General features: G+C 71.6%; 41 protein-coding genes, 8 tRNA genes and 1 riboswitch (1 of these 50 only partly in view). Of the genes, 24 read left to right on the top strand and 25 right to left on the bottom strand.

The annotated features are described in order from the left end of the window. From LGI35_RS22445 to LGI35_RS22415, 7 genes are all read right to left on the bottom strand, one after another. Positions 1-303, bottom strand: the start of a protein-coding gene (locus LGI35_RS22445; RefSeq protein ID WP_227295825.1) for a response regulator transcription factor. The gene continues 306 nt to the left of window position 1, outside the view; the window shows 303 of its 609 coding nt (coding positions 1-303); the start codon lies at positions 301-303; its stop codon lies beyond the left edge, outside the window. Further along, positions 300-1,559 (bottom strand): sensor histidine kinase, encoded by a 1,260-nt coding sequence (locus LGI35_RS22440; protein ID WP_227295823.1) that lies wholly within the window; start codon positions 1,557-1,559, stop codon positions 300-302. Before LGI35_RS22440 ends, LGI35_RS22445 begins: the two co-directional genes overlap by 4 nt. Before the next feature lie 17 nt (positions 1,560-1,576). Next, positions 1,577-2,386 (bottom strand): ABC transporter permease, encoded by an 810-nt coding sequence (locus tag LGI35_RS22435; protein ID WP_376219375.1) that lies wholly within the window; start codon positions 2,384-2,386, stop codon positions 1,577-1,579. Continuing rightward, a complete protein-coding gene (locus tag LGI35_RS22430) occupies positions 2,383-3,354 on the bottom strand; it encodes an ABC transporter ATP-binding protein (RefSeq protein WP_227295821.1) in 972 nt (323 codons plus the stop codon). The genes LGI35_RS22435 and LGI35_RS22430 overlap by 4 nt, the downstream gene beginning before the upstream one ends. Positions 3,355-3,503: 149 nt before the next feature. Continuing rightward, a tRNA-Gly gene (locus LGI35_RS22425) sits at positions 3,504-3,579 on the bottom strand. 79 nt (positions 3,580-3,658) lie between these two features. Continuing rightward, positions 3,659-3,730 (bottom strand) — tRNA-Gly (locus LGI35_RS22420). Between the two features lie 111 nt (positions 3,731-3,841). Continuing rightward, positions 3,842-4,183, bottom strand: a complete 342-nt coding sequence (locus LGI35_RS22415; protein ID WP_116512201.1) for a histone-like nucleoid-structuring protein Lsr2 — start codon at positions 4,181-4,183, stop codon at positions 3,842-3,844. 327 nt (positions 4,184-4,510) lie between these two features. On the opposite strand from LGI35_RS22415, the gene purS reads away from it, so the two are divergent. The 7 genes from purS to purM all read left to right on the top strand — a co-directional run bounded on the left by purS (position 4,511) and on the right by purM (position 12,651). Then, on the top strand, positions 4,511-4,777 hold the full coding sequence (gene purS / locus LGI35_RS22410) for a phosphoribosylformylglycinamidine synthase subunit PurS (protein ID WP_100598945.1): 267 nt from the start codon (positions 4,511-4,513) through the stop codon (positions 4,775-4,777). Continuing rightward, complete coding sequence (gene purQ / locus LGI35_RS22405) at positions 4,774-5,457, top strand: phosphoribosylformylglycinamidine synthase subunit PurQ (protein WP_227295819.1); 684 nt, start codon at positions 4,774-4,776, stop codon at positions 5,455-5,457. The genes purS and purQ overlap by 4 nt, the downstream gene beginning before the upstream one ends. Next, a complete protein-coding gene (gene purL, locus LGI35_RS22400) occupies positions 5,454-7,703 on the top strand; it encodes a phosphoribosylformylglycinamidine synthase subunit PurL (protein ID WP_227295810.1) in 2,250 nt (749 codons plus the stop codon). Before purQ ends, purL begins: the two co-directional genes overlap by 4 nt. 117 nt (positions 7,704-7,820) lie before the next feature. Then, positions 7,821-8,615 (top strand): maleylpyruvate isomerase family mycothiol-dependent enzyme, encoded by a 795-nt coding sequence (locus LGI35_RS22395; protein ID WP_227295808.1) that lies wholly within the window; start codon positions 7,821-7,823, stop codon positions 8,613-8,615. 50 nt (positions 8,616-8,665) lie between these two features. Continuing rightward, on the top strand, positions 8,666-9,475 hold the full coding sequence (locus tag LGI35_RS22390) for an META domain-containing protein (RefSeq protein WP_227295807.1): 810 nt from the start codon (positions 8,666-8,668) through the stop codon (positions 9,473-9,475). Between the two features lie 541 nt (positions 9,476-10,016). Beyond that, positions 10,017-11,543 (top strand): amidophosphoribosyltransferase, encoded by a 1,527-nt coding sequence (purF, locus tag LGI35_RS22385; RefSeq protein ID WP_227295805.1) that lies wholly within the window; start codon positions 10,017-10,019, stop codon positions 11,541-11,543. 34 nt (positions 11,544-11,577) lie between these two features. Further along, positions 11,578-12,651, top strand: coding sequence for a phosphoribosylformylglycinamidine cyclo-ligase (gene purM, locus LGI35_RS22380; RefSeq protein WP_227295803.1), 1,074 nt, complete (start codon positions 11,578-11,580; stop codon positions 12,649-12,651). Between the two features lie 126 nt (positions 12,652-12,777). On the opposite strand, the gene LGI35_RS22375 is transcribed toward purM, so the two are convergent. Then, the gene (locus LGI35_RS22375; protein ID WP_116512208.1) at positions 12,778-13,035 is read right to left on the bottom strand and encodes a DUF3073 domain-containing protein; all 258 of its coding nucleotides are present in this window, start codon (positions 13,033-13,035) and stop codon (positions 12,778-12,780) included. A gap of 289 nt (positions 13,036-13,324) precedes the next feature. Next, positions 13,325-14,416: a Leu/Phe/Val dehydrogenase gene (locus LGI35_RS22370; RefSeq protein ID WP_227295801.1), complete on the bottom strand. Its 1,092-nt coding sequence runs from the start codon at positions 14,414-14,416 to the stop codon at positions 13,325-13,327. Positions 14,417-14,636: 220 nt separating this feature from the next. Here LGI35_RS22370 and LGI35_RS22365 point away from each other — a divergent pair, with 220 nt between their 5' ends. Further along, positions 14,637-15,488, top strand: coding sequence for a DUF8083 family protein (locus LGI35_RS22365; protein WP_227295799.1), 852 nt, complete (start codon positions 14,637-14,639; stop codon positions 15,486-15,488). Between the two features lie 469 nt (positions 15,489-15,957). Beyond that, entirely contained in the window at positions 15,958-16,164 is a 207-nt protein-coding gene (bldC, locus tag LGI35_RS22360) for a developmental transcriptional regulator BldC (protein WP_003949541.1), read from the top strand. 556 nt (positions 16,165-16,720) lie between these two features. On the opposite strand, the gene LGI35_RS22355 is transcribed toward bldC, so the two are convergent. From LGI35_RS22355 to hrpA, 3 genes are all read right to left on the bottom strand, one after another. Further along, positions 16,721-16,921 (bottom strand): DUF6274 family protein, encoded by a 201-nt coding sequence (locus LGI35_RS22355; RefSeq protein WP_227295798.1) that lies wholly within the window; start codon positions 16,919-16,921, stop codon positions 16,721-16,723. A 319-nt stretch (positions 16,922-17,240) separates the two neighbouring features. Next, a tRNA-Asp gene (locus tag LGI35_RS22350) sits at positions 17,241-17,315 on the bottom strand. Between the two features lie 94 nt (positions 17,316-17,409). Further along, positions 17,410-21,393 (bottom strand): ATP-dependent RNA helicase HrpA, encoded by a 3,984-nt coding sequence (gene hrpA, locus LGI35_RS22345; protein WP_227295797.1) that lies wholly within the window; start codon positions 21,391-21,393, stop codon positions 17,410-17,412. Between the two features lie 121 nt (positions 21,394-21,514). On the opposite strand from hrpA, the gene LGI35_RS22340 reads away from it, so the two are divergent. Then, positions 21,515-22,597, top strand: a complete 1,083-nt coding sequence (locus tag LGI35_RS22340; protein ID WP_227295795.1) for an ABC-2 transporter permease — start codon at positions 21,515-21,517, stop codon at positions 22,595-22,597. Positions 22,598-22,709: 112 nt separating this feature from the next. Here LGI35_RS22340 and LGI35_RS22335 read toward each other — a convergent pair. The 4 genes from LGI35_RS22335 to LGI35_RS22320 all read right to left on the bottom strand — a co-directional run bounded on the left by LGI35_RS22335 (position 22,710) and on the right by LGI35_RS22320 (position 24,639). After that, positions 22,710-22,783: transfer RNA gene (locus LGI35_RS22335), tRNA-Phe, on the bottom strand. Positions 22,784-22,807: 24 nt separating this feature from the next. Continuing rightward, positions 22,808-22,882, bottom strand: a tRNA-Asp gene (locus LGI35_RS22330). 37 nt (positions 22,883-22,919) lie between these two features. Continuing rightward, positions 22,920-22,992 (bottom strand) — tRNA-Glu (locus LGI35_RS22325). 81 nt (positions 22,993-23,073) lie between these two features. Then, positions 23,074-24,639 (bottom strand): metallophosphoesterase family protein, encoded by a 1,566-nt coding sequence (locus tag LGI35_RS22320; protein ID WP_227295793.1) that lies wholly within the window; start codon positions 24,637-24,639, stop codon positions 23,074-23,076. A gap of 81 nt (positions 24,640-24,720) precedes the next feature. Here LGI35_RS22320 and LGI35_RS22315 point away from each other — a divergent pair, with 81 nt between their 5' ends. The 5 genes from LGI35_RS22315 (at position 24,721) to LGI35_RS22295 (ending at position 30,141) form a co-directional block, all read left to right on the top strand. Continuing rightward, positions 24,721-25,071, top strand: coding sequence for a metallopeptidase family protein (locus LGI35_RS22315; protein ID WP_206302105.1), 351 nt, complete (start codon positions 24,721-24,723; stop codon positions 25,069-25,071). Between the two features lie 129 nt (positions 25,072-25,200). Further along, complete coding sequence (locus LGI35_RS22310; RefSeq protein WP_227295792.1) at positions 25,201-25,737, top strand: hypothetical protein; 537 nt, start codon at positions 25,201-25,203, stop codon at positions 25,735-25,737. A 231-nt stretch (positions 25,738-25,968) separates the two neighbouring features. Beyond that, on the top strand, positions 25,969-28,233 hold the full coding sequence (locus LGI35_RS22305; protein WP_227295790.1) for a DEAD/DEAH box helicase: 2,265 nt from the start codon (positions 25,969-25,971) through the stop codon (positions 28,231-28,233). Between the two features lie 169 nt (positions 28,234-28,402). Continuing rightward, complete coding sequence (locus LGI35_RS22300) at positions 28,403-29,947, top strand: amino acid permease (RefSeq protein WP_227295788.1); 1,545 nt, start codon at positions 28,403-28,405, stop codon at positions 29,945-29,947. A 121-nt stretch (positions 29,948-30,068) separates the two neighbouring features. After that, positions 30,069-30,141 (top strand) — tRNA-Lys (locus tag LGI35_RS22295). A 73-nt stretch (positions 30,142-30,214) separates the two neighbouring features. On the opposite strand, the gene mgtA is transcribed toward LGI35_RS22295, so the two are convergent. Beyond that, on the bottom strand, positions 30,215-32,815 hold the full coding sequence (gene mgtA, locus LGI35_RS22290) for a magnesium-translocating P-type ATPase (RefSeq protein WP_227295785.1): 2,601 nt from the start codon (positions 32,813-32,815) through the stop codon (positions 30,215-30,217). Positions 32,816-32,993: 178 nt separating this feature from the next. Between mgtA and LGI35_RS22285 the strand changes: the two genes are divergently transcribed. After that, on the top strand, positions 32,994-33,449 hold the full coding sequence (locus tag LGI35_RS22285) for a tellurite resistance TerB family protein (protein ID WP_227295784.1): 456 nt from the start codon (positions 32,994-32,996) through the stop codon (positions 33,447-33,449). Between the two features lie 51 nt (positions 33,450-33,500). Here LGI35_RS22285 and LGI35_RS22280 read toward each other — a convergent pair. Continuing rightward, positions 33,501-33,574, bottom strand: a tRNA-Met gene (locus LGI35_RS22280). A gap of 198 nt (positions 33,575-33,772) precedes the next feature. On the opposite strand from LGI35_RS22280, the gene LGI35_RS22275 reads away from it, so the two are divergent. From LGI35_RS22275 to LGI35_RS22265, 3 genes are all read left to right on the top strand, one after another. Beyond that, positions 33,773-34,879: a PP2C family protein-serine/threonine phosphatase gene (locus LGI35_RS22275; protein ID WP_227295782.1), complete on the top strand. Its 1,107-nt coding sequence runs from the start codon at positions 33,773-33,775 to the stop codon at positions 34,877-34,879. A gap of 259 nt (positions 34,880-35,138) precedes the next feature. Continuing rightward, positions 35,139-35,284: riboswitch (cyclic di-AMP (ydaO/yuaA leader) on the top strand. 11 nt (positions 35,285-35,295) lie between these two features. Next, entirely contained in the window at positions 35,296-36,351 is a 1,056-nt protein-coding gene (locus LGI35_RS22270; RefSeq protein WP_227295780.1) for a M23 family metallopeptidase, read from the top strand. 110 nt (positions 36,352-36,461) lie between these two features. Continuing rightward, positions 36,462-37,406: an aldo/keto reductase gene (locus LGI35_RS22265; RefSeq protein ID WP_227295778.1), complete on the top strand. Its 945-nt coding sequence runs from the start codon at positions 36,462-36,464 to the stop codon at positions 37,404-37,406. Positions 37,407-37,419: 13 nt separating this feature from the next. Here LGI35_RS22265 and LGI35_RS22260 read toward each other — a convergent pair whose 3' ends face one another. From LGI35_RS22260 to LGI35_RS22245, 4 genes are all read right to left on the bottom strand, one after another. Then, positions 37,420-38,781, bottom strand: coding sequence for a PrsW family intramembrane metalloprotease (locus LGI35_RS22260; protein WP_227295776.1), 1,362 nt, complete (start codon positions 38,779-38,781; stop codon positions 37,420-37,422). A 43-nt stretch (positions 38,782-38,824) separates the two neighbouring features. Then, the gene (trmB, locus tag LGI35_RS22255; RefSeq protein WP_227295774.1) at positions 38,825-39,700 is read right to left on the bottom strand and encodes a tRNA (guanosine(46)-N7)-methyltransferase TrmB; all 876 of its coding nucleotides are present in this window, start codon (positions 39,698-39,700) and stop codon (positions 38,825-38,827) included. A gap of 111 nt (positions 39,701-39,811) precedes the next feature. After that, positions 39,812-41,014, bottom strand: coding sequence for an L-2-hydroxyglutarate oxidase (gene lhgO, locus LGI35_RS22250; protein WP_227295771.1), 1,203 nt, complete (start codon positions 41,012-41,014; stop codon positions 39,812-39,814). Between the two features lie 105 nt (positions 41,015-41,119). Then, complete coding sequence (locus tag LGI35_RS22245) at positions 41,120-42,547, bottom strand: NsdA family TPR-like regulatory protein (RefSeq protein WP_227295768.1); 1,428 nt, start codon at positions 42,545-42,547, stop codon at positions 41,120-41,122. Positions 42,548-43,160: 613 nt separating this feature from the next. Between LGI35_RS22245 and LGI35_RS22240 the strand changes: the two genes are divergently transcribed. After that, positions 43,161-45,266 (top strand): asparagine synthase-related protein, encoded by a 2,106-nt coding sequence (locus LGI35_RS22240; RefSeq protein WP_227295766.1) that lies wholly within the window; start codon positions 43,161-43,163, stop codon positions 45,264-45,266. 72 nt (positions 45,267-45,338) lie between these two features. Next, positions 45,339-48,611, top strand: coding sequence for an AfsR/SARP family transcriptional regulator (locus tag LGI35_RS22235; RefSeq protein WP_227295763.1), 3,273 nt, complete (start codon positions 45,339-45,341; stop codon positions 48,609-48,611). Positions 48,612-48,636: 25 nt separating this feature from the next. On the opposite strand, the gene LGI35_RS22230 is transcribed toward LGI35_RS22235, so the two are convergent. Further along, positions 48,637-50,616, bottom strand: a complete 1,980-nt coding sequence (locus LGI35_RS22230; protein ID WP_227295761.1) for a sigma-70 family RNA polymerase sigma factor — start codon at positions 50,614-50,616, stop codon at positions 48,637-48,639. Between the two features lie 286 nt (positions 50,617-50,902). Then, on the bottom strand, positions 50,903-51,703 hold the full coding sequence (locus LGI35_RS22225; protein WP_227295759.1) for a TetR/AcrR family transcriptional regulator: 801 nt from the start codon (positions 51,701-51,703) through the stop codon (positions 50,903-50,905). Between the two features lie 382 nt (positions 51,704-52,085). On the opposite strand from LGI35_RS22225, the gene LGI35_RS22220 reads away from it, so the two are divergent. Both LGI35_RS22220 and LGI35_RS22215 read left to right on the top strand, forming a co-directional pair. Continuing rightward, positions 52,086-53,510, top strand: a complete 1,425-nt coding sequence (locus LGI35_RS22220; protein ID WP_227295758.1) for an NAD(P)/FAD-dependent oxidoreductase — start codon at positions 52,086-52,088, stop codon at positions 53,508-53,510. Between the two features lie 188 nt (positions 53,511-53,698). Continuing rightward, positions 53,699-55,381 (top strand): ATP-binding SpoIIE family protein phosphatase, encoded by a 1,683-nt coding sequence (locus tag LGI35_RS22215; RefSeq protein ID WP_227295755.1) that lies wholly within the window; start codon positions 53,699-53,701, stop codon positions 55,379-55,381. A gap of 13 nt (positions 55,382-55,394) precedes the next feature. Here LGI35_RS22215 and LGI35_RS22210 read toward each other — a convergent pair whose 3' ends face one another. Beyond that, positions 55,395-56,684 (bottom strand): MFS transporter, encoded by a 1,290-nt coding sequence (locus tag LGI35_RS22210; protein ID WP_227295753.1) that lies wholly within the window; start codon positions 56,682-56,684, stop codon positions 55,395-55,397. Positions 56,685-56,806: 122 nt separating this feature from the next. Here LGI35_RS22210 and LGI35_RS22205 point away from each other — a divergent pair, with 122 nt between their 5' ends. Continuing rightward, positions 56,807-57,355 (top strand): MarR family winged helix-turn-helix transcriptional regulator, encoded by a 549-nt coding sequence (locus LGI35_RS22205; protein WP_100598978.1) that lies wholly within the window; start codon positions 56,807-56,809, stop codon positions 57,353-57,355. The last annotated feature ends 316 nt before the right edge of the window (positions 57,356-57,671 follow it).

The following is a 57,671-nucleotide window of genomic DNA, read 5'->3' as shown; positions in this document are numbered from 1 at the left end:
CCCGCGCACCCCGGCGGACAGGGCTCGCTTCAGATGCCCGGGACGCCCATGGCTGGTCACGATCATGACCCGGCACGCGGGCAGTTCACCGCGCAGCGCTGTGGCGACCTTCACACCGTCGGCGCCCGGCATCTCCAGATCGAGCACGGCCACATCGGGCCGGTGCGCCCGCGCCATGGCCAGCGCCTCGGGTCCGGTGGCGGCCTCGGCGACGACGACGAGATCGTCCTCGAGACCGAGCAGCGCGGCGAGCGCCCCGCGAATGAGGTGCTCGTCATCGGCGAGCAGCACGCGCACGGTCACCCGGCGCTCCTTTCGTACGCGGCGTCGCGCCGCTCTCCCACGGTGCGCCCGGCCAGCGGCACCTCGGCCACCACCCGGAACACGCCGTCCGTATCCGGCACCACACCCGCCTCCAGCGTCCCGGCGACCTCGGCGAGGCGCTCCCTCAGCCCCGCGAGCCCGGATCCGCCGCTCAGGGCCCCCGGGGTCCCGGCCCCGTCGTTCTCCACGCTCAGGACCACCGCGTCCGGCCCCACCCGTACGCCTATGTCGCAGCGCCGGGCGTCCCCGTGCCGCAGGACGTTCGTGGTCGCCTCGCGCACGACCCAGCCGAGGGCGGACTGCACGGGGCCGGGCAGCTCGGCGGCCGGGCCCGCCACGTCGCAGGAGATCCCCGCCGCCGTCAACACGCCCTGCGCTCCCGCCAGTTCGGCAGACAGGTCGGCCTCGCGGTAGCCGCGTACGACCTCGCGTACTTCCTTCTGGGACTCCTGGGCGATGCGCTGGACCTCGGTCATCTGGTCCATGGCCTCGGGGCGCCCGCGCCGCGTGAGCTGCACCGCGAGCTCGCTCTTGAGCGCGATCACGGCGAGATTCCGACCCATCACGTCATGGAGATCGCGCCCGAACCGCAGCCGTTCCTCGGCGACGGCGAGCCGCGCCCTGGTTTCGCGGGCCTCGTCGAGTTCGTGGACGGCGTTCAGCAGCCAGACGGAGAACCCCGCGGTCAGCGCGAAGATCGCGGTGGTGAACAGCACGGTGGCCGCCGTGATGAGGGCGGCGGGCGCGGGCAGCCCGGACGGCACGGACGCCACCCCGGCACCGAGGGACGCGCCGAGCGCCGCCCCGACCACCCGCCTGCGGGTGCGCAGCCCGGGCGTGGCACAGCCCGCGCCGACCATGAGGATGCCGACGAAGAGGACGAGCGCCGTGCGCGTGCCCGCCTCCTCGTCCGCGGGCACCCGCATCATCACGCCGAGCGTCCCGACGGAGATCACGGCGGTGGCGACCCCGTACGCGACGACCAGGCGGACCGGCTGCTCGCGCCGGCCGCGCGTCCAGTCGAGCGCCTTGGACGTGGTGACCGCGCCGAGCACGGCGTGCGCGCAGAGCGCCAGGAGCAGGGTCCAGGCGAGCGCGGCCGGCACCTCACCGAAGGCGAGCGGGCCGAGCCAGAAGATCTCGACGAGCCCGAAGGACTGCAGAGACCACCGTGTGTACGTCTCCACCTTCGCCGGGGTGCTCTTCCCCCGCCACCACGCGTCAGGCCGCCTCATGTCCCCGCTCCGTCGGATCAACGCCGTGGTTCCCAGCGGAACCACCGTCGTACAGCAAACACGGCGAGGACGGTCCAGGCCACAGCCGTGGCGACGGCGCCCAGGGCGTCGTACGCGGAGAGGTCCCCGGTCCAGCCGCCCCGCACCAGGGTGATCACCGGTGTGAGGGGCAGCAGTTCGCATACGGACGCGAGGCGGTCCGGCATGAGTTCGAGGGGCACGACGGTGCCGGAGCCGAGCATCGACAGGAGCAGCAGCGGCATGGCCGCGACCTGCGCGCTCTCGACGCTCTTGCTGAAACTCGCGGTGACGGCGGCGAGCGCGGGCCACATCACCAGGCCCAGCAGCAGCCCGAGTACGGCGTAATAGGGCGCCTGCGGAGCTCCCACGCCGAGGAACGCCGTGCAGGCGGCGACTAGTACGAGGCTCTGGGCGAGGCCGATGGCGACGGAGGGCACGGCGGCGCCGGCGAGGATCTCCGCGTCCCGCAGCTCGCCGGTGCGCAGCCTCTTGAGGACGAGTTCCTCGCGCCGGGCCGCGTAGACGCCGACCAGCGCGCTGTAGACGGCGAAGAGGAGGGAGAAGCCGATCGCGGACGGCAGCAGCACCGAGCCGACGGTGAGCCCCGCGCCCTTGAGGTCCATGCTGTCGATCGACGAGCGCACGCTGAAGGGCAGCACCAGCGGCACGAACACCGCGGTGAAGAGCGTGCCCTTGCTGCGCCCGATCAGCGTCAGCTCCGCGCGGGCGAGCGCCCGCATCCGCCCGGCGGCCGTCGTGCCGGCCGCGGCCCCGGGCTTCGTCCTGTCCGTCACGACCGCGCTCATCGCGCCGCCACCTCGTCCCTGTTCTCCGTGCCGGCCATGGTTTCCGTACGCGCGTCCTGCGCGATCCGTAGGAACGCCTCTTCGAGGGACGCGCTGCGCACGTCGAGCCCCCGCAGCTCGACCCGGGCGTCCCTGGCCCACAACAGGAGCCCGGTGGCGGCCCGTTGGAGCTCGTCCGTCCGCAGCCGGATGGTGCGGCCGTCCGTCTCGTGGCCGCTCACGCCGAGCTCGGCGAGCGGCGGGAGGTCGCCGGGGAAGTAGCCCTCGGGCAGTTCGAAGGAGATGTGCGAGGGCTGGGCGGCGACGACCTCGTCGACCCGTCCCTCGGCGGCGATCCGCCCCTCGTGGAGGATGGCGAGCCGGTCGGCGAGCTCCTCGGCCTCTTCGAGGTAGTGGGTGGTCAGCAGCACGGTGGTGCCCTCGGCGCGCAGCTCGCGCACCAGGTCCCAGGTCGCGCGCCGCCCCTCGGCGTCGAGGCCGGTGGTCGGCTCGTCGAGGAAGAGGACCTCGGGCCGGCCGAGCAGTGCGAGCGCCAGGTCGAGGCGCCGCTTCTCGCCGCCGGACAGCTGCTTCACACGGACCCGGGACCGCCGTTCGAGCCCGACGAGCTCGAGGGCCTCACCGGCGGGCCGGGCGCCGCTCGTGCAGCCGCCCCACATCCGCACGGCCTCGGCGACGGTCAGCTCGGACGGAAAGCCGCCTTCCTGGAGCATGACCCCGACGCGCGGCCTGACCAGGTCGCGTTCCGTGTACGGGTCGTGCCCGAGGACCCGTACCCGGCCGCCGGCCGGGACGGCGAGTCCTTCGAGAAGTTCGACGGTGGAGGTCTTGCCCGCGCCGTTGGTGCCGAGGAGGGCGAAGAGTTCTCCGCGGGCGACGGAGAAGGTCACTCCGCGCACCGCCTCGTACGAGCCCCCGTACACGCGTCGCAGATCGGTGACGTCGATCACGCGCTCGTTCGTTTCCATGCTCCGAGCCTCTCCCGGCGCCGGGGCGAGGAGCAGTGCGCGCTGTCACCGGACCGCATGACAAATGTCAGAGCGGGTCGCGGACATGAGCGGTGGGACGAGAGGCGGACATGCAGAAGGCCCCGGTCCGATGGACCGGGGCCTTCAACTGGAGCGAACGACGAGGTTCGAACTCGCGACCTCAACCTTGGCAAGGTTGCGCTCTACCAACTGAGCTACGTTCGCACTGCCTCCGATCGACTCTCATCGATCGGCGCGAGCACCAGCCTACCGCACTCCGGAGAGTGATCGGTACGCGGTGCAGAGCGGGTGACAGGAATTGCACACTGCGCCTTCCCCCTGGAAGGGGGATGTTCTACTACTGAACTACACCCGCAAGCCTCCGTGAGGTCCGGCCTTTCGGCCTTGCCCCTCGGCGTGCTCCAGACTTTAGCTGATCAACAGGGGTGGAGCGCAAGTCCGCTGCTCTGCGGGCTGCCGGAGGGGGTCAGTTGGCCGCCTCGAACGCCTCGTAGACCCGCTTGGGGATGCGGCCGCGCGGCGGGACGTCCATCTTGTGCGAGCGCGCCCAGGCGCGGACGGCCGCCGGGTCGGCGGACACCGCGGTGTGCTTGAAGCTCCGGACGGTCTTCCCCGAGGCGCCCTTGCCCGAGCCGGTCTGCTTGCGGCCGGCCTGGAGGAAGGGGGCCAGGGCCGTGCGCAGTTTCTTGGCATTGGCTGGATTCAGGTCGATCTCGTACGACTTGCCGTCGAGACCGAACACGACCGTTTCTGCGGCATCTCCGCCGTCGATGTCGTCGGAGAGAGTGACCACGACACGCTGCGCCACGAATATCGGTCCCTTCGTGCGACATCTGCACCTTGACGTGCGCCGATGTCGACTGTCCGGCTGTTATGGGGCAAAGCAGAGGCGAACTGACCGCTTTCGCTATTTCCTTTTTACCTTGCCTGGCATTGCATTGTGAAGACCGACTAAATCCCCCCGCGTGTCCGGAGGCAATGGGTCTCCGAAATCTTTCCCCCGATTTTCCACGGGGTCACCGTGCTGTTGCAGTAACGTGATCCGGCTCTCGTAGCTTCCTACGGTCTACGCGAGTAGAAATTTTGTCCGGGTAGTCTGAAGGGACCTGCTCAGCACCACACACCGGGAGTGCCAGTGGCACGCGTCGTAGTCGACGTCATGCTCAAGCCGGAGATCCTCGACCCCCAGGGCCAGGCGGTGCAGCGTGCACTGCCGCGCCTCGGTTTCGAGGGCATCTCCGACGTACGTCAGGGAAAGCGATTCGAACTCGAGGTTGACGGGCCCGTCGACGATGCGGTCCTCGCCCGTATCCATGAGTTGGCCGACACGTTCCTCGCCAACACCGTGATCGAGAACTTCACCGTGAAGGTGGAAGAACCCGCGGTGGGGGCAGAAAAGTGACCGCTCGTATTGGAGTCGTCACCTTTCCCGGTTCCCTCGACGACCGGGACACGCAGCGCGCGATCCGACTCGCCGGCGCGGAACCCGTAGCCCTCTGGCACAAGGACAAGGATCTGAAGCAGGTCGACGCGGTCGTCCTGCCCGGTGGATTCTCCTACGGCGACTATCTGCGGGCGGGTGCCATCTCCCGGTTCTCCCCGGTGATGGAGAGCGTCGTCGACCAGGCCAAGGCGGGTCTTCCCGTTCTCGGTATCTGCAATGGCTTCCAGGTCCTCACCGAGGCGCACCTGCTCCCCGGCGCGATGCTCGGCAACGACCATCTGCACTTCATCTGCCGTGACCAGAAGCTGCGCGTGGAGAACACGGACACCGCCTGGACCGCCGACTACACGGCCGGCCAGGAGATCCACATCCCGCTGAAGAACATGGACGGCCGCTACGTCGCCGACGAGCACACGCTGGACATGCTGGAGGCGGAGGGCCGCGTCGCCTTGCGTTACGTCGGCTTCAACCCGAACGGTTCGCTCCGCGACATCGCCGGCATCACGAACGAGGCGGGCAACGTCGTCGGTCTGATGCCGCACCCGGAGCACGCCGTCGAGCCGCTCGTCGGCTCCGGTCGCACCGACGGCCTCCCCTTCTTCACCTCGATCCTCAAGAAGCTGGTCGCCGCCTCATGAGCCTCGACACCGTTGAGAACGCCGCAAAGACCCCCGACGTCGAGCTCCCCTGGGCCGAACTCGGCCTGAAGAAGGACGAGTACGAGCGCGTCGTGGAGATCCTCGGCCGCCGCCCGACCGGCGCCGAGCTCGCCATGTACTCCGTGATGTGGTCCGAGCACTGCTCGTACAAGTCGTCCAAGATCCACCTCCGCCAGTTCGGCGAGAAGGCTCCGCAGTCCGACGCGCTGCTCGTCGGCATCGGTGAGAACGCCGGTGTCGTGGACGTCGGCCAGGGCTACGCCGTCACCTTCAAGGTCGAGTCGCACAACCACCCGTCGTACGTCGAGCCCTACCAGGGCGCGGCCACCGGCGTCGGCGGCATCGTGCGCGACATCATCGCCATGGGCGCGCGCCCGGTCGCGGTCGTCGACCCGCTGCGCTTCGGCGCGGCCGACCACCCCGACACCAAGCGTGTGCTGCCGGGCGTCGTCGCCGGCATCGGCGGCTACGGCAACTGCCTGGGCCTGCCGAACATCGGCGGCGAGGTCGTGTTCGACGCCTGCTACCAGGGCAACCCGCTGGTCAACGCGGGCGCCATCGGTGTCATGCGGCACGAGGACATCCACCTCGCGAAGGCGTCGGGCCCGGGCAACAAGGTCATCATGTACGGGGCCCGGACGGGCGGCGACGGCATCGGCGGCGCCTCCATCCTGGCCTCCGAGACCTTCGACGACGCGAAGCCCTCGAAGCGTCCCGCCGTCCAGGTCGGTGACCCCTTCCAGGAGAAGCTCCTCATCGAGTGCACCCTGGAGGCGTTCGCCGAGAAGCTCGTCGTCGGCATCCAGGACCTCGGTGCCGCCGGCATCTCCTGCGCCACCAGCGAGCTGGCGTCCAACGGCTCGGGCGGCATGCGCGTCGAGCTGGACGACGTACCGCTGCGCGACTCCACGCTCTCGCCCGAGGAAATCCTCATGAGCGAGTCGCAGGAGCGCATGTGCGCGGTCGTCGAGCCGGAGAAGGTCGCCCGCTTCCTCGAGATCTGCGAGAAGTGGGACGTCATCGCCACCGTCATCGGTGAGGTCACCGACGGCGACCGCCTGGAGATCTTCTGGCACGGCGAGAAGATCGTCGACGTCGACCCGCGCACGGTCGCCCACGAGGGCCCGACCTACGAGCGCCCGTACGCCCGCCCCGCGTGGCAGGACGCGCTCCAGGCCGACGACGCGAACAAGCTGCCGCGGCCCGCCTCCAAGGAGGAGCTGAAGGACCAGGTCCTGAAGCTGGTCGCGTCGCCGAACCAGGCGTCGAAGAAGTGGATCACCTCGCAGTACGACCACTTCGTGCAGGGCAACACCGTCCTCGCGCAGCCCGAGGACTCGGGCATGATCCGCATCGACGAGGAGTCGGGGCTCGGCGTCGCCATCGCGACCGACGGCAACGGCCGTTACGCGAAGCTCGACCCGTACCACGGCGCGCAGCTCGCCCTCGCCGAGGCGTACCGGAACGTCGCGACGACCGGCGCCAAGCCGCTCGCGATCTCCGACTGCCTGAACTTCGGTTCGCCCGAGGACCCGGACGTCATGTGGCAGTTCGTCGAGGCCATCCGCGGTCTCGCCGACGCCTGCCAGATCCTCGGCACCCCGGTGACCGGCGGAAACGTCTCGCTGTACAACCAGACCGGCGAGGCGGCGATCCACCCGACGCCCGTCGTGGCCGTGCTCGGCGTCATCGACGATGTCGCCCGCCGCACGCCGGTCGCCTTCAGGGAAGAGGGCCAGCTCCTCTACCTGCTCGGCGACACCCGCGAGGAGTTCGGCGGTTCGGCCTGGTCGCAGGTCGTCCACGACCACCTCGGTGGTCTGCCCCCGAAGGTCGACCTGGAGCGGGAGCGGCTGCTCGCCGACATCCTGATCTCGGCGTCCCGCGACGGCATGGTCGACGCCGCGCACGACCTGTCCGACGGCGGCCTGATCCAGGCCGTGGTCGAGTCGGCGATGCTCGGCGACAAGGGCGCGCGGCTCATCGTGCCCGACGGCCTGGACGCGTTCACGTTCCTGTTCTCCGAGTCGGCGGGCCGCGCGGTCGTCGCCGTCCCGCGGAGCGAGGAGCTGCGCTTCACCGACATGTGCGGCGCACGCGGCCTTCCGGCCACCCGCATCGGCGTGGTCGACGGCGACGCGGTGGAACTCCAGGGCGAGTTCACCCTCCCCCTCACGGCCCTCCGAGAGGCCCACGAGGCAACGATCCCGGCACTGCTGGCCTGACGATCGTTCCTGTACGGGTTCCGTACGCGCGTAGGCCCCACCCGGGCTGTGAACTGCCGGGGTGGGGCCTTTCGTCCGTACGGCATGGGCCTGGCGCACAAGGCATAGGCTCGCCCCATGTCACCGGCCAAGAAGCGCGCCCGCTCCTATGACTCCGCCAAGATCCGTACGGCCGTCCTCGCGCAGTTCGCGCACGTACGGGAAGCGGTGGCGGGCCTCACGGGAGACCAGCTCAGCGCCCCGACCCGGCTCGGCGACTGGACCGTCAGGGAGTTGGCGGCGCACGTCACGATGGCGGTCGGCGCGGTGGCCAGGGGGCTGGAGATGCCGGAGCCGGCCACGCATGAACTCCCGCTCCTGGACTGGCCGTCGGGCACCGCGACCGAGTCCGACGCCATCGCCGGCGGCACCCGTGAACTCGCCGCGAGCGCGCAGCCGGCGGAGCTCTTCGCGCGTACCACGGCCCGTATCGAGGAGGCCCTGGCCGAGGCCCCCGACACCCGCCTGATCCCCACCCGCTTCGGCGCCATGACCCTCGCCGACTTCCTCGTCACCCGTACCGTCGAACTCGTCGTCCACACCGACGACCTGAACGACGCGCTGCCCGGCCTCGGCGTCCCGTACGACCGTCAGGCGCTCGCCGCCTGCACCCGGTTGCTCGCCGACGCCCTCGCCGTGAAGGCGCCCGGCGCGTCGACCGAGGTGCGGATCCCGCCGTTCGCCGTCGTCCAGTGCGTCGAGGGCCCCCGCCACACCCGCGGCACCCCGCCGAACGTCGTCGAGACGGACCCGCTCACCTGGATCCGCCTCGCCACCGGACGCGTCGGGTGGGGCGCCGCCCTGGACGACGCGAAGGTCAGCGCGAGCGGCGAACGGGCCGATCTCAGCAAGCTGCTGCCCCTGATGGGCTAGCTCTCGTGACCGGGGGGAACCGATCCGCCCACCCGACCCGTCCAAGCGCCATGCACACGCAATCCCGGAACCTCACCGTCCTGGCCGCGCTCCTCCCCCTCGCGGCCGTCGCGGCGTGCGGATCACAGACCGTGTCCGTCGGGGGTGCGCCCGTCACCGGGGTCCGCTGGAACGTCGAGAGCGTCACCGTCGACGGCGCCACCGCACAGGCCCCCGAGAGCGCGTACGTGGAGTTCCCCTCGGAGGACCGGGCGCGCGGCTACAACGGCTGCAACAGCTTCGACGCGGAGGCCGAGATCGACGGCGACACGATCCGTATCGGCAGGAGCACCGTGACGATGTCGATGTGCACGGACAAGAAGCAGCGGGACTTCGAGAAGACCTTCAGCCGGGCCATCGGCGGCAGCAACAAGGCCAGGACCGACGGTGACCACCTCACCCTCACCACCGACGACGGCGACACGATCGCCCTGGTCAAGGAGCGTCCGGCCCCGCTGACCGGCACCGAGTGGACCGTCACGAGCCTGATCTCCGACGACGTCGCGACCTCACTGCCGAAGGAGGTGGCGGGCCGGGCCAGGATGACCTTCGAAAAGGGGAGCAAGGCGGGCGAGGACGGCACCGCCACCGGCAGCCTCGGCTGCAACCGCTTCCGCGCGAAGGCCGAGTTCGGCGACGGCCACCTCACGCTCGGCAGGCCCGTCACGACCCGCGTGCTCTGCCAGGGCCCACGCATGGACACCGAACGCGCCCTCCTGAAGCTCTTCGCCCAGAAGCTGTCGTACGAGATCCAGGGCCGCACGCTCACGCTGACGGCCCCCGACGGAACCGGCGCCGCGGCGGGAGCCGGCCGCGACTGACCGGACAGCACCACGGGGCCCTCGGTCCCTGGCTCCCCTCTGCCTGGTGCCCGGCCACCTGCCTGGTGCCGGCTCCCGGTCCCTGGCTCCCCTCTGCCTGGTGCCCGGCTCTCGGCCGCCGGCTCCCCTCCACCTGGTGCCCGGCCCTCGGTCCCTGGCTCCCCTCTGCCTGGTGCCCGGCTCTCGGCCGCCGGCTCCTCCATCCCCGGCCCCGGCCTCCGTCCCCGCCCCCCCGCACCTCCGCAGCGAATTCCGTCACACTCGCACCCGCCGTCGCGCCCGGCGCCGCCCCCACCGACTCCCACCGCCCCGCACGCGCCTCCGACGCCGCCCTCGAGCCCGCCCGGCACTGCCCGTAGCACACGAAGAACCAGGTCAGCGCGGTGATCGCGCCGAAGGGGCAGGGCGGGCGCAAGTGGGTCGGTGAGGGGCGAAGCGTCCCCGGGCCACTGCCCCAGGGGCGGGCGCAAGCGGCTCGACCAGGCGCGTGATCACGTTCGCCAATTCGGACCAGTGGTCGATCTCGCCTACACTCGGTGGCGTGCCACGTGGTGACGGTCGACTCAATCATGATCTGCTCCCCGGCGAGAAAGGCCCCCAGGACGCTTGTGGCGTCTTCGGTGTCTGGGCTCCCGGTGAAGAGGTCGCCAAGCTGACTTACTTCGGGCTCTACGCCCTCCAGCATCGAGGTCAGGAATCCGCGGGAATCGCGGTGAGCAACGGCTCCCAGATTCTCGTCTTCAAGGACATGGGCCTCGTGTCCCAGGTCTTCGACGAGACCTCCCTCAGTTCGCTCCAAGGTCATATCGCGGTCGGTCACGCCCGCTACTCGACCACCGGCGCCTCCGTGTGGGAGAACGCCCAGCCGACGTTCCGTGCCACCGCGCACGGCTCGATCGCGCTCGGCCACAACGGCAACCTGGTCAACACGGCGCAGCTCGCCGAGATGGTTGCGGCCCTCCCCAAGGAGAACGGCCGCAACACCCAGCTCGCGGCGACCAACGACACCGACCTCGTCACCGCGCTCCTCGCGGGCCAGGTCGACGACGACGGCAAGCCGCTGACCATCGAGGACGCCGCCGCCAAGATCCTTCCGGATGTTCGGGGCGCCTTCTCCCTCGTCTTCATGGACGAGCACACCCTCTACGCGGCCCGTGACCCGCAGGGCATCCGCCCGCTGGTCCTCGGCCGGCTGGAGCGCGGCTGGGTCGTCGCCTCCGAGTCCGCCGCGCTCGACATCTGCGGCGCCAGCTACGTGCGCGAGATCGAGCCGGGCGAGTTCGTCGCCATCGACGAGAACGGCCTGCGCACCTCCCGATTCGCAGAAGCGAAGCCCAAGGGCTGTGTCTTCGAGTACGTGTACCTGGCCCGCCCCGACACCGACATCGCCGGGCGGAACGTGTACCTCTCCCGTGTGGAGATGGGCCGCAAACTCGCCAAGGAAGCACCGGTCGAGGCCGACCTGGTCATAGCGACGCCGGAATCGGGCACCCCCGCCGCGATCGGTTACGCGGAGGCCTCCGGCATTCCGTTCGGCGCGGGACTGGTCAAGAACGCGTACGTCGGCCGGACCTTCATCCAGCCCTCGCAGACCATCCGGCAGCTCGGTATCCGGCTGAAGCTCAACCCGCTCAAGGAAGTCATCAAGGGCAAGCGGCTGGTCGTCGTCGACGACTCGATCGTGCGCGGCAACACCCAGCGCGCCCTGGTCCGCATGCTCCGCGAAGCGGGCGCGGCCGAGATCCACATCCGGATCTCCTCTCCCCCCGTGAAGTGGCCCTGCTTCTTCGGCATCGACTTCGCGACGCGCGCCGAGCTGATCGCCAACGGCATGTCGATCGACGAGATCGGCAAGTCCCTGGGCGCCGACTCCCTCTCCTACATCTCCATCGACGGCATGATCGAGGCCACGACCATCGACAAGCCGAACCTCTGCCGCGCCTGCTTCGACGGCGAGTACCCGATGGATCTCCCCGACCCCGAGCTGCTCGGCAAGCAGCTCCTGGAGACCGAGCTCGCGGCAGGACCGGCGAACACCGCCGCCACCGACGCCCTCCGTCGCCCGTAAGACCCCCGTCGTACGACACGAAAGTTCTCAAGCCATGTCTGAGACACCTGGTGCCAGCTATGCGTCCGCGGGCGTCGACATCGAAGCGGGCGACCGCGCCGTCGAACTGATGAAGGAGTGGGTGAAGAAGACGCAGCGCCCCGAGGTCGCCGGCCTCGGCGGTCTCGGCGGATTCGCCGGCCTCTTCGACGCCTCCGCCTTCAAGCGTTACGAGCGTCCGCTGCTCGCCTCCGCCACGGACGGAGTCGGCACGAAGGTCGACATCGCCCGCCGCCTCGGCGTGTACGACACCATCGGTCACGACCTCGTCGCGATGGTCATGGACGACATCGTGGTGTGCGGCGCCGAGCCGCTGTTCATGACCGACTACATCTGCGTCGGCAAGGTGCACCCCGAGCGTGTCGCCGCCATCGTGAAGGGCATCGCCGAGGGCTGTGTCCTCGCCGGCTGCTCCCTCGTCGGCGGCGAGACCGCGGAGCACCCGGGCCTGCTAGGCCCGGACGACTTCGACGTCGCGGGCGCCGGCACCGGCGTCGTGGAGGCCGACCGGCTGCTCGGCCCGGATCGCATCCGTACGGGTGACGCGGTGATCGCCATGGCGTCCTCCGGCCTTCACTCGAACGGGTACTCGCTGGTCCGCCACGTCCTCTTCGACCGCGCGAACCTGAAGCTCGACCAGCACATCGAGGAGCTCGGCCGCACGCTCGGCGAGGAGCTTCTGGAGCCCACCAAGATCTACTCGCTGGACTGCCTGGCGCTGACCCGCACCACGGACGTCCACGCGTACAGCCACATCACGGGCGGCGGCCTCGCGGCCAACCTGGCCCGGGTCATCCCGGACGGCCTGCACGCCACCGTGGACCGCTCCACGTGGGCCCCCGGCGCGATCTTCGACCTTGTCGGCAAGGCCGGCGCCGTGGAGCGCCTGGAGCTCGAGAAGACGCTGAACATGGGCGTCGGCATGATGGCGATCGTCCCCCAGGACGCGGTGGACTCCGCGCTCGCGACGCTCGCCGACCGCGGCGTGGACTCGTGGGTCGCCGGTGAGATCACCGAGCGCGGCGAGCACACCACGGGCGCGGCGCTCACGGGTGACTACAGCAAGTAAGGCCCGCAGGGCAGCACAAAACCCGGTCCGGCGGTGTGACCACCCCGGACCGGGTGAAGTGCAGTTGCTACGAAAACGAGAACTGCGAAGAACTACTGCTGGACTGCAGACTGCAGGACTGCGAGGTCAAGCGCCGCGGCGCTGCGACGAGGGACCGGACTCGTCCGAGTCCTCGTCATCCTCGTCGTCGTTATACAGATCCGCGTACTGGGCGTACGGGTCGTCTTCCTCGTCGTCGTCCTCGAACGGCTCGCCATTCGGCGGCTGATTCGAGGTCGAAGCGCCCAGCTCATTGGCCAGACGCGAGAGGTCAGTCCCGCCGCTGCTGTACTTCAGCTGGCGGGCGACCTTCGTCTGCTTGGCCTTTGCCCGGCCGCGCCCCATGGCTCGACCCCCTCGGTGACGGGGCTCGACGGCCCCAGAGTCTTGACACGCGTTCATGATCTCGAACGGGCTCTCCGCAGAGAGACCCGTCCTTAGGGCTTCCACGGTACCTGCTCCCGCGGCCATACGGTACGTCGCCCGCAGGACGCGCCTGGGCGCAGGACCAGCAAGGTGCCCTGTCCTCGCTGGTCAGCTGCGATTTTAACCTCTTCTTGGCGAGCGACCCGCCGATGGGCGTGAGTCTTGTCTCCCGTATCCGCCCGCGGGTCGCTCCCGGGCACCCTCAACGTCAGCGGCGGCGGGCCTCCGCCATGCGCTGCTCGGCGATCCTGTCGGCCGCGGCGGCCGGCGGAATCCCGTCCTCCTTCGCACGCGCGAATATGGCCAGCGTCGTGTCGAAGATCTTCGACGCCTTGGCCTTGCACCGGTCGAAGTCGAAGCCGTGCAGCTCGTCGGCGACCTGGATCACTCCGCCGGCGTTCACGACGTAGTCGGGCGCGTAGAGGATCCCGCGGTCGGCGAGGTCCTTCTCCACGCCCGGGTGGGCGAGCTGGTTGTTGGCCGCGCCGCAGACGATCTTCGCCGTGAGGACCGGGACGGAGTCGTCGTCGAGCGCGCCGCCGAGAGCGCACGGGGCGTAGATGTCGAGGCCCCCGGTGCTGATGAGCGCCTCGGTGTCCGCCACCGCCTGCACGGACGGGTGCTTGTCCTGAATCCGCCGTACGGACTCCTCGCGCACATCCGTGATCACGACCTCGGCGCCGTCCGTGAGGAGGTGCTCCACGAGGTGGTGCCCGACCTTGCCGACGCCCGCGACGCCGACCTTGCGGCCGCGCAGCGTCGGGTCGCCCCACAGGTGCTGGGCGGAGGCCCGCATGCCCTGGAAGACACCGAAGGCGGTGAGCACGGACGAGTCGCCTGCGCCGCCGTTCTCCGGGGAGCGCCCGGTCGTCCAGCGGCACTCGCGCGCGACGACGTCCATGTCGGCGACGTAGGTGCCGACGTCGCACGCCGTCACGTAGCGCCCGCCGAGCGAGGCGACGAAGCGGCCGTAGGCGAGCAGCAGTTCCTCGCTCTTGATCGTCTCGGGGTCACCGATGATCACGGCCTTGCCGCCGCCGTGGTCGAGGCCGGCCATGGCGTTCTTGTACGACATCCCGCGCGAGAGGTTCAGGGCGTCGGCGACGGCCTCCGCCTCGTTCGCGTACGGGTAGAAGCGGGTGCCGCCGAGGGCGGGGCCCAGGGCGGTGTTGTGGAGGGCGATGACGGCCTTGAGGCCACTGGCGCGGTCCTGGCAGAGCACTACTTGCTCATGGCCGCCCTGTTCCGAGTGGAACAGGGTGTGCAGAACATCGGCAGGGGCGCCGGTTACGTCGGTCACTGTGGTGACTCCCGGGTAAGTAGCGGCGGTTGGAGACGGTGCCCGTACGGGTGGCGGGTCCCGTTGGGCAAGAGACTAGAGCCTGCGCCGAGCCGCCAGATGCGCAGTGCCGAGGATCACCCTCTCCTGGAGTACGCGCGTGTCCGGCCAGGTGCGTTCACCTTCGGCCATGGGACGATTTGGAGTGTTTTCCAGGCGCAGTCCGGGGGAGGGAGCAGCCGTGCCCAAGGTGTCTTCGGTGACCGTGCCCTACGCGTCGTATCTGCGCGTGTACGAGCCCCTCGCCGCGTTCCCCGAGCCCGAGCGAAGCCACTGGGAGCGCTACGCGCAGCGTCGCGAACTCCCCTCCTACCAGGACGAACTGCGCCGCTCGCTGGCCGACTTGCTGCCGACGCCACCGGTGCCCGTGCCGGTGCACGAGAGCGACGACGCGTTCGTCATCGAGGCGGACGGCGTGGTGTGCGTGTGTCCGTGGCGCACGCGGCTGCGCGGCTGGCAGGCGCTGGACGAGTTGCCGGCCCGCCTGCCGACACCGGTGCTGGACGCGGTGCTCCCGCCGGTGGTGCGCCGGCAGTCCGCCGCGGACTACGAGCGCTGGCTCGCCCGCAACCCCGACGCCCGCCCCTGGATCCGCACCTCCACCTGGCAGATCCCGCTGAACTGGTTCGTGCTCGTCTCGGACGAGGAGCGCGAGTACGGCAAGGGGGCCGCGGACGCGGACGGGGAGGCGCCGGTGCTGCGCTACCGGACGCCGATGGTGCAGGCGCGGCGCCGGGTGGCGCGGGGGCTTCGCACGCTGCGGGACACGATGGACGAGGGGCCGCTGATCGACGGTCTGGTCGATGTGGGGCGCTGGCTCGAAGAGTTCCATCCGCGTTCATTCGTCGAACTCGACTACGGCGGCCTGGTGCACGCCTTGTCCGCGGAGGATCTGGATGGTGATCATTCCGCTGCGGACGTGGCGGAGGGGATCGAGGCGCTGCGGCGCGGTGACGGTGACGGGGCCGAGGCGGCGTACGCGCGGCTGATGGAGCGTTGGCGTGCCGTGCGGGACCGGCAGTTCGCGAACTGACCGTACGGGTGTGCGGGGACGTAGGTCCCGATCCGGGCTTTTGCCCCAAGCGTGATGGACCGCACTAACTACGCCCTTGCGCCCATCACCCCTCCTCGTGCCAAAATAGGACAAGGAGTCCGGGGAGGACTCCGCCCGGCTGCTTTCGTCCGCGTTCAGCCGGAAATCTCAGCATTGCACGCTATGGGGGGTCTCGTGACTCCTGGCGCCACTGTGACTGATCGTCACAGTGGCGTGACTGTCCGCTATGGCATGGTCCATCGGCTTCCGTCGCTGATGAACACCTGGGAGGGCAATTCCATCGGTTTGGCCGACGCGGCTGGACGGATGGTGTAGTTGTAGTGCCGAGGACAAGCCGTTCGTCCTATAACCGACTCGACCCGCGTCCGCCATTTCGGGCAACGCGGGTCAAGGTGCAGAATTTAGAGGAATGAACCGAGAAGGTTCGGTTCTCCCGAGGAGGCCGCTCATGACCGCTCGCACCCCTGATGCCGAGCCGCTGCTGACCCCGGCTGAGGTCGCCACGATGTTCCGCGTCGACCCCAAGACGGTGACGCGCTGGGCAAAGGCTGGCAAGCTCACGTCGATTCGCACGCTCGGCGGGCACCGCCGCTACCGCGAGGCAGAGGTCCGCGCACTGCTCGCGGGCATTCCGCAGCAGCGCAGCGAGGCCTGAACAACTGAATAACCGGGCGTTCCGGGCCCCCCAGCCCTTTTCGCGCCCAACCTATAGCTCCATACGACGCGGGTCCTGCCCCAACAGGCCCACGCCTGCTCATGCTTCAAGGGTGCGTCGTCGATCGCGCTGGACTCCGCCGGGTCCAGCGCGATTTTTTTATGCGCGGATCCGTGCGGGTGGGGCGGTCCACCGGGGACGGCGCGTGGCTTTGTGGGCGGCCCTGTGGGTCCCTGATCGAGTGCCGGCGGCGTCTCCTGCCGGGGCGCGGGCGGGTGCTCGACGGGTCGTCGAGGAGGTCCGTCCGAGGGGTCCCGGGTGGATCTTCGGGAGTGCCCAGGAGGGCCCTGGGGGTAGTGCAATTGCACATATTAAATTGAGGTGTTGTAGGGCGGGTGTAAGAAACGCTGTTTCTAAAACTGGTCCCGTGACACCCGTCACACACTCGCACACTTGTTGCTGGCGCGGCCCTTGGGTTAGAGGGGATTCGCGTTGCGGTGTCCGCCGTGCTCCCCCCAGGCTCCCGGCAGTTGGGGTCGCCGTTCGGCGCCTTCGGTCAGGTGGTGGGGGGACTTTCGTCCTCCGGTGCCCCGTAGTCCTTCTCGGGGCCTCCTGTGGGCTCTCTGCCGTGCTCCAGGGCGAGGCGCAGGAGTTGGTGGCAGACGGGGCAGTGCCGGGTCAGATGGCGGTAGCCGGAGGCAGCGGAGAGGTGGGCGCGCAGCAGAGCGCGTGTCTCGTGCCGGGCGGATGCCGCCATGCGCCACCTCCGGGTCGGGAATCCCTTGCTGTCTGAGTACCGGGGGAGCGGGATGCCGTCAAGACGGCGGGGGACGGGGCGCGGAGGCACGGACGCGCGGGGCGGGGGTCTTGCGCACGTGCGCGCACAGAACTGAGGCCCACACCCTCTGCGAGGTGTGGGCCTCAGTTCTGTGCGCGGTCCTGACGGGATTTGCCGTGTCTGATCGCGGGCTGCGCGGCGGGCGCGGCCCGCGGGGTCGAGGGGTCGCACGACTCGGGTTGGGGGCACACGACTGAGGCCCGCACCCCTTGCGGGATACGGGCCTCAGTCTTATGTGCGGTCCTGACGGGATTTGAACCCGCGGCCTCCACCTTGACAGGGTGGCGAGCACTCCAAACTGCTCCACAGGACCTTGCTCGCGGCACTTGGTGTTGCTCTGTGCTGCGAGATGAGACTGTACAGCAGCGCAGGCCCGGCGGTCGAACTCACTTAACGTGCCGGGTCCGTTACGGCGCCGCGGCGTCGATCGCCTTCACGATCCGCTTGTCCGAGACCGGGTAGGCGGTGCCGAGCGCGTGGGCGAAGTAGCTGACCCGCAGCTCTTCCAGCATCCAGCGGATGTCCAGGACTTCCTGCGGCACGGGCCGCCCCTGCGGCATCTGTTCGAGCAGCCACGCGTACTCGTCCTGCATCTCGTGGACCTTCTCCATGCGCGACGTGTCCCGCTGGACGTTCGTCGGCATCTGGGTCAGGCGCCGGTCGGCGGCGACCAGGTAGCGCACCAGGTCGGGCAGGCGCCGCAGGCCCGTGTCCGTGACGAAGCCGGGGCGGATCAGGGCCGTCAACTGCGCCCGTACGTCCGTGAGGTTGGCGAGCAGCGTCGGGCTCTTCGTCGACTTCAGGCGGCGCTCGCAGGCCTGCCAGGCGGCGAGTACCTGCTGTACCTGGCCCACCGTTCGTACCGTCGTGTCGACGATCTCGGCGCGGACCTTGTCGTAGAGCTTGCGGTACGACTCCTCGTCCCAGGCGGGGCCGCCGAAGTCCGCGATGAGCTTGTCGCAGGAGGCCATGGCGCAGTCGTCGAAGAGCGCCTGGACCGAGCCGTGCGGGTTCGCGGACAGGGCGAGCTTCTGGGGGTTGGTCAGCTTGTCCGAGGCGAACTTGCCCGGGTTGACCGGGATGTTGCGCAGGATCAGCCGGCGCGTACCCCTCCACATGGCCTGCTGCTGCTCGGCCTCCGTGTCGAAGAGCCGGACCGAGACCGTGTCCCCGTCGTCGACCAGCGCCGGATACGCCTTGACGGGCTGGCCGGCGCGCCGGGTCTCGAAGACGCGGCTCAGCGTGCCGATCGTCCAGTCCGTGAGGCCCGAGCGCTCCACGGACTCGCCGCCCGAGCGCTCGGCGGTGGCCGCTGCCGCCTGCGAGATCGCCTTGCGGGCCTTCGGCTTGAGGCGCAGCTTGAGCGCCTCCAGGTCCTTGTCCTCGGCGAGGGTCCTGCGCCGCTCGTCGACGATCCTGAACGTGATCTTCAGGTGGTCGGGTACGCGGGACAGGTCGAAGTCGTCCGCCGTGACGGGGACGCCGACCATGCGCTGGAGCTCGCGGGCGAGCGTGGTGGGCAGGGGCTCCTGGAGGGGCACGGCCCGCTCCAGGAACGCCTTCGCGTAGTTCGGTGCCGGGACGTAGTGACGGCGCACCGGCTTCGGCAGGGAGCGGATCAGCTCGATCACGACCTCCTCGCGCAGGCCGGGGATCTGCCAGTCGAAGCCCTCGTCGGTGACCTGGTTGAGGACCTGGAGCGGGATGTGGACGGTCACGCCGTCCGCGTCCGCGCCCGGCTCGAACTGGTACGTCACCCGGAACTTCAGCGGCCCCTGGCGCCACGCGTCCGGATAGTCGTCCTTGGTGATGGCCTCCGCGGACTCGCGGATGAGCATCGAGCGCTCGAAGTCCAGGAGTTCGGGCTCGTCCCGCTTCTTGTGCTTCCACCAGCTGTCGAAGTGGGCACCCGAGACGACATGCTCCGGGACCCGCTGGTCGTAGAAGTCGAAGAGGGTCTCGTCGTCGACGACGATGTCGCGGCGGCGGGCGCGGTGCTCCAGCTCCTCGACCTCGGTGAGCAGCTTGCGGTTGTCCGAGAAGAACTTGTGGTGCGTGCGCCAGTCGCCCTCGACGAGCGCGTTCCTGATGAACAGCTCGCGGCTCACCTCGGGGTCGATGCGCCCGTAGTTCACCTTGCGCTGGGCGACGAGCGGGACGCCGTACAGCGTCACCTTCTCGTACGCCATCACGGCCGCCTGGTCCTTCTCCCAGTGCGGCTCGCTGTACGTGCGCTTCAGGAGGTGCTCGGCGAGGGGCTCGACCCACTCCGGCTCGATCCTCGCGTTGACGCGGGCCCACAGCCGCGACGTCTCGACGAGCTCGGCGGACATGATGAAGCGCGGGGGCTTCTTGAAGAGGGCGGAGCCGGGGAAGACGGCGAACTTGGCGTTGCGCGCGCCCAGGTACTCGTTCCGTCCGCCGCGCTGCTTGGGGTCCTTGTCCGTGGACTCCTTCACGTCCTTCATCCCGATGTGGGAGAGCAGGCCGGCGAGCAGCGAGATGTGCACCTGCTGGTCAGGGGCATCGTCCTCGCTCAGATGGATCCCCATCTGCTTGGCGACCGTCCGCAGCTGCGTATAGATGTCCTGCCACTCGCGGATGCGCAGGAAGTTCAGGTACTCCGACTTGCACATGCGGCGGAACGCGGACGAGCCGAGCGTCTTCTGCTGCTCGCGCACGTAGCGCCAGAGGTTGAGGAACGCCAGGAAGTCGGACGTCTCGTCCTTGAAGCGGGCGTGCTGCTGGTCCGCCTGCGCCTGCTTCTCGCTGGGGCGCTCGCGCGGGTCCTGGATGGACAGCGCGGCCGCGATCACCATGACCTCGCGCACACAGCCGTTCTTGTCGGCCTCCAGGACCATCCGGGCCAGGCGCGGGTCCACCGGCAGCTGGGCGAGCTTGCGGCCCTGCTCGGTGAGGCGCTTACGGACGTCCTTCTCCGCCGGGTTCAGCGCGCCCAGCTCCTGGAGAAGCTGCACGCCGTCGCGGATGTTGCGGTGGTCCGGCGGGTCGATGAAGGGGAACTTCTCGATGTCGCCGAGCCCGGCCGCGGTCATCTGGAGGATGACGGAGGCGAGATTCGTCCGCAGGATCTCCGCGTCCGTGAACTCGGGGCGGGCGAGGAAGTCGTCCTCCGAGTACAGGCGGATGCAGATGCCGTCCGACGTACGGCCGCAGCGGCCCTTGCGCTGGTTGGCGCTGGCCTGGCTGATCGCCTCGATGGGCAGGCGCTGCACCTTCGTGCGGTGCGAGTACCGCGAGATGCGGGCGGTGCCCGGGTCGATCACGTACTTGATGCCGGGGACGGTCAGGGACGTCTCCGCGACGTTCGTCGCGAGGACGATGCGGCGGACCGAGCCGGAGGGGCGCTGGAAGACGCGGTGTTGCTCCGCGTGCGACAGGCGGGCGTAGAGCGGCAGGACCTCGGTGAACCGGAACTTCTTCTTCTCCAGCGCGTCCGCCGTGTCGCGGATCTCGCGCTCGCCGGACAGGAAGACGAGGATGTCGCCCTTGCCCTCGCCCTGGAGCTCCTCGACGGCGTCCGTGATCGCGGTGATCTGGTCCCGGTCGGCCTCGTCGGAGTCCTCTTCGAGCAGGGGTCTGTAGCGCACCTCGACGGGATACGTACGGCCGCTGACCTCGACGATCGGGGCGTCCCCGAAGTGGCGCGAGAAGCGCTCGGGGTCGATCGTCGCGGAGGTGATGACGACCTTCAGGTCCGGGCGTTTGGGCAGCAGCTGCGCCAGATAGCCGAGCAGGAAGTCGATGTTCAGGGACCGCTCGTGGGCCTCGTCGATGATGATCGTGTCGTACGCGCGCAGCTCGCGGTCCGTCTGGATCTCGGCGAGCAGGATGCCGTCCGTCATCAGCTTCACGAACGTCGCGTCGGGGTTGACCTGGTCGGTGAAGCGGACCTTCCAGCCGACTGCCTCGCCCAGCGGGGTGTCCATCTCGTCCGCGATCCGCTCGGCGACCGTGCGGGCCGCGAGCCGGCGGGGCTGGGTGTGGCCGATCATGCCGCGCACGCCGCGGCCGAGCTCGAGACAGATCTTGGGGATCTGGGTCGTCTTGCCGGAGCCGGTCTCGCCCGCGACGATCACGACCTGGTGGTCGCGGATCGCGTCGGCGATCTCGTCCTTCTTCTGGCTGACGGGAAGCTGCTCGGGATACGTGACGTCGAGCGCCTCGTACCGGCCGCGGCGCTGCGCCGTGCGGGCCTCGGCCTTCTCGGCCTCCGCCTCGATCTCGGCGAGTACGGCGGCCCGGGCTTCGGGCTTGCGGATGCGGCGCGCGCCTTCGAGCCTGCGGCCGAGCCGGTGCGCATCGCGCAGGGACAGCTCGGACAGGCGCTGGGCGAGGGTGCCGAGGACGGGGGCAGGCTGCGTAGACATACGTCCTCCAGGATCTCACCTCGGAGAAACGGGTGGCGAATGGTTTTGAGGTGGGCCGGTTTCGGTGGAGATCTGGGCTGTTGGGGCTGAAGGTCCGTTATGTGTGTTTTAACGTGTCCGTATGCCGGAGCCGAGCGACGACGATCACGAGCACGGCGCCCACGGGCGGGTGCCCACGCGCGGGGAGCGCTGGGAGGACTTCAAGAAGTCGCCGTTCCTGCCCGCGACCGTCCTCGTGTTCATCCTGGCCGCCGCCGCGGGCCTGTTCGCGGGCTCGTACACCTACACGATGGCGAACCCGACGCCGCACCGGATTCCCGCGGCCGTGGTGGGCGCGGCGGACGCGACGCACGGCGGGGCGTTCCTGACCGGCATGGAGAAGGCGCTGAACGCGTCCCTCGAAGTGCACCCCTACGACAGCATCGCGGCGGCCGTCCAGGGCGTGGACCAGCAGAAGGTCTTCGCGATCCTCGACGTGCGGCAGGGTGACCGCGTCGCGCTCGAGGTCTCGAGTGCGTCCGGTGCCTCGGTCGCGCAGGTCCTCGCCGAGACCGCCCCCGAGGTCGGGGCCGGGCTCGGGGTCCCGGTCACCGTGACCGACATCAAGCCGCTCCAGAAGGGCGACCCGCGCGGCCTCGCGATCTTCTACATCTCGCTGGCCGCGGTCATCATCGGCTTCGTCGGAGCGATCCAGCTGAGCGTGCACGCGCGCGCCCTCGATCCGCTGGAGCGCATCGCGTACACGGTGGCGTACGCGCTGCCCGGGGCGTTCGTGATCGCGGCGGTCGTGGACTGGTGGCTGGGCGCGCTCGATCTGCCGTTCGCCGAGTCCTGGGCGATCCTCGCGCTGACGATGTTCACGTCGGGGATGGTCTTCACGATGTTCAACACGCTGTTCGGGCGCTGGGCGATGATCCCGACGTGGGGGCTGATGGTGCTCCTCGGCAACCCGTCGTCGGGCGGCGCGGTGTCGTGGCCGCTGCTGCCGTCGGTGCTCGGCCGCATCGGCCGGTGGCTCCCGCCGGGCGCGTCCGTGAACGCGCAGCACACGGCCGTGTACTTCGGCGGGTACCAGCACCTGTTCCCGTTCGTCGTCCTCGCGGCGTGGGCCCTCCTGTCGAGCACGATCTTCTGGGTCTGGCGTCACCGCCATCCGGGTGGCCGCACCACGGAACCGGCCCACGCGGTGGCGCCGGGGGCGTGAGCCTGTCGGGTGACTGCACCCGGACACGCCGAAAGCCCCGTCCGGGACAGGGCTTTCGGGAGGTGGTGGGGAAACGCAACAGGCCCCGTCCGGAGACGGGGCCTGAATCTTGTGGCTGGGGCCGGGATCGAACCGGCGACCTATCGCTTTTCAGGCGATCGCTCGTACCAACTGAGCTACCCAGCCACGCGGTTCGCGAACGAATCGCAGCGGTCCTGACGGGATTTGAACCCGCGGCCTCCACCTTGACAGGGTGGCGAGCACTCCAAACTGCTCCACAGGACCAAGCTGTTGTGCGACAAGTGTCGCACAGGGTGTTGCGTGCCCCCAACGGGATTCGAACCCGTGCTACCGCCTTGAAAGGGCGGCGTCCTGGGCCACTAGACGATGAGGGCTAATTGGCCCGCCTGGGCGCTTCGCAGCGCGTCGGGGACGTGAGAAGCATATGGGATGCGGGGAGGGATCGCCAAAACGGTTTAGGGAGAGGGCGCGGGCGAGCCCGTGGGCGGCGTCGGCGAGGGGGTCGCGCCCGGCTGGTTCTCCTTGGGCAGATGGCGGCTGACCTGTGCCGTCGTCAGGCCGAGGCCGCCCAGTTCGATCTCGTCCCAGGCCTGCAGGCGGCGGGTGTCGCGGTCCAGGTAGAGGATCGACGCCTGCACCGGGTCGGGGGAGGCGTCGTCGACGGCGCGCAGACCGCTGCCGCCGGTCGAGCCCTCGACGCGCAGCCGCGTGCCCAGCCTCATCACCTCGGTCTGCTCGTGATGGATGTGGCCCGCGAGGACCAGCGGGACCGTGCCGTCCGTCTCGCGGGCGGCCACCGGGTTGTGGGCGATCGCGATGTCCACCGGCGTGCCCGCCGCCCGCTGGTCGCGCAGCGCGGAGGCGAGCCGGATGCCCGCCATGCGCTCGGCCGGATCGCCCTGCGCCCTGACCGCCCGGTCCGGCGTGTACTGGGGGTCCCCGGTGCCGGCGAAGCGCAGCCCGGCGACGGTGACCGCCTTGCCGTTGTCGAGTACGCGGACGTTCTTGATGTGTTCGAGGTAGCGCTGGGTGGTCGCCGAGTCGTGGTTTCCGCGGACCCAGATGTACGGGGCGCCGAGGTCCTTGATCGGGTCGAGGAACGGGTTCTCGGCAGCCGAGCCGTGGTCCATCGTGTCGCCGGAGTCGACGATGACCGAGATGTCGTACTGCTCGACGAGCGAGGAGATGATCTTCCAGCTGGCCGGGTTCAGATGGATGTCCGAGACGTGCAGGACGCGGATCGTGGACGGGTCCGGCCGGTACGCGGGGAGCGTCGACGTCACGTCGTAGAGCTTCGTCACATTGGTCACCAGGCGCGCCAACTCCTTCTGGTAGACGTCGAATTCGGTGACGATCGAGCGTGCGCTGCCCACGACCGAGGGGGCCGAGGAGAGCAGGCCGGAGAACTTCGGCTCCAGAACCGAATTGGGGTTCCAGGTCGCGTACGCCGCCCCTCCCGAGGCCGCCAGGAGGGCGAGCGCGAGGCCGCCGGCGCCCAGTGCGCGGCTGGGGCGGCGGTAGACCGCGAGGCCGAGCGCGGTGGCGCCGGAGACGACGGCGACGCAGGAGCGCAGGGCGAGGTCGAGGGTGCCGTGCTCGACGTCGCGCGTGACCTCGTCCTGGAGGCCCGAGAGGCGCTCGGGGTGGTTGACCAGGGCCTCGGAGCGGACCGGGTCGAGGCGGTCGACGTCCACGTCGAGGCGGATGGGGGCCGTGTGCGACTTCAGCTCCAGGGAGCCGAGCGGCGAGACGTTGATCTTCGTGCCGCCGGTCAGGGACGGGCGCAGCGTCATCCGCGTGTCCATCGGGCCCACCGGGACACGGACGTTCCCCACGGCGAGCAGGCCGAGCCACGCGCCCATGAGGACGACGGCCGCGAGGCCCAGGGCGCGGAGGTACGGGCGGGGCTGGGGGGCGAGATCGCCGGTGGGGCGCAGGCGGCGGGCGCGATGGTGGCGGCCGACCGCGGAGGGGATGTTCCGCAGGGCGGACAGGGCGGCGACAGCGGGGGCGCGGGCCATTGGTCCCGTATGCCCATGGGGATGGTCCCGTATGCCCGGACGGACAGGCCGATCTGCGGGCGGGTGGCCGACAATGGCCGTGTGCTGGAGATGACGCGCGAGGAGTTCGAGGAACTGGTCGCCGAAGCCCTGGACCGGATTCCGCCGGAGCTGACGCGGCTCATGGACAACGTGGCGGTGTTCGTCGAGGACGAGCCCCCCGCCGAGGACCCTGAGCTGCTCGGCCTCTACGAAGGGACGCCGCTGACCGACCGGGGCGAGTGGTACGCGGGCGTGCTGCCCGACCGCATCACCATCTACCGGGGACCCACGCTGCGGATGTGCGAGGCCCGCGAGGACGTCGTCCGGGAGACGGAGATCACCGTGGTCCACGAGATCGCCCACCACTTCGGGATCGACGACGCGCGGCTGCACGCCCTCGGATACGGGTGACGGCCGGGCCGTGAGGGGCGTGTCCTCTTGCGGGGGACGGGAGTTGGGAACGGTGACGTCGATTTTCCGGCGGTTCGTTCCCGTTCCGGCTTCAGCCCCAGCTTTTCAGCGCCCCGGAGGTGCTCGCCCGTGCGCCAGCTGCCCGTACCCCCTCGTCCGGCTCGTCTGGTTCGACTGGCCGCGACGGTGGTGGCCGTCACGGCGGCGACCGCCGGCTGCATGAGCGTCGCCCACGACGGGGGCGGGCCCGCTCCGTCGCACTCGGCGGGGCGGCACGGCGGGCGGGCGGCCCCGGACGGCGGCGCGGTGGTCCCCGGGGGCGGCGGGGCGCGGGCGGGCGGCCGGGAGGGCGCGGACGGGGCGCCGTCGGCGGGGGCGAGCGGCTCCGCGGCCGAAGCGGCCTCGGGTGCCGCCTCGCCCTCCGCGAGCGTCACCAAGGGCGGGCCGAAGGGTCCGGTGAAGCCGTCGGCGAGCGGGCGGACCACGCCGCCGTCCCGGCCGACCCCGACGCACACCCCGCCGGACACGCCCACGCCGACCCAGGACACCCCCACGCCGACGCCCGACCCGACCACCGCGGAGCCCTCGTCGTCGGCGCACGAGCAGGCGTCGGCCCGGGTGCGGATCGTCCGGGAGCCGGCGCCGCAGGCGGGGATGCCTGCGTAAGAGTGACCTCGGGGCGGATGTGAGCGGGGTCTCAGGGGATCGGTTTGCGCTGGAGGGTGGTGGGTGACTATGGTGGTAGATCGTTTGATCCCATTTGCCCGGCGCCGTTAAGAGAGCGCCGCGTGGCGCGTTCTCTCCCCAGCCGTGGCTGGACCGCATTGAGGCGGTCGATTGCGAAATTCACGGAGTTGACGGGCGCGTGCCGAGACTCCGGAAGGTTTCGCATTTCGCATGTCCATTTCCAGTTCTGACCACTCCGTCATGCCCGAGAACGACGAGGCCGTGCAGGTTCTCGCCGTCGACGAGGACGTGACTGCCGTTGCCGTCGGAGAGGCCGCTGTCAGCGCCTCGGCCGATGCCGACACCGACAACGACACCCCTGCCGAGCCCACGCTGACCTTCGGCGACCTCGGTCTGCCCGAGGGCATCGTCCGCAAGCTCGCGCAGAACGGCGTGACCGCGCCGTTCCCGATCCAGGCCGCGACCATCCCGGACGCCCTGGCCGGCAAGGACATCCTCGGCCGTGGCCGCACCGGCTCCGGCAAGACCCTCTCCTTCGGTCTGCCGACCCTGGCGCGCCTCGCCGGCGGTCACACCGAGAAGAAGAAGCCCCGCGCGGTCATCCTGACCCCGACCCGCGAGCTGGCGATGCAGGTCGCCGACGCCCTCCAGCCCTACGGCGACGTCCTCGGCCTGAAGATGAAGGTCGTCTGCGGCGGTACGTCCATGGGCAACCAGATCTACGCCCTCGAGCGCGGCGTCGACGTCCTCGTCGCCACCCCGGGCCGTCTGCGCGACATCATCAACCGCGGCGCCTGCTCGCTCGCGAACGTCGAGATCGCCGTTCTGGACGAGGCCGACCAGATGTCCGACCTGGGCTTCCTGCCCGAGGTCACCGAGCTGCTCGACCAGGTCCCGGCCGACGGCCAGCGCATGCTGTTCTCGGCCACGATGGAGAACGAGATCTCCACGCTGGTCAAGCGCTACCTGAACAACCCGGTCACGCACGAGGTCGACGCCGCCCAGGGCGCCGTCACGACCATGACCCACCACATCCTGATCGTGAAGCCCAAGGACAAGGCGCCGGTCACCGCCGCGATCGCCTCCCGCAAGGGCCGCACGATCATCTTCGTCCGCACCCAGCTGGGCGCCGACCGCATCGCCGAGCAGCTCCAGGACGCCGGTGTGAAGGCCGACGCGCTGCACGGCGGCATGACGCAGGGCTCTCGTACCCGCGTCCTCGCCGACTTCAAGGACGGCTACGTCAACACGCTCGTCGCCACCGACGTCGCCGCCCGCGGTATCCACGTCGACGGCATCGACCTGGTCCTGAACGTGGACCCGGCCGGTGACCACAAGGACTACCTGCACCGCTCGGGCCGTACCGCGCGTGCCGGCAAGTCCGGTGTCGTCGTCTCCCTGTCGCTGCCGCACCAGCGCCGCCAGATCTTCCGCCTCATGGAGGACGCGGGCGTCGACGCCTCGCGCCACATCATCCAGGGCGGTGCGGCCTTCGACCCGGAGGTCGCCGAGATCACCGGTGCCCGGTCCATGACCGAGGTCCAGGCCGAGTCGGCGGGCAACGCCGCGCAGCAGGCCGAGCGTGAGGTCACCTCCCTCACCAAGGAGCTGGAGCGTGCCACGCGCCGCGCCGGCGAGCTGCGCGAGGAGGCCGACCGCCTCACCGCGCGTGCCGCCCGTGAGCGTGGCGAGGACGCCGAGGGTGTCGCCGCCGCCGTCGCCGCCGCTGCCGAGAAGGCCGCCGAGGCGTCCGTCCCGGAGCAGGCCGCCGCGCCGGCCGAGCGCCAGGAGCGTTCGTCCTCGTACGAGCAGCGCCCGCAGCGCCGTGACGAGCGGGGCAACTACGAGAAGCGCGACCGTCGCGACGACCGTCCGTCGGGCGGCTTCAACCGTGACCGCCGTGACAACGACCGTGGTGGCTTCCGTCGCGACGACCGTCCGTCCGGTGGCTTCAACCGTGACCGTCGTGACAACGACCGTCCGTCCGGTGGCTTCCGCCGCGACAACGACCGTCCGTCCGGCGGCTTCAACCGTGACCGTCGTGACGACCGTCCCTCCGGTGGCGGCTTCAACCGCGACCGTCGTGACGACCGCGGTGGCCGTTCCTTCGAGCGTCGCGACGACCGTCCGTCCGGTGGCTTCCGCCGCGACAACGACCGTCCGTCCGGCGGCTTCAACCGTGACCGTCGTGACGACCGTCCCTCCGGTGGCGGCTTCAACCGCGACCGTCGTGACGAGCGCCCCTCGGGCGGCGGCTTCCGTCGTGACGACCGCCCCTCCGGCGGCCACCGCGGCAGCGACCGTCCGTTCAACCGTGACCGTCGTGACGACCGTCCCGCCGGCGGCGGCTTCCGCGCCGGTGGCCACGACCGTCCGTACGGCCGCCGTGACGACCACCGCGGTGCGGGCTCCGGCTCGACCGGTGGTTCCTCGTTCCGCCGCGACGAGAAGCCGCGCTGGAAGCGCAACGGCTGACGGTCGCAAGGCTGAACGGCCTGACGGCTTGAGCTGAGAAGGGCCCGGGAGACGATCACGTCTCCCGGGCCCTTCCTTCTTTTCCGCCCCCGTACCGGCGTTCACCCCCGGGCATTATTTGGCCAAGGCCCGCGCATGCCCCGCCCCCGGCACGGGAATCGCTGGGGGCATGACAAGTGACCCAGCGGCGCAGCAACCGCCGCCTTCGACCGACGAGGAACGACTCGCCCAGCTGGGCTACACGCAGGTCCTCGCCCGCAGGATGTCGGCGTTCTCCAACTACGCCGTCTCCTTCACGATCATCTCGGTGCTCTCCGGGTGCCTGACGATGTATCTGTTCGGCATGAACACCGGCGGCCCCGCCCTGATCACCTGGGGATGGGTCGGGGTCGGGCTGATGACGCTGTTCGTCGGGCTCGCGATGGCGGAGATCTGCTCGGCGTACCCGACCTCCGCCGGCCTCTACTTCTGGGCTCACCGGCTCGCGCCCGAGCGGACGGCCGCCGCGTGGGCGTGGTTCACGGGCTGGTTCAACGTCCTCGGACAGGTCGCGGTGACCGCCGGCATCGACTTCGGCGCCGCGTCCTTCCTCGGCGCGTATCTGAACCTCCAGTTCGACTTCGAGGTGACGCCGGGGCGGACGATCCTGCTGTTCGCGGCGATCCTCGTGCTGCACGGGCTCCTCAACACCTTCGGCGTGCGCATCGTCGGGCTGCTCAACAGCGTCAGTGTCTGGTGGCACGTCGTCGGCGTCGCCGTCATCGTCGGCGCGCTCGCCTTCGCGCCGGACAGCCACCAGTCCGCGTCCTTCGTCTTCACGAAGTTCGTCAACAACACCGGCTGGGGCAGTGGGTTCTACGTCGTCCTGATCGGACTGCTGATGGCCCAGTACACGTTCACCGGCTACGACGCCTCCGCGCACATGACCGAGGAGACCCACGACGCGTCCACCGCGGGGCCGAAGGGCATCGTGCGCTCCATCTGGACGTCCTGGATCGCCGGGTTCGTGCTGCTGCTCGGCTTCACCTTCGCCATCCAGTCGTACCAGGGAGCCCTCGGCTCGGCCACGGGTGCGCCGCCCGCGCAGATCCTGCTCGACGCGCTCGGGGCGACGGCCGGGAAGCTGCTGCTGCTCGTCGTCATCGGCGCGCAGCTCTTCTGCGGTATGGCCTCCGTCACGGCCAACAGCCGTATGATCTACGCCTTTTCGCGCGACGGCGCGCTGCCGTACTCGCACGTCTGGCACACCGTCAGCCCGCGCACCCGCACCCCCGTGGCCGCGGTGTGGCTGGCCGCGCTCGGTGCCCTCGTGCTCGGTCTGCCGTACCTCATCAACGTCACCGCGTACGCGGCCGTGACCTCGATCGCCGTCATCGGCCTGTACATCGCGTACGTCGTCCCGACCCTGCTGCGGCTGCGCAAGGGCGACGCCTTCGAGCGCGGGCCCTGGCACCTGGGCAGGTGGTCGCGGCCGATCGGGATCGTGGCCGTGGTGTGGGTCGCCGTCATCACGGTCCTGTTCATGCTCCCGCAGGTCTCGCCGGTCACGTGGGAGACGTTCAACTACGCCCCGATCGCGGTCCTTGTGGTCCTCGGGTTCGCCGGTGTGTGGTGGCTGGTGTCGGCCCGGCACTGGTTCCTCAACCCGGAGCACGCGCGGACCGTCGCCCGTGAGGCGGGGCGCGTGGGAGCGCCGGAACCGGTCGATCCGTGAGCGGTGGGCGCGCCGTCCGGCCGCCCTTGTGACCTCCGACAGGCCGTGGAGGCCGATACCCGATCGGCCTCCCGGCCCCGGCGGGCTATGCTCGGGGATGCGTCGGCGCGGGTCGGCGCGTGGACCCTTAGCTCAATTGGCAGAGCAGTGGACTTTTAATCCATTGGTTGTGGGTTCGAGTCCCACAGGGTCTACCGCGTGAACAGCGGCCCGGACGGCTTCGGCCGGCCGGGCCGCTGCGCTGTTCCCGCCGAACTCCGTTGCCCCTCACGCCTGCCGCACGTACCGCCGCTTCACCGCCGTCAGCGCGACCGCGTACAGGGCGAGGACCGCCGCGAGGAGCGCGTAGTACACGGGCGGCAGGGGAGTCATGCCGAGCGGGTGGGCGGCGGGGGTCAGTGGCAGCACGACGCCGACGACGGCCAGGGACGCGACCGCCCAGCGGACCGGGCCCGGGGTGCGCGGGGCGCGGCCGGTGCGCAGGAGCAGCATCACCAGAGCCTGCGTCAGGAGGTTCTCGGTGAACCAGCCCGAGTGGAACGCCGCCTCGTCGGCCGGGCCCGCCGTGGAGTGCAGGGCGAGCGCGAGGACGCCGAAGGTCGCGAGGTCGGCGGCGGCGTTGAGGACGCCGAACCCGGTGATGAACCGCAGGAAGTCGCGCGGGCGCAGCGTCGTGGGGCGGCGCAGGGCGGCGGCCGCCGGGCGGTCGAAGGCGAACGACAGCTGGGCCGCGTCGAAGCACAGGTTCTGGGCGAGCACCTGTGCCGGGAGCATCGGCAGGAACGGCAGCAGGAGGCCCGCCGACAGCATCGCGATCACGTTGCCGAGGTTCGAGGAGAGCGTGACGCGCAGGTACGTCGCGATGTTGCCGCTGCTGTGACGGCCCGCGGCGATCGCGTGGCCGATCGCGGTGAGGTCCTTGCCCGGCCGGTCGGCGGGCTGCGCGAGCACGATGTCCGCCGCGTCGCGCGCCGCCGCGACCGCGTCGCGCGGGCAGATCCCGACGTCGGCGGCGCGCAGCGCGGGCAGGTCGTTCACGCCGTCGCCGAGGAAGCCGACGGTCGTCTCCCCGCCGGCGCGCAGGGCGGTGACGATGCGGGCCTTGTGGGCGGGGGCGCAGCGGGCGAAGAGGGTGGTGCGGCGGGCGAGGTGGGCCAGTTCCTCGTCCGTGAGCGCGTCGAGGGCGTCCGCGGTGTGGATCTCGCCGGGGGCGAGGCCCAGATCGCGCAGGGCGCGGGCCGCGGTGCCGGGGTGGTCGCCGGTGATGACCTTGACCGTGACGCCACGCTCGCCCAGATCGCGCAGAGCCCGCGCGGCGGTCGGCACGAGGGCGTCGGTGAAGGCGACGAAGCCGGTGAAGGTGAGGCCGCGTTCGTCGGCGGTGCCTCCCCCACCGTCTGAAGGGCGCGGGAGGACCCCCGGGTGGTGCCGGGCGGGGCGTTCGGCGGTCGCCACCGCGAGGAGCCGCAGCCCGTCGCCGGACATGTCCGCGGCCCGGGCGAGCAGGCTCGCGCGCTCGGCGTCGTCGAGGGCACACCGCTCCAGGACGTTCTCCACGGAGCCTTTGACGGCGAGGGTGACGGTGCCGAGCGTGCCGGGCCGCCGGACGACGGCGGTGGCGAGGCGGCGTACGGGGTCGAAGGGCAGGGCGGTGACGCCGTCGTACGCCTCGGTGAAGGCCGGGTCCGTCGCGAGCGCCTGCGTGACGACCGCCTCGTCGAGCGCGTCCACGGTCGGCAGGTCGGCGAGCTGGAGCGTCCACCAGGCGGAGACGGCGGCCCAGTGCAGGGCATCGGGGTCGGTGCGGGCCGGGTCGACGGCCGGGCGGTCCTGGGTGAGGGTGCCCGTCTTGTCGACGCAGAGGATGTCGACGGCGCCGATGTCGTGCAGCGCGGGGAGCCGTCTGACGATGACGCCGTGGGTGCGGGCGAGCAGCGCGGAGCCGCGGGCGAGCGCCGTCGTGACGATGACCGGCAGCATCTCCGGGGTGAGGCCGACGGCCACCGCCACGGCGAACGGCAGGGTCTCCAGGCCCCGGCCGCGCAGCGCGGCGCCGGCCATCAGGACCAGCGGCGGCGTCAGCAGCATGAAGCGGATCAGGGTCCAGGAGATGCCGTGCACCGAGCGGTCGAACGCGCTCGCCCCGCGCTCCGCGCCGATCGTGCGGTGGGCGGCGGCGAAGCGGGTGTCGGCGCCCGTCGCGAGCACCACGGCGCTCGCGCTCCCGGAGGCCACGCTGCCGCCCTGGAAGCACAGATGGGCCGACTCACCGTCCGCGGGCAGGTCCACGGGACGCTTGTCGGCCGGCACGGACTCCCCGGTGAACGCCGCCTGTTGCACGGTCAGGCCCTGCGCCCGCAGGAGGCGTACGTCGGCGGGGATCAGGTCGCCGGGGCCGAGCCGCACCACGTCGCCGGGCACCAACTGGCTTACGGGGAGCTCGTGTCCGGCCGGTGAGGCGGTCTCGTCGTCGCTGGGGCGGCGCAGCACGGTCGCCGTCGTCGCGACCAGCTCGCGCAGGCCCGCCATGGCGCTGTCGGCGCGGCGCTCGCCCGCGGAGCGCAGGCAGCAGCTGACGGCGACCAGGACGAGGATCACGCAGGCGGTGCCCCAGGCGGCGACGGTCGCGGAGACGAGTCCGAGGCAGAGCAGGACGACGGTGAACGGGTCGCGCAGGCTGCGGGCGGCGAGCCGGGGCCAGGACAGGGGGCGCGTGCCCGGCACGACGTTCTCGCCGTGCAGGACCAGGCGCCGCTCGGCCTCCGCCTCGGTGAGGCCGCGCGGGCCGCTGTCGAGGGAGCGCAGGACCTGGAGGGTCGTACGGCCTGAGGGCGGGGCGGCGACGCCGGCCGGGGCGGTGTCGGTCACTTTCGGGCGCCGTCAGGGCTTCTCGGGTGTCGGCACCGTCGTCTTCTCCCGTTCATCGGACCGCGAAAGGCTCTCCGGCAGAGAGTTCGGGCCTTCAGTTTAGAGGCGGAACTTTTGCCGCTCCCCACTAGTTTCTACAGCGCTGTAGAAGATCAGTACACGCCGAACGAGGAGAGTCATGGCCCTGTGGGATCGCTTCAAGGAGTCCGCGTCGACGATGCAGACGCAGCTCATGGCGAAGAAGAACGACCTGAAGAGCGGCGCCTTCCGTGACGCGAGCATGGCGATGTGCGCGCTGGTCGCCGCGGCCGACAGGAACGTCGACCCGGCCGAGCGCAGCCGCGTGGCCCAGCTCATCTCCACGAACGAGGTGCTGCAGAACTTCCCGGCGGACCAGCTCCAGAGCCGCTTCGACGCGAACCTGAACAAGCTGACCGCCGACTTCGACTTCGGCAAGGTCAGCGTTCTCCAGGAGATCGCCAAGGCGAAGAAGAAGCCCGCCGAGGCGCGCGCGGTCGTCCAGATCGGCATCGTCATCGGCGGCGCCGACGGCGACTTCGACAAGACCGAGCAGGCCGTCGTCCGCGAGGCCTGCCTGATGCTCGACCTGCCGCCGCACGAGTTCGACCTGTAAGGGAATACACCGAAGGCCCGGAACCATTGGTTCCGGGCCTTCGGCCTTCAGTAGCGGGGACAGGATTTGAACCTGCGACCTCTGGGTTATGAGCCCAGCGAGCTACCGAGCTGCTCCACCCCGCGTCGGTAAACACGACTCTACGCCATTGCGGCGACAGAACGCGAATCGGTTGCCCAGGGTTCCGTGATCCGCCGCCCGGGACCCCTTTCACCCGGTCGGTCCCACCAGGTCGCCCGCCGTCTGCCCGCGGGCAACCCTGGGGTGGGGCCGATGACGTGCGCAGGCGCGGGACCAAGGCGGACGGTGGCGGGAGACGAGTGGTGGGGCAGCGAGGAGGGCACGGACGAGGGACGGAGCAGCGTCTGTCCCGGGCCCGGTTCTTCGTACGCCTGGTGCCCGTGCTGCTCATCGTCGCCGGGGCGATCTACGACTACGTCACGCCGTCGACGTTCACCGGCGTGCCCCTGTTCACCGCCGCCCCGCTCGTCGCGGCCCCGTTCTTCTCGCCCCGCGGCACCTTCCTGACCGGCCTCGCGACCGTCGCCGTCGTACTCGGGGTGCATCTCCGGTACACCCGCAGTTACGACACCGACGCCATCACCGAACTCGTCACGGTCGTCACCGTCGCCGTACTCGCCTGCGTCATGAACCGCATCGTGCGGCGCGGCAGCGAGCAGCTCACCTCCGTGCGCCAGATCGCCGAGGCGGCCCAGCGCGCCGTCCTGCCCGAGCCCGCCGAGCGCATCGGCGGCCTGGAGATCGCGGCCCGGTACGAGGCCGCCCAGGAGGGGGCCTTCATCGGGGGCGATCTGTACGCGGTGCAGGACACCCCGCACGGTGTGCGGCTCGTCGTGGGCGACGTACGGGGGAAGGGCATGGGCGCGGTGTCCGCCGTGGCCGTCGTCATCGGTGCCTTCCGGGAGGCGGCCGAGCAGGAGGCGACCTTGGAGGCGGTCGCGCAGCGCCTGGAGCGGGCGCTCGCGCGGGAAGGGCTGCGGCGCAACGGCCTCGACGAGTTCGAGGGCTTCACCACGGCCGTGCTCGCCGAGATCCCGCACGGCAACGGCCTCGTACGCGTCATCAACCGCGGCCACCCGGAACCCCTGCTCCTGGGCGGCGACGGGGCGCTCAAGGTCCTGTCGGCGCCGGAGCCCGCGCTGCCGCTCGGGATGGGGGACCTCGGCACCTGGCCCGACCGCGCGTCCGAGTCGGAGTTCCCGAGCGGGGCGACACTGCTGCTCCACACCGACGGCCTCTCGGAGGCCCGCGACGCGCAGGGCACCTTCTACGACCCGGCGGCGCGGCTCGCGGGGCGGATGTTCCCGGGGCCCGATCCGCTGCTGGCCGCGCTCACCGCCGAGGTCCGCCGGCACACCGGGGGCGGCACGACGGACGACATGGCACTGCTCGCGGTGAGGCGGCCGTGAAGCAGCCGTGAAGCAGCGGTGAGTGCCGTCATCACCTTGTGTAGTCGAACAGCGCCACTGCGCATAACATTTGACAAACCGTCAGGTGAATCGCCTGTTCCGGCTGCGGGTCAACTCGCCCGATTCCGCCCGCTCGTGCCCCGTTAAGTCCAGGCCAAAGGCGTTAACGATCAGTCGGAACGGCTTGGAATCGGGCCCCGGTGTCTATTAACGTTCGATAACGCAGCGCGGTCGTCCCAGCCGTCACAAGAGATGGCTCCGTGCGCACGCGCCTAATCCCGCAAGGGAGCCGGGGAACCACCAACTTGGGGTGAATCGGACGTCTTTCCTTGCGGAAGGCGTCGGTAGGAGACCTTCCTGCTCCGAACCCGTCAGCTAACCCGGTAGGCGAGAAGGAAGGAAAGGAGCGCGCCCCAGTGGCGTCCAACCGGCCTGCCCCAGAGTTCTCCTATGCGCCGATCGGCGAAGAGTTCGGCGAAGCGGACGAGCGGACCTGGGAGGAGTGGAACCCCACCGAGGACTCCGTCCGCCCCGTACGCGGCAGGCACCGCGTGGCCAAGCAGCGCGGCGGTCTCGCGCGCAGCTCCACCGTTCTCGGTGTCGGCGTGATCGCGGCCGTCGGCGCGGGCGGCATCGCCACCGCGCAGGGCGGCAAGCCTCCCGTACACATCTCCATGCCCGACCTCTCGGCCGTCAAGGACTCGCTGCCCGACGCCAAGTCCCTGCCCGGCGTGGGCGCGCTGATATCCGATGTCTCCGGAGACGACGACGAGTCCGGCACCACCGCGACCCCGCTGACCGGCGCCGGTATCACCACCGCGGACGCCCAGCAGGGCACGACCGCCGGTGAGGCCCTGCGCGCCCGCATCATGCAGCAGGCCGAGCAGCAGCAGGACCAGGCCGCCGACGCCGAGGCCGCGGCCGCCGAGGAGGCCGCCGCGAAGAAGGCCGCCGAGGACGCCGCCAAGGAGCAGGACGCCGCCAAGGCCAAGGCCGCCGCCGACAAGAAGGCGGCGGAGGAGGCGGCGAAGAAGAAGGCCGAGGCCGAGCGCCTCGCCAAGCTCGCCAAGAGTTTCACGCTCCCGGTCGCCTCCTACACGATCACCGGCACCTTCGGTCAGCCCGGCTCGATGTGGTCCTCCGGCTACCACACGGGTCTCGACTTCGCCGCTCCGACGGGTACCCCGCTGAAGGCGATCCACTCCGGCACCGTCAAGGAAGCCGGCTGGGCGGGCGCGTACGGCTACCGCACCGTCCTGGAGCTGCCGGACGGCACCGAGCTCTGGTACTGCCACCAGTCGTCCCTCAACGTCAGCGCGGGCCAGAAGGTGACCAGCGGCGACGTCATCGGCCGCGTCGGCGCCACCGGCAACGTGACCGGGCCGCACCTCCACCTGGAGGTCCACCCCGGCGGCCAGGCGACCGGGGTCGACCCCGCGCCGTGGCTGCGCTCCAACGGCCTGACGATCTGAGGCTCGTGACCCTCCGAACCCCGGCGGTCCTGACGGCAACCCCCCGACGTCAGGGCTGCCGGTTCGCCGTGTCCGGAATATCTTGATCCATATCGGTGTTCTGGCAGGCCATGACTTCTCTTCGCAAGCTTGGCTCGTCAGACCTCGAGGTGTTCCCGCTCTCCCTCGGCGGCAATGTGTTCGGCTGGACCGCCGACGAGGCGCAGTCCTTCGCCGTGCTCGACGCGTACGTCGCCGCGGGCGGCAACTTCGTCGACACGGCCGACGCGTACTCGGCGTGGGTCCCGGGCAACAAGGGCGGCGAGTCCGAGACCGTCATCGGCAAGTGGCTGGCCGCGCGCGGCAACCGCTCCGATGTCGTCATCGCCACCAAGGTCGGCGCCCACCCCGACTTCAAGGGCCTGTCCGCGCACACCATCAAGTCCGCCGCCGACGAGTCGCTGCGCCGCCTCGGCACCGACTACATCGACCTCTACTACACGCACTTCGACGACCCGTCCGTGCCGGTCGAGGAGATCATCACCGCCCTCGACGAGCTGGTGACGGCCGGCAAGGTGCGCGCCATCGCCGCGTCGAACCTGACCCCGGAGCGCCTCCAGGAGTCCCTGGACTTCTCCGACCGCGAGGGCCTCGCCCGCTACGCGGCGCTCCAGCCGCACTACAACCTCGTCTCGCGCGACACCTACGAGGGCCGGCTCCAGGAGGTCGCCTCGCGCAGCGGTCTCGCGGCCGTCCCGTACTACGCCCTGGCTGCCGGATTCCTGACGGGCAAGTACCGGCCGGGCACCGAGGTCGACAGCGCGCGGGCCGCGGGCGCGGGCAAGCACCTGGAGACCGAGCGCGGCGTGCGCGTCCTCAAGGCCCTCGACGAGGTGGCGCAGGCGCACGGCGCCGAGGTCGCGACGGTCGCCCTCGCCTGGCTCGCGTCCCGCCCGACGGTGGCCGCCCCGATCGCGTCCGCCCGCACCGTGGAGCAGCTGCCGGCGCTGGTGGCCGTGGCCGACCTGGAGCTGACGGACGCGGAGCTCTCGAAGCTCACGGAGGCGTCCGCCTGATCCGCGGGCGTTCTCAGTAGCGGTACGGGTTGGGGGCGTTGTGCGCGTGGTGCGCGGGGAACTGGGCGACCGGCCCCGCGTACACCGGCCCCGCGTACACCGGGCCCGCGTACATCGGCGGCACCCACACGGGCGGCGCGGTGGCGCGGGCCGCGTAGGCGAGGGCGGGGCGTGCCGCGTGGCGCCGCGCCCACAGCTCGTCGAGCAGCTCCCGCTCCCGTACGACATAGTCCGTGCCGGCCCGGCCGCGCCGGCCGCGGTGACGCAGGAGCGCGAGTGACGTCGCGTACTGCTGGTACTGGGCGACGACCTTGGCCGTCTCCTTGCCGCCGTGGTGCTGCGCGAACTCGCGGGCCAGGCGGCGGGCGCGCATCGAGCCGAGGGCGAACGGCTCGTCCGGGCCGACCCAGCCGGCCGCCGCGTACGCGGGCAGCTCGGCGCGCACGGTGCGCAGTTCGCGCTGGCGGGTCCCGATCGCGAGCCAGGTCAGCAGTCCGAACGCGGGCATCATGAACAGCGCGTAGACCCCGAAGAACCCGAACGGGCCGAACGCCGACGAGCCGTTCCACGTGGCGTGCATGCCCATCGCGAGCAGCAGTCCGGCGATGGGCAGCAGCACGCGCCGCACGGGCCCGCGACCGGGCGCGGTCCACGCCGCGAAGCCGAACCCGATGCCGGTGAGCACCGTGAACAGGGGGTGCGCGAACGGCGACATGACGATGCGTACGAAGAAGGTGGCGGCGGTCACCGAGGCCATGCCGGTGCCGCTGTTCAGCTGGTCGGTGCCGAAGGCGTTGCCCAGGTAGAGGATGTTCTCGGTGAACGCGAAGCCGGTGGCGGTGACCCCGGCGATCACGACGCCGTCGACGATCCCGGTGAAGTCCCGTCTGCGGAACAGGAAGATGAGCAGGACGGCGCAGGCCTTCGCGGATTCCTCGACGATGGGCGCTATGACCGTCGCGCCGAGGGTGTCGGCGTTCGAGGGGTCGGCCGAGTTCGTGGCGATCCAGTGCGTCGCGAAGCTGTTGGCGACGATCGCGATGAGCGCGGCGGCGCAGGCGCCCCAGGCGAACGAGAACAGCAGGTTCCGCCAGGGGCCGGGCGCGACCCGGTCCAGCCAGCGGAACGCGGCTATCAGCAGCGGGACGGGCAGGACCGCGAGGCAGAGCCCGACCAGGAACCCCTCGGTGCCCGTCTGTTCGCGCACGAGGGCGAGGATCACCAGGCCGGAGAGCGTGAGGAGCGAGACGAGCGCCCAGGCGTGCACGGCCTTCCGCTCCCACCAGCGTGGATGCCGCAGCGTGCCGGGCCCGGGAGCACCTGCTCCGGGCTGCGCCTGCGGAAACGCATTCGGATACGAGGGATAGGTCGCCACAGCGTTGACCCTAACGAGGGACGGGCCCGGCCGCGACGGGGTGTCAGTCCGCGGTGGTGACCGGCGGGGACTTCGGTGCGTGCTCCGCGCGCAGGAAGAGCAGGTCGTGGACGACATGGCCCTTGTCCAGGCCTTGGCCCTCGAATCGTGTGAGGGGGCGGAACGCGGGCCGGGGCGCGTATCCGCCGTCGGCCTGCGTGTTCTCGTAGTCCGGGTGTTCGGTCAGGACTTCGAGCATCTGCTCGGCGTACGGCTCCCAGTCGGTCGCGCAGTGCACCAGCGCGCCCGGCTTGAGGGGGACCTTGGCGAGGCTGAGGAACTCCGGCTGGATCAGGCGCCGCTTGTGGTGGCGCTTCTTCGGCCAGGGGTCGGGGAAGTAGACGCGCAGCCCGTCCAGGGAGGCCGCGGGGAGCATCTCGCGGAGCAGGATGATCGCGTCGCCGTTCGCCACCCGTACGTTCGTCAGGCCGTTCCGCTCGGCGAGACCCAGGAGGTTGCCCTGGCCCGGGGTGTGCACGTCGACCGCGAGGATGCCGGTGTCGGGGTCGTCGGCGGCCATCTGCGCCGTCGCCTCGCCCATGCCGAAGCCGATCTCCAGGACGACGCGCTTCCTGCCGTCGAACAGCTCGTCGAGGTCGAGGACGCGCTGCCCGTCGATGTCGAGACCCCACAGGGGCCACAGCCGCTGGAGGGCGTCTGCCTGGCCGGTCGTGACGCGGCTGCGGCGGGGCTGGAAGCTGCGGATGCGCCGCTCGAAGTGCGAACCGGCGGGGTCGGGTGCGGGCCCGTCCGGGAAGCGCGGCTCGCCCTTGGCACGTACGTGACCGGAGGCTTCGTGGCCGGAGGCTTCGGAACCAGAGGCTTCGTGACCGGAGGTCTCAGGGGTGTGGGCTTCGGGGGTGCGGGGTGACTCAGACACAGTGAAGCGATTTTAGACGCCGGATCGGGCCGGGGCCCAAGCTCAGGACGCCCAAGCTCACGACCCGGAGTTCGGGGGCCGAGCTCGAGGCCCGAGTCCAGGGCCCGGAGCTCAGGACCCGAGCGCGGCCAGGGCCCGCCGGGCGACCTCGCGGCCGATCGGGAGCGAGGCCGTCGCCGCCGGGGACGGCGCGTTCAGCACGTGCACCGTGCGCGGGGCCTCGCGGAACAGGAAGTCGTCGACCAGGGTCCCGTCCCGCAGGACCGCCTGCGCCCGGACGCCGGCCGGCGCGGGCACCAGGTCGTCCGCGGTCACCGCGGGCAGCAGCCTGCGCACCGCCGACGTGAAGGCGTCCCGGGACACCGAGCGGCGCAGCTCACCGGCCCCGTACCGCCAGTGCCGGCGCGCTATCCGCCAGGAGCCGGGCCAGGCCAGCGTGGCGCCGAGCTCGCGCGGTCTGACCGTCGACCAGTCGTAGCCCTCGAGGGCCAGCGCCGGCACCGCGTTCGGTCCGACGTGCACGCCCTTGTCGATGCCGCGCGTGAGATGGACGCCGAGGAAGGGGAACGCCGGGTCCGGCACCGGATAGACCAGGCCGCGCACCAGCTCGGGGCGGGCCAGCTCGAAGTACTCACCCCGGAAGGGGACGATCCGCATGCCGGGGTCGTCCCCGGCGAGCCGGGCGATCCGGTCGCAGTGCAGCCCCGCGCAGTTCACCAGGACGCGCCCGCGGACGACGTCCCCGGCGGCCGTGCGCACCGCGACGCCACGCTCCGGGCGGCGGTCGATCTGCACCACCTCCGCGCCGTACCTGATGTCCGCGCCCGAGGCCTCGGCGAGATACCGCGCCACGGACACGTAGTCGGCGACGCCCGTCGTGCCCACGTGGATCGCGGCGAGGCCGCGCACGTACGGCTCGTACTCGCCGATCTGGGCGGGGCCGAGCTCCCGCACCGGAATCCCGTTCTCCCGGCCGCGCTGGACCAGGGCGTGCAGGCGGGGCAGCTCGTCGCGCTCGGTGGCCACGATCAGCTTGCCGGTGACCTCGTGCGCGATGCCGTGCTCCGCGCAGAACTCGACCATCTCGGCCGCGCCCCGCACCGCGAAACGGGCCTTGAGCGAGCCGGGGCGGTAGTACACGCCGCTGTGGATGACCCCGCTGTTACGCCCCGTCTGGTGTCTGGCGGGGCCGTGCTCCTTCTCCAGGACGGTCACACGGGTGCCCGGTACCGCGCGCGTGAGGGCGTACGCCGTCGACAGGCCGACGATCCCGCCGCCGATCACCAGCACGTCGCAGTCGGGCCCGCTCGTCATCACCGTGCCTCACCTCCCGCCCCCGATACTGCACTGCGCCACTGACAACGCGTTCAAACCCGGGCGGTAGACGTTCGGCTGCACCGGTTCCTTCACACCGCTGCCCTACGCCGGGGCCATCAGGAGCGGCCTCGCCCTCTCCCGCAGCTCCACCACGCGCGGCTCGTCCCCGTACGGCTCGAGGCGGTGCAGCAGGTCCTTCACGTACTCGGTGGTCCGGGCCGACGAGATCCGCCCCGCCACCTCCAGCGCGCGTGTGCCCTGCTCGCACGCCGCGTCCAGGTTCCCCGACTCCAGCTCGGCGACCGCCGACACCACGAGGCGTAACCCGTGGGAGCGCACGAACTCCTCCGTGGGCTTCGACAGGGCCTGCTCCGTGAAGCGCCGCACCTGGCGGGGTGCCTTCAGGTCGCGGTAGCACTCGGCCGCGTCGGCGGCGAAGCGGTCGTACGAGTAGAAGCCGAGCCACGACGGGTCGTGGTCCCCGTCGCGCGCCCGCTCCAGCCAGCCCTCCGCGGCCCGCAGCGAGGCCCCCGCGGCATGCGCGTCACCGGCGCGCGCGTGTGCGCGTGCTTCCACGAGCCGGAAGAAGCTCATCGTCCTGGCAGTGGCGAGTCCGCGGTTGCGCTCCAGGGCGGCCTGCGCCAGGTCAACTCCTTCGTCGCCGAACCCGCGGTACGTCGCCTGGAGCGACATCGACGCCAGCACGTAGCCCCCCAGGGGCACGTCCGCCGCGGCGCGCGCGAGCCGCAGCGCCTGGATGTAGTACCGCTGCGCCGCCTCCTGCTGGCCCGTGTCGAACGCCATCCACCCGGCCAGGCGCGTCAGTTCGGCGCTCGCCCCGAACAGGGCGCGCCCCACGTCGTCCGAGTAGGCACCGAGCAGCAGCGGGGCCGCCTCGACCCGCAGACACTCGGGGACCATCGACGAACGCCAGTCGCCGCCCCCGTACTTGGAGTCCCAGCGCCGCGCGTCCTCGGCCGCCTCGCGCAGCTTCCGGACGTCGCTGTGGCCGACCTTCTGGGGGGTGTTGTCCCCGCCGCTCTCCAGCGGTTGGGCGTCGCGTGCCACCGACGAGTCGGCCGGCGTTATCAGCCATCTCGACGCGGGCGTGGCGTACGCGCTCACCGCGAAGGACCCGGCCAGCGACTGCCAGATGCCGCCGCCCGTGCGGCGGCCCGCGAGGTCGAGGCGGTACAGCTCCGTCGCCGACTTCACCGCCGCCCCCACGTCGCGCGGGAAGGCGAGGCCCACTTCGGGCGCGGGGTCCGCGTCCGCCAGGCCGATCTCGTGCAGCGGCACGGGGCGGCCCAGCTTCTGGCCGATGGCGGCGGCGATGAGGTGCGGCGCCGCGCCCTGCGGCACCATGCCCTTGGAGACCCAGCGGGCGACCGAGGTCTTGTCGTAGCGAAGCGTCAGACCGCGCTGGGCGCCAAGGTCGTTGACGCGCCGCGCCAGGCCTGCGTTGCTGATTCCCGCGAGGGCGAGAACGGTGCCGAGTTTCTCGTTCGGCCCGCGTTGCTCCCTGGACATGCGCCACCCCTCGACACAGCCGGCTGCCGCGGTGGCATAACCGCGCGGCATTCGTACACCCAGCGTAGTTCGCCGGATCCCAAGCGTTAAGGGGCATAGTTCCGGATGGCGGGAATATTGTCCGTACGGGAGTGCGTGCCCGGGGCGGTGCCGGCGCGGTGTGCTCCGCCCGTGTGGCCGTGCGCCTGTACGTGCGCTCTTCTGCGGCCACGGGGCGAGCGCTTCCATGATGGTGCGTGGGTCGGCCCGCTGTACTGGATCCAGCGGGCTGGGGGATACCGCCGCCTTCATCCCCGCGGGTGGCGGACCGGTCCGGGAGGTGAAGGGCGCCTCCCGGACTGTGCGTTGTGCGCCGTGGCCGATGTGGTGTGCACAGGTCTGGCCATCCACGGCCGATTTGGCCGAATATCGATGGTGCCGTACGGCGTCACCGATGCCCCCGCGCGGTCCCCGGGGGGTTCAACTACCGCTCGAAAGGGGCGCATTCGGTGGCGCGCGTGCCGCCCCGTCGCCTCTCCCGCACGCCTCCTTCGTGGCAGCATGGGGACTCTGTTCCTGTGATTTCCTCTGATTCCTTCTGACGAGGTTCTGTCCACAGCCTGTGGAGGCGGCGATGCGGTGGTTGGTGGGGTGGAGCAGTACCGCCGCCGGGCCCGTGCGGTTCGGGTCCGCGGGCTCGACCGGACCCGACGGTGAGACCGTCCATCCCGTGGGCTCCCAGCTCCTGTGGGGTGACCCCGACCCGCTGTGGGCGGTCGGCGACTGGCGCCCGGACGAGGTCCGGATCGTCAGCGCCGACGAGCAGACCCGTATCGCCGTACTCGGCACCTGCGGCGCCTCCGACGAGCAGCTGCGGGTCGGCCTGTTCGCCGCGCGCGGGGGCGCCCTGCGCCACCTCACCGCCTGGTCCGGCAGCTACACCGCCGTCGTCCAGGTCGGCAGGCGCCTCATGGTCGCCGGCGATCTCGCGGGCGCACGGCCCGTGTTCTACACGCCCTGGGCCGGCGGCACCGCGTACGCGACAGCCGCCCTGCCGCTCGCCGACCTCATCGAGGCCCACCTCGACATCGGCCATCTCGCCGCCCTGCTCGCCGCCCCCGACGTGCCCGAGGCGCTGCACGACTCGACGCCGTACCAGGGCGTACGCCGCATCCCGCCGGGCCACGCGCTGATCCTGCGCGCCGGTGCCCGCGAGATCGCCGGCTACGAACCGGTCGCGTCGCTCGCCGTCGCCGCCCCCTCCGCCGACCCGGCCGGCGCGGTGGACGCCCTGCGCGACGCGCTCGTCGAGGCCGTACGCGCCCGGCTCGCCGCGCCCCGGCACGTCCCCGGCGCCGACATCGACCCGGGGCCCGTCCCCGGCATGGGCCCCGCCGAGCGGCGCGCCGCCCGCGGCATGCCCGTGCCCGGCATCGGCGCCGACCTCTCCGGAGGACCCGCGTCCGGCACACTCGCGCTGCTCGCGGCCGGCCTGCCCGGACTGCCCGGCACGGTCCTCGGCCACGGCACGGGCGCGGGCGAGCGCCTCCTCGCCGTCACCTTCAACGACCTGTCCGCGGGCGCCGAAGGGCGCGAGGCCGAACTCCAGCGCGCGGGCGCCATCGCCGCGAACCCGCGGCTGCACCACGTCGTCGTCACCGCGGGCGAAGAGGCGCTCCCCTACGCCGAGTTGGACGGCCCCCTCACCGACGAGCCCGGCCCCTCCCTGATCACCGCCGCCCGCCACCGCGCGCGCCTGCTGTCGGGCAGCGCCGACCACTTCACCGGCTACGGCGCCCGCCAGGTCCTCGACGCGCACCCGGCCCGCCTCGCCGACCTCCTCATGGACCGGCGCCGGCGCCACATGGTCAAGCCGGTCGCCGCGCTCGCCAAGGCGGACGGCGGCTCCGTGCTGGTGCCCGCGCGCGTGTACGGCGCGGCGCGCAAACTGGCCCGCACGCCGTACAGAGCGGGCGTCGAAAGCCTCGCGGAGCGGCTGTTGCAGCGGAACTTCGAGGATCCGGGCGGTGAGGCGGGCGCCGTCGGCGCATCGCTCGCGGCCCTCGCGTGGGCGAGACCGGGGCCCGCCGCGCGCTGGCTGACGGGCGAGGCCCTCGCTGAAGTATCGGTTCGCCTCCAGGACGGCGCGACGCGTCCGGGGCCGGGACCCGGGCAGCGGCCCGGCGCCTTCCGGGCCCGCGCCGCCCTCGCCCGCCACGCGGCCGACCTACGCGTCCTCGAACAGGCCGCCGAGGTCCGCTTCCAGCGCCTGCACGCCCCCTTCCTCGACAACCAGGTCGTCCGCGCCTCCCGCGCCCTCCCCGAGGCGCTCCGCGTGCGGCCCGGCGCCCGCGCCGACATCCTGCGCGCCGTCCTCGAAGGCGCCGGCGTCAGCGAACTCCCCGCCGGCTGGGGCGCCCCCTCGCACGCGTCGTCCGCCGCGGCGGCCCGCACCGGCCTGCGCGTCTCCGCCGACCACCTCATCCAGCTCTTCGACACCCCGCTCCTCGCCCAGACCGGCCTGATCGAGGCCCGCGTCGTCCGCAAGGCCCTGCGCGCGGCGGCCGACGGCGAACCCCTGCCGCTGGACGGCCTCGCCGACCTGGTCTCCCTCGAACTCTGGCTGCGCCGCCTCATCGCCCGCCGCGGCACCTGCTGGACCGGCACCCCGGCCCGCCAGCGCGCCGTCCCCACGGGGAGCGTCGCACCGCAGCGGGGCGCGCTGGGCGCCGGGCGCTGAAGAGCCGCATCCCCGGCACCCCCGAACCGGAATCCGCGCGACTGAGGCCGCCCCACCCGTGAGAATGGACCCGTGCGGTACCGAATTCTGGGCGTCACCGAGGCGTACGACGATCAAGGCACTCCCCTGCCCGTGGGCGGACAGCGGCTGCGCGCCCTGCTCACGTCGCTCGCGCTGCACGCCGGCCGAACCGCCCCCGCGGACACGCTCATCGACGACGTATGGGCCGACGAGCCACCGGCCGACGCGACCGCCGCCCTCCAGGCCCTCGTCGGCCGGCTCCGCCGCGCCCTCGGCAAGGACGCCGTCACATCGGAGGCGGGCGGCGGCTACCGCCTCGCCGCCCGACCCGAGGACGTGGACCTGTACGTCTTCGAGCGCCTCGCCCGCGAGGGCACGGCCGCGCTCACGGCACACGACCCGGCGACCGCCTCCCGCGCCCTGCGCGACGGGCTCGCCCTGTGGCGCGGGCCCGCACTCGCCGACCTCGCCGACCGCACCGCCGCGACCCGCCCCGAGGCCCAGCGCCTCGAAGCGGCACGCGCGCGCGTGGCGGCCGATCTGCAACTCGGCCGCGCCGCGGACGTCGTACCGGAGCTGACCGAACTCACGCACGCCCACCCGTACGACGAGCCGCTGCACGCCCTGCTCATCCGCGCCCTGCGCGACGCGGGCCGCGGCGCCGACGCGCTCGCCGCCTACGAGACGGCCCGTCGCACTCTCGCCGACGGCCTCGGCGCGGACCCCGGACCCGAACTGGCCGCCCTGTACGCCGACCTGCTCGACCCCGCCCGCGACTCCGGCCGCCCGGCGCCACCCCGGCAGCCGCAGCGCGACGGCAATCTGCGGCCACGCCTCAACTCGTTCGTCGGCCGGGAACCCGAACTCGACGCCATCCGCTCCGACCTGAGAGCCGCCCGCCTCGTCACGCTCACCGGACCCGGCGGCTCCGGCAAGACCCGCCTCGCCGAGGAAGCTGCCGCCGAACACCCCCGCGCCTGGCTCGCCGAGCTCGCCCCGCTGGACCAGCCCGAGGCCGTGGCCGGCGCCGTCGTCAGCGCCCTCGGCCTGCGCGAGACCGTCCTGATGACCAGCGAGCACACGGCGCCGCAGGACGACCCCGTGGCGCTGCTCGTCGAGTACTGCGCCGCGCGCAGCCTGCTCCTGATCCTCGACAACTGCGAACACGTGATCGGCGCGGCGGCCGCGCTCGCCGAGACCCTCCTCACCCACTGCCCCGGCCTCACCGTCCTCGCCACCAGCCGCGAACCCCTGGGCGTGCCCGGCGAGTCCGTGCGCCCCGTCGAACCCCTGCCGCCCGACCCCGCGCACCGCCTGTTCGCCGAGCGCGCCCGCGCCGTGCGCCCCGACTTCGACATCACCGGCGACCCCGAGGCCGTGGCCGAGATCTGCCGACGCCTCGACGGCCTGCCGCTCGCCATCGAGCTGGCCGCGGCCCGCCTCAGACTCCTCACCCCCCGCCAGATCGCGGACCGGCTCGACGACCGCTTCCGCCTGCTGACCAGCGGCAGCCGCACCGTACTGCCGCGCCAGCAGACCCTGCGCGCCGTCGTCGACTGGTCCTGGGACCTCCTCGACGAGCAGGAGCGCACGGTCCTGCGCGAGGCATCCGTCTTCGCCGGCGGCTGGGACCTGGAGGCCGCGGAGGCCGTCTGCACCGGACCCGCATCCGACCTGATCGGAGCGCTCGTCGACAAGTCCCTCCTGGTGGCCGCCCCGGGCGACGGCAGCATGCGGTACCGGATGCTGGAGACGATCCACGAGTACGCGACCGAGCGCGCCGCCGAGACACCACAGCTGCGCACCGAGGCCGAGCGACGCCACGTCGCCTACTTCCGCGCCCTCGTCGAGAAGGCCGACCCGCTCCTGCGCTCCGCCGAGCAACTCCCCTGGATCGAGCGCCTGGAGACGGAGCTCGACAACCTCCGCGCCGCGCTCCACCGCTCCACGGTCACCCGCGACACGGAGTCCGCGGTCGAACTCGCCCTCTCCACCGGCTGGTTCTGGTGGCTGCGCAACTACCGCAGGGAGGGCGCCGAGTGGGTCGGCCACATCCTGGAGCAGCTGCTTCCGGCGCACCGCCCGCACGGCCCGGACCGCCGGGCCCCGTCCGGCTGCCGGGTCCCCCCGCGTGAAGGGCGGACGTTCCCCGCCGCGGACGACCTGGCGGACGAGGACGACCCGCTGTACTGGCCGCTCATGGAGCTGCGCCTCCTGCACATCTTCTTCGTGGCCCAGTCCAGAGCGGAGAGCGCCCTGCGGGGCGAGGCCGACCGGGAATACCTCATGCGGGTGCGCGACGCCTTCGCTCGGCCCGGGCCCGCGGGAGCACGCTTCCCCGGCATCATCTGGCCGTTCACCGTGCACTTCCTGGACAACCCGGAGAACGTCAGGACCGCCCTCGACCAGGCCGTCGCCAACTGCCGGGTGTACGGCGGCGAGTGGGAGATCGGCGTCACCCTGATGTTCCGTACGCACACGGCGGTCGACGGACCGGGCAACCTCACGGGCGTCGACGACGACGTCGCCGAGCTGCGGAGCATCAGCCGCCGCGTCGGGGACCGGTGGATGCGCGCCCAGGTGTGCAGCGCGGCCGGTGAGGCGGCGATCGCGCGCAGCCGGTTCGACGAGGCGAAGGGCGAGTTCGAGGAGGCACTGCGTCTCGCGTACGAGGTCGGCGCGTACGCGGAGGCGCCGTTCCTCATCGCCCGGCTCGGGGAGATCGCCTACCGCTCCGGCGAACGCGACGCGGCGCGCGGGCTCCTGGCCGAGGCGATCGGGGAGGCCGACCGGTACGGGGTGCCGGATCCTCACGCGTACGTGCTGCTGCTGAACGCCCTGATGGCGGTGGAGGACGGCGAGGTGGCGCGGGCCCGCGCGTTGTGCGACGACGCGGCCACGGAGTCGTCGCGCGGCACCCCGCCGCCGCAGTTCACGGCGATGGTCGGGGGCGTCGACGCGCGGATCACGGCGGCCGAGTCGGGGCCCGCGTGCGGCCTCGCGGTCCTCACCGACGCCCTGCGATACGCGGTCGAGAACCGCTGCGCGGAGAGCGTCAACGCAGGACTCGCGGGCCGGGGGGCGCTCTTCCTGGCCCAGCTGGGCGACACGGAGGGCGCGGTACGGGTGGTGGCCGCGTCCGACGGCTGGCGCGGCGTCTCCGAGCGGCCCCAGCCCGAACGCGCCGAGATCGAGGCGCTGGAGGCGGAGGCGGCCGCCGCGCTGGGCGCCACCCGGTACGCCGAAGCGCGCGCCGCGGGGGCGGGCCACACGGCGGCCGAGACGGTCACGTTCCTGACGGAACGCGTCCGCCACTTCGACTAGGGCCGCGCGCTTCGACCGGGGACGCTCACCGGCAGGTGAAACGGGACTCCGCCCAGTCCCCGACCGCGAGGGAGTCGAAGGCCGTCCGCGGCTCCGTGACCAGCCGGATCGCCTTGCGTCCCGCGAGATTCACATGAACGGGAACGGCCGGGTCCCCACCCCTGAGGACCTGCGACTTCCACAGCCGCACCCCGTCCGCGTACACGGAGAACCGCACCGCTCCCGTGCCGAGCGTCATGTCGTCGACACCGGCGAAGGCGTCGTACGCGGTGCAGCTGCGGTTGAGGTCGATGGTCACGGAGGAGTGCGCGTGGACGGTGACCCCGTTCGCGTACTGCTTGTCCGCGACGCGCAGGCCGTAGCGCTGCCACACCCAGCTGCTCTCGCCCGGCCGGATCTCCGGCTTGGTGCCGTCGCCGATCCCGCCGTACGACAGCTGATTCAGCTGGTAGACGGCCGGGGCGGGCGGCGGGGGAGGCGTGGGCTTCGGGGTGGGCTCGGGTGTCGGCCTCGGAGGCGGCGTCGGCTCGGGCGTGGGCTTCGGCGCCGGCTTCGGGGTGGGGGTCGGCTTCGGCGCGGGCTCGGGGGGAGGCGTCGGCTGCGCGGCCGGCGGCTCGGGTTTCGGCTTCGGCTTCGGCTTCGGGGGAGGCGTGGGCTTCGGCGGGGCGATGGGCTGCGAGACCGCAGGCTTCTCCTTGTGCGCCTCCGGCTTGGGTTTCTGCGGGTCGCCCGCGAGGGCGATCGCCACTGCCACGGCCACGCCGGCCGCGACCACGCCGGCCGCGATGCCCGCCTTCACGGGCGCGCCGAGCCCCTCGGACGCCGCGGCGCCACCGCCCGCGGCCCCTCCGGAGCCGCCGCCCGCCGCGGCCGCCGCACCGGCGCCCGCCGCACCCGCGGCGCCGCCCCCGATGAGCGCGACCACCTTCGCGTACCCGGCGGCACCGAACCAGCCGATGACCGCGACCGGCACGACACCCGGGATCCCGCTGGCGACTTCCTTGATCTGACCGGCGGCGAGACGGCACTTGGCGCACTCCTCCAAGTGCTTGCGCAGACCGCGTTCGGCCCGGGTGCGCAGGCTGCCGCGGGCGTACGCGCCGAGCCGGTCGGCGTAGCGCGCGCACTCCTCGTCCTGGGTGAGGGTGGTGCTCACATGGGCCTGGAGGTACGCCTCCTTGAGGCCCTCGCGGGCGCGCTTGGCCAGCACGCGCGTGCCGTTGGCGTCGAGCCCGAAGAGCGTGGCGACCTCGCTGGGCGACTCGTCCTCGACCTCCGTGTGCCACAGGACGGCCTGCCAGCGCTCGGGCAGGGACCGGAAGGCCTGCATGGCCATGGACTGCTCGGCCTCGTGCATCGCGAGGACGTCGGCGCCGAGATCCAGCGTGTCGTCGTCGGAGACCTCGCTGGAGCGGGCGGCCTGCTGGGCGAACACCGCGAAGTCCTCGACCAGGTGCTCGCGCTTCGCCGACTTCGTCCAGCCCGCGGCGACGCGGCGCACAGTGGTCAGCAGATAGGCGCGCACCGCGTGCTCGGGCCCGCTGCCGCCGCGCACGGCCTGGAGCATGCGCGCGAACACCTCGGCCGTGAGGTCGTCGGCGGTGTGCCCGTCCCGGCAGCAGGTGCGTGCGTAACGGCGGACGGCGGTCGAGTGCCTGCGGTACAGCTCCTCGTACGCGGTGTCGTCGCCGGACCGCATACGGGTGATCAGGTCGGCGTCCGCCGAAAGCGTTTCCCCCGGAGGCTTTTCCCGCGGGGGCGGCAGGGCGGAGGTTCCCGCGTCCGCACCGTGCTCCCGCTGCTGCGGCACGCTCGGGTCGGAGACGTTCTCGCCCGGGGCCGCGGAGGGGGCCGTGGGGACCGAGGGCTCGGACGGAGCGGAGTCCGGTGCCCCGTCCCGGAGTGGACCGCCCTGGCTCGGCACCTGCCGCGCGGGCAGCCCACCGGTCTCGGTGCCGCTCGCACCCCTGCTCTCGAGTGGCTCGTCCCGCCCGTCAACGCTCATCGCGGAAAGCCCCCGACTGCACACTCAGACCCGAACACGCGGGAAAGAGTGCCACACGGGTGGTCCGCACCGCGTGCCCGTGCTCGCCAACCACTCATCCGTGGAGACTTCGTCCAACGAAGTACTAGCTTTCACTCGTACGGGTAGGGGTCAACGAGCGTGCCCAAAAAGGGAGTTGGCCGCGCGCGACGCACATGCGCCACCCGCGGCCGTCCCCACGCCTGTCACGTCCCTCGCGGAAACCCGGCGCCTCGCGGAGCCCAGCCCTACGAGGTGCCGCCCGCCTCTACGCGGGCCGCGACCGCAGCCCTTCGAGCAGGATGTCCAGAAGCCGCGACGACGCGGCGGCCTGCTGTGCGGCGTCCGGCAGCGAAGGTGCCGCCGTGGCGATGACCAGCAGCACGTCCGCCACCGTCACGTCCTCGCGGAGCTCCGACGCCGCGCGCGCCCGGTCCACGAGCTGCCCGACGACCTCCAGCAGCGCCGCGGCGCCCGCGTCGTCCGCCGGTACGGCCTCGGTGACCGAGGATGTGCGCTGCTCCACGAGACGCAGGTCGGGCGGGACGACGGCGTGCCGCTGCTGCGGAACCCGCGTCTCGTTCCGGACCGCGCCCGGCGCGCCCGCCGCGTCGGCCGGCTCGTCGGCGACGCCGACGCGCAGCACCTGCGGAGGCAGCAGCCGCCCCGCACCGGAGGCGACGGACGTGCGCAGGAAGCGCGACAGCGCCGACCACGGCTCGTCCTCCTGGCCGAGGGCGGCCCGCGCCTGGTCGGTGAGCCGGGAGGTCTCCTCCTCGGCTATGCGCCGCACCAGTACGTCCTTGCTCGGGAAGCGCCGGTACACCGTGCCGACACCGACCCGGGCCCGCCGCGCCACGTCCTCCATCGGCGCGCCGTACCCCAGCTCGCCGAAGACCTCGCGCGCCGCGCGCAGGACGTGCTCCAGGTTGCGCTGGGCGTCCACCCGGAGCGGCGCCGCACGCGAACTGTCGCCCGCGCCGCGACCGTTACCGCCCGTGGCGGCCGGTCCGCCGGCCACGGCCGACGCGGAAGCCGTCGAAGTCCATTGAGAGTCCTGAATGTGCATATGTGTTCCCCCGGTAATGACGTCTCCCCCCGGAGACTCTCCCCGCCATCGGCAGCCGGAGCGTGAGGAACAGGCAAGTTCCACGGATCCGTCCGACGGATCCGTCAGCGCATCCCCCGACACCCCGACAGCACACGAACATAGTTGAGCCGGAGTCAATTCAGAAGGGGCAGGTTCCGCACGGAGCGCCCCCCGAACGGAGTACGCGGCGATTCCACCCCGATTGCACCCCCTCGCCTCACCCGCCACATGTGCGCTGACCTGCGGACATGTCCCGTACTCCGGCAATTCGCCCACCCGGCGGCCGGCGTAAGCGCCGGTCACACAATTTGCCGGGGCTGTGGACAAACTCAAGTGGCCGATGCGTCATGGGGTGGTGCCGATGCCGAAGACTGCTTCTTCCCGGGGGACGGCCCCGGAAGTCCCGCGTACGCGCGTCCTCGTCGTAGGGGGCGGCTATGTCGGGATGTACACCGCCCTGCGCCTCCAGCAGAGACTCAAACCGGAACTGAGAAGCGGCCGGACCGAGATCGTCGTCGTCACCCCCGACCCGTACATGACCTACCAGCCGTTCCTGCCCGAGGCCGCCGCCGGATCCATCTCGCCGCGCCACGTCGTCGTGCCGCTGCGCCGCGTCCTCCCCCGCTGCCGCGTCATCGTCGGCGAGGTCACGTCCGTCGACCACGGCAAGCGCACCGCCACCTTCACCACCCTCGCCACCGAGGAGGAGGGCACGGGCGCCGTCGAGATCACGTACGACGAACTCGTCATGGCCCCCGGCTCCGTCTCGCGCACCCTGCCCGTGCCGGGGCTCGCCGACCACGGCATCGGCTTCAAGACCGTCGAAGAGGCCATCGGGCTGCGCAACCACGTCATCGAACAGCTGGACATCGCCTCCTCGACCCGCGACCCCGCCATCCGCGACGCGGCCCTCACCTTCGTCTTCGTAGGGGGCGGTTACGCCGGGGTGGAGGCACTCGGCGAACTCGAGGACATGGCCCGCTACGCCGCCGGTTACTACCACAACGTCACCGCGGACGACCTGAAGTGGATCCTCGTCGAGGCCAGCGATCGCATCCTCCCCGAGGTCGGCGAGGAGATGGGTCGCTACACCGTCAGTGAACTGCGCCGCCGCAACATCGACGTACGCCTGGGGACGCGGCTCGAATCCTGCGAGGACCGGGTCGCCGTCCTCGACGACGGCTCCCGCTTCCCGACCCGCACCGTCGTGTGGACCGCGGGCGTCAAACCGCACCCCGTGCTCGCCGCGACCGACCTGCCGCGCAACGAACGCGGCCGCCTCAAATGCACCGCCCAGCTCGCCGTCGACGGCGCCCCGCACGCGTGGGGCGCGGGCGACGCGGCGGCGGTCCCCGACATCACGGCCGGCGAGGAGGGCAAGGAATGCGCGCCCAACGCCCAGCACGCGGTGCGCCAGGCCGGAGTCCTCGGCGACAACATCGTGGCCTCCCTGCGCGGCGAGCCCCTGACCGACTACGAGCACGCATACGTCGGCTCCGTCGCCTCGCTCGGCCTGCACAAGGGTGTCGCCCACGTCTACGGGCGCAGGCTGAAGGGCTACCCTGCCTGGTTCATGCACCGCGTCTACCACCTGAGCCGGGTGCCGACCGTGAACCGGAAGGCCCGTGTCCTGAGCGAATGGATACTCTCCGCGCTCTTCAAGCGCGAGATCGTCTCCCTCGGCTCGCTCGAACGGCCGCGTGCGGAGTTCGAACTCGCGGCCGGGGGAAACCCGCCCGGCAGCCCCCCGTCGCACCCGCCGCGGGACCCGAAGGGGTCGACCTGACCGGACCGGGGAACTCCCCCTCAAGGACCGGCGTCTGACGGATGTCAGTCCGGTCGGTCAGACTGGCCCATGACCCCGGCCGGCCCCAGACCGTGGGCGGACCGACCGCCCCGTTGCCCTTCCCCGCTGCTCCCGGCTCCGGCCGGGCATGGGGAGCCCCCACCCGACCTCACGAGGCTTTCCCCACAGTGAACTTCACGCGCTGGAGCGCCCGGCTCCCCGGAACGCAGCGCCGCGCGGCAGCGCGGTCCGACCATGGCGTCTCCCAAAGCCAGCGAGGGGAAGGCGCCGTGCCCGCCGCCCGCCACGAACACGCTTCCGACGGCGACGCGCCCACGCCCGCCGCCGGCATCGACGAGCTGCCCGCACGCGAGGTCCTCGACCGCATCCCCGCCCTCGTCGCCCTCGTCCACGGCCCCGACCACCGCATCGCGTACGTGAACGACGCGTACGTCGCGGCCTTCGGCGAGCGCCCCACCGGCGCACCCGCGCGCGAGGCGCTGCCCGAGCTGGAGGAACTCGGCCTGCTGCCACTGCTCGACCAGGTCCTGCGCAGCGCCAAGCCGCGCACGGTCAAGTCCCGCAAGGTGGCCGGCGGCCGCTCGTACACGTTCACCTGCACACCCGTGACGGTCCCGGCCGACGGCGCGGACGGCGCACACGGAGGGGCGGGCGGCTCCGGTGTGCTGGTCTTCGCTGCGGACGTCACCGACCACGCCGAGGCCGCCGAGCGCCTGCGCGCCAGCGAGCGCCGCCAGCGCGAGACCGCCGTCACCCTCCAGCGCTCCCTCCTGCCCCAGGAGCTGGAACAGCCCGACGACCTGCGCATCGCGGCCACCTACCAGCCGGGCGGCACCGAGGCCGCGGTCGGCGGCGACTGGTACGACGTGATCACCCTCGGCGGCGGCCGCACCGCCCTCGTCATCGGCGACGTCATGGGCCGCGGGGTGCGCGCCGCCGCCGTCATGGGCCAGCTGCGCACCGCCGTCCGCGCCTACGCCCGCCTCGACCTGCCGCCGCACGAGGTGCTCCAGCTCCTCGACGGCCTCGCCATCGAGATCGACGCCAACCAGATCGCCACCTGCGTCTACGCGGTCCACGACCCGAACGAGGGCCGCCTCGTGTACGCCTCGGCCGGCCACCTCCCCATCCTCGTACGCGACGAGAGCGGCACGATCCACCGCGCGGAGGAGCCCACCGGACCCCCGCTCGGCACGGGCGGCTGGCTGCACGCCTCGGGATCGGTGCCGCTCGGCCCCGGATCGACCGCGGTCATGTACACCGACGGCCTGGTCGAACGCAGGGACGAGGACATCGACGAGGGCGTCGCGGCCCTGGAGCGCGCGCTCGCCGGCGCCACCGGCACACCCCAGGTCGTGTGCGACCGCCTCATCCGCGCGGCAGGCGTCACCGCGGACCACGACGACGACGTGGCCGTCCTCGTCCTCCAGCACCCGGCGCGCACGGGACCCGACGGAGAGCTGTTCCGCAACGCCGCCCTGGAACTCCTCGGCGGCGTCGAAGCGGCCCCACGCGCGCGTGCCTTCGCCTCCGGGGTACTCGCCAGCTGGCGCTTCTCGCCCGAGCTGCACGACCTGGGCGTCCTGGCCGCCAGCGAACTCGTCGCCAACTCACTCCAGCACGGCACCCCGCCCATGCGCCTCAGGCTCCGCCGCACCGACCGCCGACTGATCATCGAGGTCACCGACGGCGACGACCACCTCCCGCGCCGCCGCCGCGCCGAGCCCGCCGACGAGGCGGGCCGGGGCATCTCCATCGTCGCCACGATCGCCTCGAACTGGGGCTCCCGGCGCACCCCGGGCGGCGGCAAGGCGGTCTGGTGCGAATTCGCCCTGCCGCGCACCCCGTGATCCGTACGGAGCCTCAGACGGCCGCGGCCGCGGGCACCGGTTCCGCCGACGCCCCGCCCTCCGCCACGATCCGGCTCTTCGCCAGCGACGGCTGGTCCTGCTCGGGCGACAGATGCCGCCCGAGCCGCACCGCGAGGAACGTGATCCCCAGCGAGAACAGCACGAACGTCACGATGTACGGACCGTGCAGCGCGGCCCCCATGGGTCCGCCGACCGCCGGACCGACCGCCAGAGCGAGCTGCTTGACCAGCGCGAACGCCGAGTTGTACTGCCCGACCATCCCGGCCGGTGCCAGGTCGGCGACCAGCGGGGCCACGGTCGGCGACAGCATCGCCTCACCGAGACCGAACAGCGCGTACGTCGAGATGAACGCGGCCGTCGCCATGGCCTGGCTGCCGTGCCCCACACCCGCGTACCCGGCCGCGAGCCACGCGATCGCCCACACGAGCCCGACCGCGGCGATGACCCGGGACCGCCTGCGCCGCTCGACGAACTTCAGGACCGCGAACTGCGCGACCACGATCATCGCGGTGTTGGCGGCGAGCGCGATGCCCAGCGTCGACGGGGAGATCCCGGCCGCCTCCACGCCGTACGCGCTCAGGCCCGACTCGAACTGCCCGTAGCAGGCGAAGAACAGCACGAACCCGAGGACGCACAGCTGCACCATCGCCCGGTGCCGCAGCAGCGCCCGCAGCCCGCCGCCCGTCCCGGAGCCACCCTTCGGCACCGCCCCGCCGATCGCCGGCGCGTACGGCATCCGCACGAAACCCACGACCCCGGCGAGCACCAGGAACATCACGGCCTCGATACCGAAGAGCAGCGTGAAGCTCGACGGACGGCTCTCGTCGACGATCTGGCCGCCGATGAGCCCGCCGATGCCCAGGCCGAGGTTCTGCAGGAAGAACTGCATGGCGAAGGCGCGCGTACGGGTGTCCGGCGTGGACGTCCACACGATCATCGTGGCGAGCGCCGGCTGGATCACGGCGGTGCCCGCACCGAGCACCGCCGCCGACAGGATCGCCGTCGTCCGACTCCCGGCGAGCCCGAGCCCGAGGGCACCGACCGCCGCCACCAGCGTGGCGACGACCAGGACGGGCACCGGACCGCGCCGGTCGATGGCCCGCCCCGTGAACGGCAGGACGACCAGAGCGGCCATGGCGAAGGCGGCGAGCACGATGCCCGCCGCTCCAGCCCCGAGACCTCGCACCTCAGCGACGTACACATAGAGGAACGGGACCGTGAACCCGACGCCGAACGAACTCAGCGCGCTGCCCACCTGGATCCGACGCATCGCTGCGCCCATCGCCCTGGTCACTTTCACCTGCCTTAGGAGTTAGAAGTGAAGACTTCGAAGCTAAAGTTAGGATCTAAACAATACACATCGAAGGACTTCAACGCCAAGCGACCCGTGCCATACTGCGGGCCATGGGCGACAACCCCGGCGACAGTGAGCCGACCCTCGACGAGCAGATCGCCGCGTACCAGCGTGAGTTCCAGGACCTCGACCCCCAGGTCGAGCAGATCGTCTCCGCACTCGGCCGCCTCAACAGGCGCATGAACGTCGCCTACGGCCGCCAGACCGCGAACCTCGGCATCACCAACGCCGAGTGGGAGGTCCTCAAGGCCCTCGTCCTCTCCGGCGCCCCGTACCGCATGGGCCCCGGCGACCTGGCGAAGCGCCTGGGCCTCACGCCGGCCGCGATGACCCACCGCATCGACCGCATGGTCGGCGAGGGCCTGGTCACCCGCGACCGCGACGAGTCCAACCGGGTACGCGTCATCGTCGAGCTCACCACCGAGGGCCGCGCCAAGTGGCTCGAGGCGATGCGCCTCGCCTCTGGCTTCGAGGAAGACCTTCTCCAGGACCTCTCCTCCGACGAGCGCGGCGTCCTGGGTGAGGTCCTGACCCGCCTGCTGCGCCGAGTGGAGGACGCCCAGCCGGACGCCGGCGGCCGCCTCACGGATCTCGACTGAAAAGAAGTTGCCAGGAGGGTGTTGACATGCCCCTCCTCGATACGTAAGGTTCTTCGAGTTGCCACGGAGCCGTAACGGTTCTGCGACAGCACCTCCGCCGCTGAAGCGGCAACCCAACCACCAGCACGATCTCCCTCCGGGATCGAATTCGGCATGCCCGAATTCAATTCGATTTCGGTGCGGCGGCCCGATTAGGAACCGCCGGGGGAATCCGCTAAAGTTTGGGACGTCGGAACGGCCCAACAGCCGCGAAGACAAGCCCCGCTGACTGGGAATCAGGCCCGAAAGGATCTGATAGAGTCGGAACCGCCGGAAA

The organism is Streptomyces longhuiensis (assembly GCF_020616555.1).
GTDB classification, from domain to species: domain Bacteria; phylum Actinomycetota; class Actinomycetes; order Streptomycetales; family Streptomycetaceae; genus Streptomyces; species Streptomyces longhuiensis.
Note: the sequence above shows the minus strand (reverse complement) of the source record. Positions and strands in the feature narration are given on the sequence as shown.

Excerpts from the sequence above, each read along its gene's own strand:
- LGI35_RS22440 (WP_227295823.1), bottom strand. The coding sequence starts at position 1,559 with ATGAGGCGGCCTGACGCGTGGTGGCGGGGGAAGAGCACCCCGGCGAAG.
- LGI35_RS22435 (WP_376219375.1), bottom strand. The coding sequence starts at position 2,386 with ATGAGCGCGGTCGTGACGGACAGGACGAAGCCCGGGGCCGCGGCCGGC.
- LGI35_RS22430 (WP_227295821.1), bottom strand. The coding sequence starts at position 3,354 with ATGGAAACGAACGAGCGCGTGATCGACGTCACCGATCTGCGACGCGTG.
- purL (WP_227295810.1), top strand. The coding sequence starts at position 5,454 with ATGAGCCTCGACACCGTTGAGAACGCCGCAAAGACCCCCGACGTCGAG.
- LGI35_RS22395 (WP_227295808.1), top strand. The coding sequence starts at position 7,821 with ATGTCACCGGCCAAGAAGCGCGCCCGCTCCTATGACTCCGCCAAGATC.
- LGI35_RS22390 (WP_227295807.1), top strand. The coding sequence starts at position 8,666 with ATGCACACGCAATCCCGGAACCTCACCGTCCTGGCCGCGCTCCTCCCC.
- purM (WP_227295803.1), top strand. The coding sequence starts at position 11,578 with ATGTCTGAGACACCTGGTGCCAGCTATGCGTCCGCGGGCGTCGACATC.
- LGI35_RS22375 (WP_116512208.1), bottom strand. The coding sequence starts at position 13,035 with ATGGGGCGCGGCCGGGCAAAGGCCAAGCAGACGAAGGTCGCCCGCCAG.
- bldC (WP_003949541.1), top strand. The coding sequence starts at position 15,958 with ATGACCGCTCGCACCCCTGATGCCGAGCCGCTGCTGACCCCGGCTGAG.
- LGI35_RS22355 (WP_227295798.1), bottom strand. The coding sequence starts at position 16,921 with ATGGCGGCATCCGCCCGGCACGAGACACGCGCTCTGCTGCGCGCCCAC.
- hrpA (WP_227295797.1), bottom strand. The coding sequence starts at position 21,393 with ATGTCTACGCAGCCTGCCCCCGTCCTCGGCACCCTCGCCCAGCGCCTG.
- LGI35_RS22340 (WP_227295795.1), top strand. The coding sequence starts at position 21,515 with ATGCCGGAGCCGAGCGACGACGATCACGAGCACGGCGCCCACGGGCGG.
- LGI35_RS22320 (WP_227295793.1), bottom strand. The coding sequence starts at position 24,639 with ATGGCCCGCGCCCCCGCTGTCGCCGCCCTGTCCGCCCTGCGGAACATC.
- LGI35_RS22305 (WP_227295790.1), top strand. The coding sequence starts at position 25,969 with ATGTCCATTTCCAGTTCTGACCACTCCGTCATGCCCGAGAACGACGAG.
- LGI35_RS22300 (WP_227295788.1), top strand. The coding sequence starts at position 28,403 with ATGACAAGTGACCCAGCGGCGCAGCAACCGCCGCCTTCGACCGACGAG.
- LGI35_RS22285 (WP_227295784.1), top strand. The coding sequence starts at position 32,994 with ATGGCCCTGTGGGATCGCTTCAAGGAGTCCGCGTCGACGATGCAGACG.
- LGI35_RS22265 (WP_227295778.1), top strand. The coding sequence starts at position 36,462 with ATGACTTCTCTTCGCAAGCTTGGCTCGTCAGACCTCGAGGTGTTCCCG.
- lhgO (WP_227295771.1), bottom strand. The coding sequence starts at position 41,014 with ATGACGAGCGGGCCCGACTGCGACGTGCTGGTGATCGGCGGCGGGATC.
- LGI35_RS22245 (WP_227295768.1), bottom strand. The coding sequence starts at position 42,547 with ATGTCCAGGGAGCAACGCGGGCCGAACGAGAAACTCGGCACCGTTCTC.
- LGI35_RS22240 (WP_227295766.1), top strand. The coding sequence starts at position 43,161 with ATGCGGTGGTTGGTGGGGTGGAGCAGTACCGCCGCCGGGCCCGTGCGG.
- LGI35_RS22230 (WP_227295761.1), bottom strand. The coding sequence starts at position 50,616 with ATGAGCGTTGACGGGCGGGACGAGCCACTCGAGAGCAGGGGTGCGAGC.
- LGI35_RS22225 (WP_227295759.1), bottom strand. The coding sequence starts at position 51,703 with ATGCACATTCAGGACTCTCAATGGACTTCGACGGCTTCCGCGTCGGCC.
- LGI35_RS22220 (WP_227295758.1), top strand. The coding sequence starts at position 52,086 with ATGCCGAAGACTGCTTCTTCCCGGGGGACGGCCCCGGAAGTCCCGCGT.
- LGI35_RS22210 (WP_227295753.1), bottom strand. The coding sequence starts at position 56,684 with ATGGGCGCAGCGATGCGTCGGATCCAGGTGGGCAGCGCGCTGAGTTCG.
- LGI35_RS22205 (WP_100598978.1), top strand. The coding sequence starts at position 56,807 with ATGGGCGACAACCCCGGCGACAGTGAGCCGACCCTCGACGAGCAGATC.